The sequence below is a fragment of the Streptomyces sp. WI03-4A genome, assembly GCF_033792105.1.
Taxonomy (GTDB): Bacteria; Actinomycetota; Actinomycetes; order Streptomycetales; family Streptomycetaceae; genus Streptomyces; species Streptomyces collinus_A.
Genome location: NZ_JARAUO010000014.1, coordinates 1 through 57671 on the forward strand (window position 1 = coordinate 1; position 57671 = coordinate 57671).

A 57671-nucleotide genomic window follows, 5' to 3' on the forward strand; every position below is an offset into this window, starting at 1 on the left:
GCCGAAAAGCGGCTCGCCGGCCGCCACCACCGGTGGGCCCGGCGTCGTCTCCGCGCCGCCCGTCGCGTCCACGCCTGGTTCGGCGCCCGCCACCACCGCGCCGGCCGGCGGGCCGACGCGCACGGCCACGACACCGCCCGGCACGCCCGGCGGATCGCCGTCCACCGCGGCGTCCGCCTCGCCCGAACCGACCCTCACCGGCACGCCGACCGCCTCCTGGACCGCCGGCCACCCGGGCCACGGCCACGGCCACGGCGGCGGCAGGAAGCCCGGGGACGTCCGGAACTGACGGTCCGTCGGGGAAAACGTTCGCCTACGCCTCCTTGCCCAGGCATGCCCCTCTCGTGAGAATGCTCATGACAAGACAGCGGGCGGCCGGAAGATCTCCGGTCGCTCACGTCTGCAGAGGGGACCCCCACATGAACAAGCCTCTCCTGGCCGCACTCTCCTCCCTGGCGATCGCCGGGGTCGGTGCGGCTCCCGCGGTCGCCGCTCCCCAGGCCAAGGCGGCAGCGGCGGTGACCGTCAACTTCGCCGGGACCGTCTCGCTCAGCAACTGCTCCGGCTCGGTCATCCGCTTCCCGAACTCCGCGGACACCGACCCGGCGCTGGTGCTGACCAACGGCCACTGCCTGGAGACCGGTTTCCCGGCACCCGGACAGGTCATCACCGGCCAGTCCTCCAGCCGCAGCTTCGGCCTGCTGAACGCCTCCGGCAGCCGGGTCGGCACGCTCCGCGCCAACCAGGTCGTCTACTCGACCATGACGGACACGGACGTCACGATCTACCGCACCACCACCACCTACGCGGCGATCAGGAGCACCTACGGGATCAGCCCGCTCACCGTGCAGGACACGCACCCGACCGCCGGCACCGCCATCAAGGTCGTCTCCGGCTACTGGAAGCGCACCTACAGCTGCAACATCGACGGGTTCGTGTACCGGCTGAAGGAGGGCGACTGGACCTGGAAGGACTCCGTCCGCTACACCTCCGCCTGCAACACCATCGGCGGCACCTCGGGCTCGCCCGTGATCGACACGAGCACCGGCAAGGTGGTCGCCGTCAACAACACGGGCAACGAGGACGGCCAGCGCTGCACCGAGAACAACCCCTGCGAGGTCGACGCGAGCGGCAACGTGACCGTCCGTCAGGGCATCAACTACGCCGAGGAGACCTACCTCATCCCGGCGTGCTTCACCACCGGCAACAAGCTCAACCTGAGCGCGGCGGGCTGCGCCCTGCCCAAGCCGTAGCGCCGGTCCGTAGCGCCGGTCCGGGCGGTCACACCGGTGTCCGGCGGACCGCCCGGCCCGCGAGCACGTCCGTGCGGCGGCCGTCGTCGATGACGAAGCGGCCGTCGACCAGGACGTACGGGATCCCGGTCGGGAGCGTCCGGGGCTCGGCGAAGGTGGCGCCGGGCCCCACCGTCGCGGGGTCGAAGAGCACCAGGTCGGCCCGGTGGCCCTCGCGCACCAGCCCGCGGTCCGGCAGCCGCAGCCGGGCCGCCGGGCGCCCGGTGAGGTGCGCGACGCACTCCTCCAGCGTCAGCACCCCGAGCTCCCGCACGTAGTGCCCGAGATAGCGCGGGAAGGTGCCGTACGCCCGCGGGTGGGGCTTGGCGCCCCGCAGGATGCCGTCCGAGCCGCCGGTGTGGGCGCGGTGCCGCATGATGGCGCGGACGTTCTCCTCGTGCCCGACGTGCTGCAGGACCGTCGTGCCGAGCCGGTCCTCGACGAGCAGCCGGCGGGCGGTCGCCCACGGGCTCTCGCCGCGCTGTCCGGCCGACTCCCGCACGGTGCGCCCGACATGGTCCGCGAGCGCCGGGTCGGCCACCCCGGAGATCTCGATCGTCTCCCACTCCACGGGGACGCCGTGGCAGCCGTCCGAACCAGTCGCCTCCAGGTCGTGCCGGATCCGCTCGGCCGTCGCCGGGTCCGTGAGCCGGGCCAGCACTTCCTCCGGGCCGCCCTCGCTCGCCCAGCTCGGCAGCAGCGCGGCCAGCGTGGTGCAGCCGGGGGTGTAGGGATAGGTGTCCAGGGTGATGTCCGCGCCCGCGTCCAGTGCCTCGTCGAGCAGGGCCAGCAGCTCGGGCGCCCGGCCCCGGTTCACGCCGAAGTTCATCGTCGCGTGGGCCAGGTGCAGCGGGCAGCCCGCCTCCCGGGTCAGCGCCACCATCTCGGCGTAGGCATCCAGGGCGCCGGCGCCGTAGGAGCGGTGGTGCGGGCAGTAGTAGCCGCCGTACCGCGCCACCACCCGGCACAGCGCGGTCAGTTCGGCGTCCCCGGCGTACATGCCGGGCGTGTAGGTGAGCCCGGAGGACAGGCCGACCGCGCCCTGCTCCAGGCCCTCCGCCACCAGGTGCCGCATGCGGTCCAGCTCCGCCGGGGTGGCCGCGCGGTCCTCCCAGCCGACGACGAGGGCGCGGACCGTGCCCTGCGGGACCAGGTAGGCGGCGTTCACGGCGATCCCGCGGTCGAGCCGGTCCAGGTACTCGCCCACCGACCGCCAGTCGAAGTCGACGTCCTCGCCGTATCCGTTCCAGCCCGTGATCGCCCGGCGGACCTCCTCCAGCGTGCGGTCGTCCACCGGGGCGTACGACAGCCCGTCCTGGCCGAGCACCTCCAGCGTGACCCCCTGCGCGGCCTTCGCGCTGTGGTCGGGGTCGCGCAGCAGGGCGAGGTCGGAGTGCGCGTGCATGTCGATGAAGCCGGGGGAGAGGACCAGCCCCTCCGCGTCCAGCTCCCGCCGCGCGCCGGGCCGCTGGCAGCCGGCCGCGGCGGCCTCCTTGACGATGGCGACGATCCGGCCGCCGTCGACCACCACGTCGGCGCGGTAGGAGTCGGCGCCGCTGCCGTCGACGACGTCGGCGTCCCGGATGACCAGGTCCTCCATGGCACTCCCTCGAAGAACGTACGGGCTAGAAGAAGGTGCGGATGTAGTCCACGACCGTGCCGTCCGCCTCGGCCACCGGGATCAGCTGCCACTTGTCGAAGGACGTGCAGGGGTGCGAGAGGCCGAAGCCGACCCAGTCGCCCACCTCCAGGTCCGCCTGCGCCTCCGTGCGCAGCCAGGCGTGCTGGTCGGACAGGCCGGTCACGCTCACCCCTGCGGCCGGCCGCTCGGTGCCGTCCCGGCGGACCACCTGGGCCTCGGGCAGGTCCAGGTCGTGGGCCGCGTCCCGCTTGCCCGCGTTGGCGAAGGCCTGTTCCGGCGAGGGGCGGGAGACGACCTGCGCCCACAGCCGGAAGGCCGGCTCCAGGGCGCCCTCCTCGGGGACCCGGGCGAACGGGGTGAGCCTGCGGTAGTGCCCGTCGTCGTGCGAGACGTACGCGCCCGACCGCAGCAGCCTCAGGACCGGCAGGGAGAGCGCGGGCAGCTCGGCGAAGACCTCGGCGACGGCGTCGAACCAGGCGCTGCCGCCCGCGCTCACCACGATCTCCTCCGCCCCGGAAAAGCGCCCGTCCTTGTCCAGGCCGGCGGCGAGCGCCGTCAGCCGCCGCAGATAGGCCGTCACCCGCTCGTGGTCGGCGCGCGGCACCTCGCCCTCGTACCCCGCGACCCCGACCAGCCGCAGCGTCTCCGTGGCGGCCACGGCGTCGGCGACGGCGGCGCACTCCGCCTCCGTGCGCACACCGGTGCGGGCGCCCTCGCCCGCGGCCAGCTCCACCACGACGTCCACCGGCCGGGCGGCGCCGCGCAGCGCCGCGTCCATCAGCTCCACCCCGCGCACGGAGTCGACGTAACAGACGAAGCGGAAGTCCGGGTCGGTGGCCAGATCGTCGGCGATCCGGCGCAGGGCGGCCGGGTCGACCAGCTCGTTGGCCAGGAAGATCCGCTCGATCCCGAACGCCCGGGCCACCCACACCTGGTGCGGCACCGCCAGCGTGATGCCCCAGGCGCCGTGCTCGATCTGCCGGTGGAAGAGCTGCGGGGCCATCGAGGTCTTGCCGTGCGGGGCGAACGCCAGGCCGTGCCGGGCCGCGTACGTCTCCATGAGCGCGAGGTTGTGTGCGAGGCGCTCGGCGGACAGGGCGAGCACGGGGGTGGTGAAGCCGTCGGTGAAGAGGTTGCGGCGCTGGCCGGCCAGCTCGGCGACGGTCAGGCCCACGGCGTCCGGCGGAAGGCCCTTGAAGCGGTGGTCGACCCGGTCCTCGGCGAGGTGGGCGAGCGCTTCGGTGCCGGTGTCGCGGGCCATCCAAGCCTCCTGATCTGGTGCGTTGCGTTATATGCAACGTCCGTTGCGTATGTCGCTCAGTGCTGTCTAACATCTCGGCCGACACGGGGTCAACGAATCCGCCGCCACCCGGCGACCGGCGACCCTCACCCCACGACCGACGAGGAGCCTCTCCCATCGTGACCGCCGACGGCCATCTCAGCGCCGCACCCGACGTCGTGGACGTCGTCGCGCTCGGCGAGTCCATGGTCACCTTCCTGCCCACCCGTCCCGGCCGCCTCGCCGACGTGCCCTCCTTCGACCGGGGCATCGGGGGAGCGGAGTCCAACGTGGCCTGCGCGCTCAGCGCGTTCGGCCACTCGGCGCGCTGGGTGAGCCGGGTGGGCGCCGACGGGTTCGGGCAGCACCTGGTGGAGACGGTCGGGCGGTACGGGGTCGACGTCTCCCGCGTACGACGGGACAGCGCCCGGCCGACCGGCGTGTACTTCCGCACCGCCGGGGACCGGGGGACGGACGACCACGAGGTGGCCTACTACCGGGCGGGCTCGGCGGCCTCCGCGATGAGCCCCGCCACCGTGGACCTGGCCGCGGCCCGCGCCGGACGCGTGCTGCACCTGTCCGGCATCACGGCCGCGCTGTCCGGGGACTGCCTCGAACTGCTGCGCGTCCTCACGGCGCCCGCCGCCGGCCGCCCCCTGGTCTCCTTCGACGTCAACCACCGCCCCGGGCTGTGGCCCGACCCTGCGGCGGCCCAGGTGCTGCTCGGCCTCGCCCGCCGCGCCGACCTGGTGTTCGTCGGCGAGGACGAGGCCGAGCAGGCGTGGGGGACCGGCGGCGGACCCGGGGCGGTCCGGGCGGCACTGCCCGAGCCGCGCCTGCTGGTGGTGAAACAGGGGAGCGGCGGCGCGACCGTGTTCGCGCGCGGGGACGTCGACCCGGACGGCACCCGGCCCGTCTTCCAGTCCGCGCCGGCCGTGGACGTCGTGGCCACCGTCGGCGCGGGGGACGCCTTCGCCGCCGGCTTCCTCTCCGGCACCCTGCGCGGGCTGCCGCTGCGCGACCGGCTCCGGCACGGCCACCTCATGGCCGCCGCCACCCTCACCGTCCCCGGCGACCTCGCCACCCCGCCCGCCCGGAGCCACGCCGACCGGCTGGCGGCCCTGGACGACGAGGCATGGGGGAGACTTCGACTCGGCCCCGGCTGGACCGACGCCGCACGGGCCCCGGAGGAGGCGAACACCCCATGAGTCAGACCGTCGACCGCGCCCTGAGCATCCTGCCGTTGCTCGCCGAGGGCCCCGCGGACCTCGGACAGGTCGCCGACCGGCTCGGCGTCCACAAGTCCACGGCCCTGCGCCTCCTGCGCACCCTGCACGAACACGGCCTGGTCTACCGCCAGTCCGACCAGCGCTACCGTCTCGGCGCCCGCCTCTTCGCGCTCGCCCAGGAGGCGATGGAGAACCTCGACATCCGCGAGATCGCCCACCCCCACCTGGTCCGCCTCAACGAGAGCTGCGGCCACACCGTGCACCTCGCGGTCCACGAGGAGAACGAGGTCCTCTACATCGACAAGGTCGACAGCCGTTACCCGGTCCGCATGTACTCGCGGATCGGCAAGCCCGTCGCCATCACCGTCGCCGCGGTCGCCAAACTGCTCCTGGCCGACCTGCCCGAGGCCGAGCGCCGCGCCCTCGCGGAGAAGCTCGACTATCCCCTGTACACGGCCCGTTCCACCCCCAACGCGACCGCGTTCCTGCGGGAGTTGGAGCAGGTGCGCGAACAGGGCTGGGCCACCGACCTCGGTGGCCACGAGGAGTCCATCAACTGCGTCGCGGCCCCCGTCCGGGGCGCCGACGGCCGGGTGGTCGCCGCGATGTCGGTCTCCGCGCCGAACGTCGTCGTCACCGCCGAGGAACTCCTCTCCCTCCTCCCGCAGGTGCGCCGTACGGCGGACGCGATCAGCGGCGAGTACTCCGGAAGAACCCCAGTGAAGGACCGCACCGTATGACCGACAAGATCGCGCTCACCCCGAAGACCCACACCACCCCGCCCGCGACGTTCTCCCACGGGGTGCGCAAGGGCAACATCCTCCAGGTCGCCGGCCAGGTCGGCTTCCTGCCCGCCGAGGAGGGCAAGCCCCCCACGCCGGCCGGCCCCACGCTGCGCGAGCAGACCCTGCAGACCCTCGCCAACGTCAAGGCGGTCCTGGAGGAGGGCGGCGCGAGCTGGGACGACGTCATGATGATCCGCGTCTACCTGACGGACGTGGACCACTTCCCGGAGCTGAACGAGATCTACGACGCGTACTTCGGGGAGCAGCACCTCACCCAGCCGCCCGCGGCCCGGACCACGGTCTACGTCGGTCTCCCGGCCGGCCTCCTCGTCGAGATCGACGCCCTCGCCGTCCTGAGCTGACGGAACTCCGCCGACGCGAGTCCAGCCGGTCCCGCTGATCGCGCAGACTCCACCGATCACGCCTGTCCCGCACGTCCCGCACGGCGCGGCACCCCCTCCGGGTGCCGTGCCGCGCCGCCCCCTGCCCGAAAGCACGATGCACTTACCCAGAGGACCCCCGTATGCCCGTTCCGCTCGCCGCCACCGCCCCCGTCGCCCCACCCCACACCGGAGGACTGCTCCTCCTCGTCGACGGCACCGCCGGCCTCCTCACGGTCGCCGCCGTCGGCATAGCCCTGCTGCTCTTCCTGATCATCAAGGTCCGGCTGCAGCCGTTCGTCGCCCTGCTCGCCGTCTCCATAGCCGTCGGCCTGCTGGCCGGCCTCTCGGTCACCGAACTCTTCGGCACCGTCCAGCGCTCCGACGCGGTCTCCACCATCGAGTCCGGCATGGGCGGCATCCTCGGCCACGTCGCCGTCATCATCGGCCTGGGCACCATGCTCGGCGCGATCCTGGAGGTGAGCGGCGGCGCCGAGGTGCTGGCCTCCCGGCTGCTGGGCCTCTTCGGCGAGCGGCGCGCGCCCCTCGCCATGGGCCTGACCGGCCTGATCTTCGGCATCCCGGTCTTCTTCGACGTCGGCATCTTCGTGCTCGCGCCGCTCGTGTACGCGGCCGCCAAGCGTGGCGGCAAGTCGATCCTGCTCTACTGCCTGCCCCTCCTCGCGGGCCTGTCCATGACGCACGCCTTCCTGCCGCCGCACCCCGGCCCGGTCGCCGCCGCCGGACTGCTGCACGTCCAGCTCGGCTGGGTCATCCTCATGGGCGTCGTCTGCGGTGTCCCGGCCGTCCTGGCCGCCTGGGCCTACTCCGCCTGGATCGGCAGGCGGATCTTCGTCGCGGTACCGCAGGACATGGCCGAGGCGGCGGAGGAGGCCAGGCGGGCCGTCCTCGCCGAACAGCGGGCCCAGGGTGTGGAGCCGCGGGAGACGCCGGTGCCGCTCGGCACGGTCCTCGCCATCATCGGCACGCCCCTGGTCCTGATCCTCGCCGCCACCTTCTCCTCCATCGCCCTCGACCCCTCGCCGGGCCGCTCGGTGCTGGAGTTCTTCGGCCACCCCTTCGTGGCCCTCACCATCGCCCTGCTGCTCGCCTACTACCTGCTCGGCATCCGGCGCGGCTGGTCCCGCACGTCCCTGGAGTCCGTGTCGACCTCGTCCCTCAAGCCGGTCGGCAACATCCTGCTGGTGGTGGGCGCGGGCGGCGTCTTCGGCGCCGTCCTGAAGGCGAGCGGGGTCGCCCAGGCCCTGTCCGACACCTTCAACGGCGTCGGCCTGCCGGTGATCGTCCTGGCCTACCTGATCTCGCTCGTGCTGCGGGTCGCCCAGGGCTCGGCGACGGTCGCCATCGTCACGACGGCCGGCATCGTCGCGCCGCTGCTGGCCGAGGGGCACCACTCCCAGGCGTTCACGGCTCTCGTCATCATGGCCGTCTCGGCCGGCTCCATCTTCGCCTCGCACGTCAACGACGGCGGCTTCTGGATGGTGGCCAAGTACTTCGGCATCAGCGAACGCGACACCCTGCGCACCTGGACCGTCCTGGAGTCGGTGCTCTCCGTGGCGGGGTTCGCGGTGGCGGCGGCGGTGAGCGTGTTCGTGTAGGCAGTATGGGCGGGTGACCTCCTTTCCGGACCACTCCGCCCCGCAGGCCGACCCGTTCGGCGACCTCACCGCCGAACGGGACGCCGTCTACGACCGGTTGGCGGAACTGTCCGCCGACGACCCGGAGGCGCCCGGCCTGTGCGGGTACGCCGGTGAGCTGAGCCACCGGCTGTACCTGCTCCGCGACGACCCCGGGCGCGACGAGGAACTCGACCTGGCCGCCGAGGCGTTCGAGATCGCCTTCCGCACCCCCGGCGACGGCCCGCGGTGGGCGTCCTGGCGGATCAGGTTCGGGCACCTGCGCGGTGTGCAGTACGAGAACGGCGGCGAAGCCGACGGCGGCGACCGGCAACTGATCGAGGAGTCCTGGCGGTTGCTGTCCGACGGCGTGGCCGCGCTGCCCGCCGACGACCCCGGCTCCGCCTGGGAGCGGGCGTGGGGGCGGTACATGCTCGCTCTGTGCGCCAAGCTCCGCGCCCTCGCCGAACCGGACTCCGCGCCGCTCCTGGAGGAGGCCCTGCACCGGCACACCGACGCGCTCGCGTACACCGAGCCGGGCGGCGAGGAGGAGACGGTGCTGCGGACCGGGGCGGCCCATCTGCACCTGCACCGCGCCCTGCACCTCGGCGACGCCGACGCCGCCGACGAGGCGGCACGCCACTACCGCGCATTGCTCGGCACCGCCCCGCCCGACGACATCCCCCTGCTGCGCTACGACCTGGGCCTCGCCGACCTCGTGCACGGCCGCGTCCGGGCCGACCGCGCCCGCCTCGAGTCCGCCCTCGACTCCTTCGACACCGCCCTGACCGAGAACCGCCGGGCGGGCGGCCCCGAGCCCGACTGGGCCTTCGAGGCCGAGGTCAACGCCCTCTTCGTCCGCGCCATGATCTGGTCCACCTGGAAGGACCTCGGCCAGAGCCTCACCGCCGAGATCGAGCTGCGCCGGCTGCTGGAACGGCCCGGCGCCGAGGACCGGATGCTGCCGCAGTACCTCGACCTGTTCGGGCGGCTGCTCTACGAGCGCGCCGCGGCCCGCGACGACGCCCCGGGCCGCGACCGCGGCATCGCCCTGGTACGCCGGGCCGTCGACCAGTGGGAGCCCGCCCGCGACGGCGACGTCACCGCCGCCGCGCTCTTCCTCGCCCTCTTCCAGCAGGCCCGCCACCACGACGACCCCGACCCCGCCCGGGCCCAGGACGTGCTGCGCGCCGCCACCCTGGTCCTGGAGGCCGAACACGACGTCCACGACCTCGCCCAGACCGCCCGCATGCTGGAGGGCTGGGCCCGCTTCACCCTCGCCGACCACGGTGTCCTGCCCGAGACCGACGGACGCCCGGAGGGACTCGACACCGACCTGCTGCGCCAGTCCGTCGCCACCCTCCTGGACGACTTCCGGGAGGGCCGGGCCTTCGTCGACTTCGGCGAGGAGGAGTTCGTGCGCGGCATGAGCCGGGACGTGGCCGGACAGCACCGCCGCGTCCAGGGCTTCGAACAGGCCCTCGCCCAGCTGCGCTCCCTCGACCCGGACACACCGGGCCGGGCCGAACTCGCCGCCCTGATGCTGTGCAACCTCACCGTCGTCGACCCGGAGGGCACCTACATCACCGCCGCGCACCGCCGGGAACTGACCGAGGCGGTGCTCCGGCGCGCGGAACACGACCCGGCCTGGCGGGGCAGGGCGCACGCCGTCACCGGCGTCGCCCGCCTGCACGAGGAGATGAGCGCCGGCTCCGGCGCCGGGCTCGACCAGGTGCTGGCCGACTTCGACCTCGCGGAGGCCGGCGGCGGCCTCGGCGGCGACGAGCACGCCTACGGCCTCACCCTGGCCCGGTTCGTCGCCCAGACCCAGCGCGGCCAGACCGGCGGCGCCGACGACGACATGGAGGCCGGCGCCGCGACCTGGCGGCGGCTGCGCTCGGACCCCGCCCTGCCCGGGCACGTGCGCCGCCTGATGGACCTCCAGCAGGCCGGCTTCGAGGCGCACGCCGCGGTCCGGCGCGGCGACCTCGCCGCCGCCGACCGGCACATCGCCCTGCTCACCGACGGCCACGCCACGCTCGGCGACGAGGACCCCACCCGGATCGAGATCCTCACCCTCCTGGAGAACGCCCGGGCCGGCCGCGACAACCTCGCCCGGCACCTCGGCGTCCCCCCGCTGCCCCCGCTCGCGGCCCGCCCGACCCCCGCCGAACTGCGCCGCCAGGCGCGCCGGCTGCCCCGCGACCACCGGGCCTGGGTGCTCGGCGACACCGGCATGACCCGCTTCGTGCGCGCCGTCACCCAGCAGGACGGGCCGGGCATCGTCGCCGCCATCGGCCTGCTCCGCGAGGCGCACGAGCTGTGCGAGCCGGGCAGCGACAGCCGCCTGCGCTACGCCAACGGCCTCGGCATCGCCCACTGCGCGCTGTCCGAGCTGGAGATCGACCGGGTGCGCCGCCGGGAGCGGCTGGCCAAGGGCATCGCCCTGCTGGAGGGCGCCTTCGAGGAGACCGGCGGCCCCGAGCACCGGCTGTACGCCGACACCGGCCTCGCCCTCGCCCGCGCCCACCGCACCCGCGACGACCTGCACCGCCGCGACCGCTCCAGCGCCCGTGCCCTCGGCCTGAAGTCACTGCGCGGCCACGCCTGGGCGGCCCTGCTGCAGTCGGGCACCGACCACGCGACGGTCGCCGCCGCGCAGGCCACCGGGGCCGCGCTCGAGGTGGCCGGCTGGTGCCTGAAGGACGACCGCCCCGAGGAGGCCCTCCAGGCCCTGGACGCCTGCCGGGGCCTGGTCCTGCACGCGGCCCTCACCTCCGCGACCGTCCCCGACCTGCTCACCGCCACCGGCAACGCCGACCTGGCCCGGGAGTGGGGCGCCGCGGGGGCGGAGCAACCCGCCGACCCGGTCACCGCCGTCAAGGCGCCGCAGGCCGTCCCCAGCGCCCTGCGCCGCCGCGTCCTGGCCGCCCTCACCGGCACCGACGCCCCCCACCAGGCCCGCCTCCTCGACCCGCCCGCGCCCGAGGAGGTCGCCGAGGCCCTGCGCGCCCTCACCAAGGACGCGCTGGTCTACCTCGTGCCGGCCGGCGAGGACACCCCCGGCACCGCCCTGGTCGTCACCTCCCGGGGCACGGCGCACGCGGTGCCCCTGCCCACCCTGAGCGAGGAAGCGGCCCCCCTCAAGGAGTACCGGCCGGGGGAGGAGGCGGCGCGCGACGGCGGCCCCGCGCCCGCCCGGGACCCCCGCGACCTCGGTCCCGTCCCCGGTTACCGGCCCACCGCCCCGCCCACCCTGCGCGCCCAGCTCGACCGGCTCTGCGGCTGGGCCTGGTACGCGGCGATGCGGCCCCTGCTGGAAGCCTTCGAGATGCCGGCCGGACGGCAGCCCCGGCTGGTCCTCGTCCCCATGGGCCGGCTCGGCCTCGTGCCCTGGCACGCGGCGTGGGAACCGGGCGGCCCGCGCGGCCGGCAGTACGCGCTCCAGGCCGCCGAGATCTCCTACGCCGCCTCCGCCCGCCTGCTGTGCCAGGTGGCCGCCCGCCCGGCCGCCGAGCACACCGGCGCCGCCCTGATCGTCGGCGACCCCACCGGCGACCTGCGGCACGCCGGTGAGGAGGCCGACGCCGTGCAGCGCGCCTTCTACCCGGACGCCCGCTTCCTCGGCCGCCGCACCACGGGCACCTCGGACGGGCCGGGCACCCCAGGCGAGGTACTGGGCTGGCTGCGTGAGACACCCGACGACGGTGCGGTGCTGCATCTCGCCTGCCACGCCTCCGTCGCCGAGAACGCCCGCCGCAGCGCCTACCTCGCCCTGCACGACGGGCAGCTCGCGGCGGAGGAGATCACCGGCGCCGGCGGCGACCGGCTCGCACTCGTCCTGCTGGCCGCCTGCCGCAGCCACGTCTCGGGCCGCGGCCACAACGAGGCCTACAGCCTCGCCACCGCCTTCCTCGCGGCGGGCGCCCGCTCGGTCGTCGGCTCGCTGTGGCCGGTACCGGACGAGGCGACCTCGGTGCTGATGTTCCTCACCCACCACTTCCTGCGCACCCACGGCGAACCCCCGGCCCGGGCGCTGCGCCGGGCCCAGCTGTGGATGCTCAACCCCGACCGTGAACTGCCCGCCGGACTGCCGGAGTTCCTCGCCGAGCGGGCCGGCCGCATCGACCCGCACGACCTGAGCGCCTGGGCCGGCTTCACGCACCTCGGCCGGTGACGGGGCCCGGCACCAGCGTGCGCAGCGGCACGGTCACCGCCGTCCAGCGACCCGACGTGCCCAGCACCGGGCCGAGAACGCGGCGCTTGCCGGCCGCGCCCCAGGCGGGCAACTGGAACGGCACTGTGCTCAACTCACGGTCCGCGACCACGAGTTTCAGCCAGTCCCGGGCCTCGGCTCCCGGCTCCACCGGCCGGGAGGCGGGCAGCGAGAGCTGCACCGGATCACCGTCCAGCGCGTGGCCCGTGTGCCCCGGTCCGATGAAGTGCCCGGGATAGAGCACCGTGTTGACGGCGTAGTCGTCGGTCAGGTCGAGCAGGACGCACCACAGGGTGCGGTCGGGGGAGCGGTTGTGCAGGCGGATCGACACCCACGGCGGGCGCAGGGCGTCGTCGTACGCGCAGACGACGTCCCCGGAGGCGTCCGGCCGCAGCGGCTCCTCCGTGCCCCACCGGGTGATCTCCAGCTCCACCAGACCGTCCAGCAGCGAGCGCCGCGGGGCGAGGTCGCGCAGCCGGTGCCAGTGGGTGAGGTGCGCCAGGCAGTCCGCCACCCGCGGCGCGTTCGCCGGTCCCGCGTACGGCAGCGGAGCGGTGAACTCCGTACCGTCCCGGCGCAGCACGCGCGCCGCGCCGCCGTCCACCCGCACCCGGAAGTGCAGTCCGTGCGCCGCCTCGGGCCCGTCCACCGCCCGCACCAGCGGCCCGAGCGCCCCGCGCACCCGGCGCACCGCGTCCGCCGGGCCGTCCACCGTCACGCTGGCCGGGGGCAGTGCCACCGACGACAGCGCCACCGGGTACACCCGCTCCGGGTCCGGATCCCAGTCCACCGGCGCGACCAGCGTTCGCGCCGTCGACACCGCCAGCGCCCGTACGACACCCCGGCCGGGGCCCTCGTCCAGCGCGGCGAACGTGGTGCCGCCCGCCTCGGCGCCGTCCTCCCGCAGCCCGTGCACCGCGCCGCAGTCCACCTCCCAGCCGTCGGCCGCGTAGCGCAGCAGCAGCCGGGCGTCGGTCGCGCGGAGGGCCTGTTCGCCGAGCAGCGGACGGTCCGCCGCACCGCCCGGCAGATCGGGCCAGAGCACCGGGTGCTGGGTGCTGCCCGCCCGCTGCACCCGCGCGGCGGCCGCCGACAGCAGCTCACGGCAGGTCGCGGCCGGACCGGCCGCCCGAGCCGCGCCCACCAGCGCGTGCGTGAACGCCCCGTGCGGGCGCCCGTCGAACCAGCCCTCGTACGACGGCTCGTTCAGCCGGCTCGCCGCCAGCAGCACGTGCCGGGCCGGACCGCGGGCCGCCTCGGCGCCCAGATCCCAGCCGGGCCGCGGCGGCGCGTACCGTACGCCGAGTTCCGCCTCCCGGGTCGCGCCCCCCGAGTGGCAGCAGTCCAGGACGGCCACCACCTGGGCGCCGCCCGCCGCGGCCAGGTCCAGCAGCGCGCCGAGGCGCTTGTCGGGCAGCGGCCCGTCCACGCACACCAGCGCCTGGTTCCGGCCCGTGGCCTCGATCAGCAGATCGTCCCCGGAGGCCGTCTCCTGGGTGCCGTGCCCGGAGAACCACAGCAGCGCGGTGTCCCCGGGACCGGCCGAGCCCAGGTGCTCCAGCACCGCGTCCGACACCGCCGCCACCGTGGCCCCGGCGTCCGCCAGGACCCGCACGTCGGCCCGCCCCCGGGCGAGGTCCGCCAGCAGCCGGCCGGCCTCGGCGATGTCGTTGGCGCAGCCGCCCAGCGGCCTCGCCACGTCGGCGGGATAGTCGTCGATGCCCACCAGCAGGGCCTTGATCGTCGCCATGACCGGCAGTCTGCCAGTGTCGTCACGGTGTCGATCGGTCGGTAACGGATGCGCTCTTGACGCAACGTCACTAATCTTCTATCTCCGTGCATCGCACAACCGCTCACCACCCATGACTCTCGGGGGACACATGGGGTACACCGAACGGCCACGCCGTCTCGTGCGGCCGGCGGCACCGGGTCCGGGCGCCCGGCCGGCCACCGCACCCGCGCGCCTGGCACCCGCCGCGGCCCGCGGCGAGCTGTACCGGCCGCGCCCAGGCCAGTTGCTGGAGGCGGTCGCGCGGCTCGACGCCGGCCTCGACGAGCAGGCCTGCCGGTCGCTGGCCGAGTGGATCCGCGAGCAGTACGCGACGGAGTACGGCTCGGTCCCGCTCGGCTTCGTCGCCCGCTGCTACCTGGGCCCGCCCTACGTGGACCACCAGCTCAACCTGTTCCACGTCATCGTGCGGCACTTCGCCCCCGCCGAGCCGATGCCCGAGCCGTTCTCCGCCGCCCGCATGCTCGCCCGCTCCGGCGGCTACGCCCACGTCGAGGTCTACGAGGACGGCATGGTCCTGCCCGTCCTGGACGACGGCACCGTCGTCCGCCCCTGACTCCCGCCCGCTCACCCCGCAGCACCCGAACGGAGCTCCGCATGCCCGAGGTCGACTACACGCTGCGCCGCCAGGTGCAGGAGGTCAGCAACCTCGTCATCAGACTCAGCGAGAGGGTCGGCTCCGTGTCCGGCCAGGTCTCCGCCGTCGAGGCCAACCAGCAGCAGACCCGCACCGAACTCCAGCAGCTGCGCGACGAGTTCCTCGCGTTCGCCCAGCGGGCGCAGGCCATCGCGAACGTGCAGCGCGCCGAGACCCGCATCGGCGCCATCGAGGACAGGATCGACCACGAGTTCGGCCACCACAAGACGGTCCGCCGCACCGCGGTCGGCATGCTCCAGGCCTTCGACGTCGGCCTGGTGTCGGAGGAGAACGTCCGCCTGGTCGGCGACCAGCTGATGCTCCAGACCCCCCGCTACTGGCTCGCCCCCGCCCTGGTCGCCCTCGCCTCCTGGTCCGCCGACGACCGCACCCTGTGCGACCGGGCGGTCGACGAGGCGTTCCGCCGCTCGCCCGACCGCACCTCCCTCTTCTTCGCGCTCGTCCTGCGCCGCCAGGGCCGCTCCGAGGCCGCCGTGCGCTGGCTGCGGCACTACCTCCTGGCCCAGGACCCGGCCGCGCTCGGGCGCGAGTTCGCGATCATCCTGGAGGCCATCGCCCAGGGCGCCTTCGGGCCCGTCGGCCGCGAGCTGCTGGACCGCACCCTCGCCGAGTGGCGCTCCCAGCTCATGGACAACGCCGACGCGCAGGCCAGGCAGGTCCGGCGCTGGCGCGACGAGCTGGAGTCCCTGCGCGGGCCGTCCCAGGCGGCGGAGTTCCCGCGCCTGGCCGCCGTCTCCCCGCAGTGGGTCACCCTCGACGGCGTCCTGTCCTCGGCGCGCGGCCAGCAGCCGGTGCTGGACAAGTACACGGCCATCATGGACCGCGAGTTCAGGCCGTCGGAGCGCATCGAGGACGCCGTCGACGACATCCTCGACCGGCTGGTCTCCGAGTACGACAACGAGGAGCTGCCGCTCCGCCGTGACCTCGCCTTCAACCAGGCGGTGGTCGACCACGACGGCGACCTCGACACCGCCCGCGGGACCGCCGACGCGGACGCCGCCTCGTACGAGGAGACCCTCGACTACCTGACCGTGCAGACCACCGCGGCGCTCAACCCCGGCGCCATCGGCACCTCGCCGGCCACCCAGCGGCTCTCCGTCGCGGCCTGCCACGAGTGGTTCCAGCAGGCGCACGCCGCCCACACCCGCGACTACCGGGCCGCCGTGCCGCAGGACGTCCAGGCCCAGTTCGCCACCAGCCACTCCGTGGGGTCGCGCCTCTTCCAGCTACCCGCCTGGGTCGGTTCCTTCACCCAGCCGCTGGCCGCCCTGGAGAAGTCGCTCGGCGACCACTGGGACCACCACACCGGCCCGTTCGTGGACGCGCTCGCCTTCCCGTGGGTGAAGAAGGTGGCCCCGGCGGCGGCCGTGGTCGCGGCGATCCTCCTCTTCCTGGCCGGCAACTGGCCCCTCTTCGCGGTCACCGCCGCCGCGGTCGTCGGCCTCGTCTGGGGCCTGGTCCTGCGCAGCCAGGCCCAGACCGCGGCCCGCGCCCAAGCGGCGGCCCGCGAGCTGCTGGAGCGGGCCAAGACCGAATCCCTGCACCAGCTCCGCGGCGCCTCAGCCGAACTGACGGACTGGTACGACAAATTCACGACCGCCGACAAGACCGAGGCGCAGGTGCGATCCCTGATCGCCACCCTGCCCACGGCGGGCGGCGCCCCCTCCCCGTTCGAGGGCCGCACGATCCCCAAGAACCCCGGCCCGACCTCGGACTCCGGGTCCCCCTGGGCCGCCTCGTCCAAGCCCCGGCCGGGCGACGAAGCGGCGTCGGAGCCTTCCGGCGAGCCTGCCCCCACGGCGGACGGCCAGGCCGGCTGGGCCGCATCGCCTGAGTCCCGGCCGGGCGAGTCGAAGCCGGGGTCGGGCGCCGGGGCCGGGACGTCGTCGGGTGACCGGGAGTCGCCTTGGGCCGCTTCGGCCGAGTCCCGGCCGGGCGGGGAGCCCCCGCTGGCCTCGTCGCGCGAGTCGGAGCCGACGCCGGGCGCCGAGGTGCCGGACGACAAGTCGCCTTGGGCCGCTTCGGCCAAGCCCCGGCCGGGCGGTGCGCCGTCGTCCGGGTCGTCCGGTGGCGACGCCGAGGCCCACGAGAAGGCATTTCCCGAACCCCGGACCGGCGAGGAGGCTTCGGCCGACGAGGAGTCCGTGCCCGAGCACCAGGAGGACAGCGCCCGATGAGCACGCCACCGCCGCCCGCCCCCCAGGGCCAGGGCCCGACCGCCCCGCAGTCCCCGTGGGCGTCCGCGTCCCAGCCCGCAGCCCCGGGCACCGCCCAGCAGCCCCTCGGTCCCGCCGACACCGGTCAGCAGCCCCCCGCCCCCGGCACCGGCCACCAGCCACCGGGGTACACCGGCACCGCACAGCAGCCCGCCGCGCCCGGCACCGCACAGCAACCCGCCCCGTCCCCCTGGGCCGCCGCCCCCGGCGCGCCCGCTCCGGACACCGGGCCGCAGCCCTCGCCCGCTACGGACACCGGGCCGCAGCCTTCCGCCGCCCCCGGCACCGCGCCGCAGAACGCCCCCGCCCCCTGGGTCGCAGCCCCAGGCGGCACGCCGCAGCCCTCGGCCGCTCCGGACACCGGGCCGCAGCCTTCGCCCTGGGCCGCCGCCCCGGGCGCCACCCCCGCTCCGGGCATCGCGCCGCAGTCCGCCTCCGGCCGGTCGGCCACCCCCGGCCCCGGCCGGCCGACCGCCTCCGGCACCGGTCAGCCCCCCACCCCCGAAGCCGCGCAGCGCCCCGCCTCGCCGTGGGCCGCTTCCGCCGACGCCGGGCGGGTGCAGGCGTCGCCCTGGGCCGCGCAGCGCGGGCCGCAGCGGGAGCGGGTGACCAGCAGGCTGCGGCGGGTCGTGGAGGGGCTGCCGGACTGGGAGCCGCTGCCGCCCGGCGAGACCCTCGTCCGCCGGCCGGGCAGCGGCGCGTGAGCGGCCTGTGGGGCGACGGCGGCCCCTACCAGGCGTGGGTCGGCTTCCTGGGCCGCTGGGCCGCCCTGGAGCCCGCCGACCCCGCCGGGCTGCCCCCGCTGGCCGAGGAGCAGTACGACAGCGACACCTGGGTGCGGCTGACCCAGCACCTCACCAGCGCCCTGAACACCCGCCTGGTCACGTGGGCCGAGCACCTCGTGCGGGCCCTCGGCGAGGCCCGGGACGAGTTCAGCTTCGGCCGCGAACTCGCCCAGGCCCGCACCGGCCTGCACACCATCCGCGCGCTGGCCGCCCACCCCGGCCTCCCGGAGTCCCTGCGCACCCGGCTGACCGAACTGGTCGACAACGAGATCACCCAGGTGCAGGCCCAACTGGAGCGGAACCTCGACGCCGAGACCAGACGCGGCACCGACCCGCGCCTGGTCGAGCGCCGCCGCCGCACCCTGCGGGACAACGCGCTGACCGCCACCTTCACCGTGACCCGGAGCCCGGACGCCTGGTCGTACGACCCATCGGCCCCGCCCAGACGCCGCATCCTGCCCGGCTGACGCCCGCCCGGCTGAGGAACCCGCACCGCCGCCCCCGCCCCTTCCGAGAAGGCACGAATGTCGAACTACGCCGAGAGCCTCAGCCATCTCGACAGCTACATCTCCGCCCGCGTCCCGGTCATCGCGATGCGCACCATCGAGCAGCAGCGCGCCCTGCGCCTGCTGCGCGAGGCGGCCACCCAGTCCCGGCGCAGCAGCATGCCGTTCTGGATCTACACCCGGGCCACCGGCCTGCGCGACCTGCGCACCAACGCCTCCGTGCAGGACGACCGCTCGCTGGCCGGCGCGATGGACTTCGCGGCCGCCCAGTTCGGCAGCCGCGCCAACGCCACGGTCGTCTTCGTCGACCCCGACGAACTCGAGTCGGACACCCCGGTCACCCGCCACTTCGCGGAACTGGCCCGCCTGGCCGACAGCAACATGGGCAGCATCGTGCTGATCACCGACACCCCCATCTGGAGCGGCCTGCAGCGCCTCGGGATGAGCCTGCGCCTGGACCTGCCCGACGCCGAGGAGATGTACGGCATCCTCAGCGGCTTCCTCGGCGACCACCACGGCCACATCCCCATCGAGTGGACCGAGGAGGACGCCCGCCGCGCCGCCGAGTTCCTCAACGGCGTCACCGAGGCGGAGTGCGTCAACCTGATGGCGACGATCGCCGCGAAGGGCTCCATCCGCCAGGCGGACGTCCTCGGCCTCGCCCAGGCCAAGGACCGCATCTTCAGCGACCTCACCGGTCTGGAGCGCGTCCACCTCAAGCAGAGCGACTACGCCATCGGCGGCCTGAGCGGCCTGCGCACCTGGCTGGAGCGCAAGCACGACATGATCTCGCGGGACCTGCGCCACACCGCCCTGCGGCCGCCGCGCGGGGTCCTGCTGGTCGGCGTCCCCGGCTGCGGCAAGTCGCTGTCCGCCAAGGCCATCGCCCACGACTGGCAACTGCCGCTCTACCGGCTGGACATGGCGTCCATCCACGGCAAGTACCTCGGCGAGTCCGAGGGCCGCTTCCGGGAGGCCCTCGCGATGGCCGACCGGGTGGCCCCCTGCGTCCTGTGGATCGACGAGATCGAGAAGGGCCTCGCGGGCCGGGACGACATGTCCGGCGTCCCGCAGCGCATCATCGGCCAGTTCCTGTACTGGCTCCAGGAGTCCCAGTCCCGCGCCTTCGTCGTGGCGACGGCGAACGACATCCGCAGCCTGCCCCCGGAACTGCTGCGCAAGGGCCGCTTCGACGAGCTGTTCTTCGTCGACCTGCCCGACGCACAGGACCGCAAGGAGATCATCCGCATCTACCACCACCGCTACCTCCAGGCCCACCCCGAGCCCGAGCAGCTCGACCGCCTGGTCGACCTCTCCGAGGGCTTCGCGGGCTCCGACATCGAGGCGGCCCTGCACGACGTGGGCGAGGAGGCGGTCCGCCGCGGCGGCATCGGCCGGCTGAAGGACTCCTACGTCATGGACACGTTCGCCCAGGTGCGGCCGCTCAGCGTCAGCAACCCCGAGCAGATCGAGGAGATCCGGGCCTGGGGCCGTGAGCGCGCGGTGCCGGCGGGCCGGGCGGCGGTGACGCCCGTGCCGGGGGACGGCGGCCGGACACGCCGGATCGTCTTCATGGACGAGTGACCAGTGCGAACGGAAGTGAAAGGCGGGCTGACTGGTTCCGGCACAGGTATGTCGTCCATACTGCCGCCGTGGACCAGCGCATAGGATCGAGCAGCCAGCCCGTGAAGGGCGAGCCCGTCAAGGGCGCCGGTTTCGACCCGGCCTTCATCCCCGGCATCACCGCGCAGGCGGCGGGACCGGAGGCGGAGGACGCGAAGCCGACGGAGGAGGCGGGGCGCCCGGTGCCGGAGCCCGCCGGGGAGCCGGAACCCGAGGCGGCGGCGCGGACGGCCGAGGCGTCGGCGGAGCCGGAGGACGTGTCGGGCAGGGCCCCGGAGCAGGAGTCCGGGCCGGAGGAGGAGGCCGGGGCCGTCAAGGACGGGCCCGTCTTCGAAGTCTCCGACCGCAGGGCCCGGTTCGCCGCGGACCACCGCGGGGTCAGGCTCAGCCTCGACGAGGAGAACTGCGAGTTCCGCTGGGACGAGATCGCGGCGGTCGAGACGGAGTCCCCCCGCTTCGGCAAGCGGTTCACCATCACGGTGCACACGCCCGACCGCCGCTGGTACCCGATCGAGATCGAGGCGGCGGCCCGGGCGCGCTTCAAGGAGTGGGAGTCGGAACTGGACGCGGTCCTCGACGCCTACTTCGAGGAGGCCTGACCGCAGTACTGGGCGGCCTTGCCGATCGCCCGGTACATGCAGTCGGCGTTCTCCAGCAGTTGCAGCACCGCGTCCCTGTTACGGGAGGTCTCCCGCTCGATCACCTCGTCGGGCGGGTAGAACCCCCCGTTCGCGCCGGAGGTCGGGTACATCTCGAAGGTGTAGTCGAAGATCTTCTGCGTGCCCCACAGGTAGTCGTCGATCGACCCGTCCGTGATGTAGAGGTCGCTCGACTGCTCGGGCGTGTACCCGTTGCTGGCCGCCATCTTCCGCCCGACGGCCTTGAAGGCGGCGGCGTCGTCGGCCGTCATCCCGGTGGCCGTGTCCGCGTAGGTGTACCCGAACGGCCACAGCACCAGTTCGCTGTAGGTGTGGAAATCGATTCCCGCCTTGATCTGCTGCTTGCCCCCGACGACCCGGCCGCGCACGAAGTCGGCGACGACCTTCACCTCGGGCGCGGACTCGGCGGCGGAGCCGCGGTAGGTCTCGGAGGACTTGGACCCCGAGGAGCCGCCGCAGCAGCCCCACTTGTAGTCCCAGTTCCGGTTCAGGTCGGTGCCGACGTACGACGAGCCGGAGTTGGGCTGCCGGTTCTTGCGCCAGGAGCGGTAGGACCCGGTGGCGATGTCGTACTCGCCGCCGTCGGGGTTGAGATCCGGCACGATCCAGATCTCCCGGCTGTTCACGAGGTTCGTGATCCGGGAGTCGGACCCGTACCCGGCGCCCAGTTCGCGCAGCAGGTACAGTGCCATCTCCACCGTCAGGTGCTCACGGGCGTGCTGGTGGAAGGTGAACAGCACCTCGGGCTCGTCCTCGTCCGTCGCCACGTTGTCGCTGACCTTGATGGCGACGATGTCCCGGCCCTGGTACGACTTGCCGATCACCCGCCTGCTCATGATGTCCGGGTGGGCGGCGAGCCGCTGGTCGATCTCGGCGTTCGCCTCGGCGTAGTTGTGGTACTTCGCGTCGGCGGTGGGGAAGTCGTACAGCCGCGCCCCGGACCGCCGGGGCGCCGCGCCCACCGGGGTCACCTCGTACCCGAGCCGGCGCAGCGCGCGTATCTGGTCCGCCCGGCCGGAGACGACGACGGTCTCCTCGCCGGCCTCGTCGACGGTGACGCCGGCCGCCTGGATGGCCGTACGGGTCACGGGGTTCGTGCGCTGCTGGATCTCGTACTGCCGGACGTCGTCGCCGGCGGCCGGGGCCTTCCGGGCGCTGTCGGCGGCGGCGTGCGGAGCGGTGGCCGAGACGGGGGCGGCCAGGGCGATGACGAGCAGTGCGCCGAGGGCGGCGGTACGTCTGCCGCCGCGCGCGCCGGAGCCGCGAACACGGAGTCGCATGAAATCTCCTTGAATCTCCAGGAATTCCGGGGTCGCCGGACGTGGGGGAGTGGAGCCGGGGGGTGCTTCAGTGCGACGTGCGGGTGTGGCGCTCATGGTGAAGCTCTGGCATGGACAGGTCAATAGGTAGTCAAAGGTGATGCTCCGAACGCGGCCGGCCCCCGGGGCGGCCGCCGTGCGGTGGAACGGGCGCAGCGCGCCACTCCCCGAGGGAGTGACGCGCTGCGCGAGGTGCGGTGCGGGTCAGTGGTGACGGCCGCCCCAGCCGCCGCCGTCGCGGTGACCGCGGTGGTCGCGGCCCCAGGAGACGGAGTCGACGAAGCGGCCGTGGTCGTTGCGCAGGGTCGCGGTGTCGCTGCGGGTGTCCCACACCGACCGGCGGCGGTCCTGGAAGAGGTCCGTCCGGCTGTCCCGCCCGAAGCCGGTGTGGACGCGGACGGTCGCGCGGCCGTCCAGCCGGTAGTGGTGGAAGGTGTAGGTGTGGCCGTCCTCGTCCGACAGCGTCCACCCGTCCAGGTTCACGCTCCGCCGGCTCGCGTTGGTGACCTCGACCCACTCCCGGTTCAGGTTGCGGTCGTAGCGGCTCGACGCGGGGTGCTGCACGTCGCCGATGCCCACCAGGGTGCGGTGGTGCGAGCGGTCGTGGCCGTGGTCGGCGGCCGATGCCGGCAGTGCCACGGCGCCTACGACGGCGGCCGTCGCGATGGCGGTGGCGGCGACACGGCGGGCGGTAACAGAAACGGACACGGAGTCCCCCTTTGAAGGGTCGTGCACACCCCGCTGCCCGCGGCCGGAGCGGCGGACAGGAGGTGCGGTGTGCTGGTGGCGACCGGTCGGCCGCACACCCACACCTTGCAGCCGGCCGCGGAGCCGGTCGGGCGAAACCTGGCTGCTGTTACGGTTCGCGCATATTCCTGTGACTCACGACTGCAATGTCCATTTACGGCCTGAATGAAGGTTTTCCCGCCAGCTCAAGCGCCTCTGCCCGGCTACGTCCGAGGCCGCTTCCACGAAAGGGTGTAACAGCCAACAACGGCTCTGGCCAGGGCTTTCGTCAACGACGGGACGCCCGGCCCCTCGTCGGGGCCGGGCGTCCGGGTGGCGCTGGGCTCAGGTCACGGCATGGCGTGGACGTGTGCCCCCACCGCGTTCGACCAGGCGTTGCCGGAGCTCGCGTCCCAGTTGGTCGACCAGGTCATCGCGCCCCGCAGGTCGGGGTAGGTCCTGGCGGGCTTGAAGGAGCCGCAGCCGGTGCCCTTGGCCAGGCAGTCCAGGGCGTTGTCGACCACCGTGGGGGAGACGTAGCCGCTGCCCGCCCCACTGGTGGAGGCCGGCACGCCGAGGCCCACCTGGGACGGCGACAGGCCGCCCTGCAGCTGGATGCAGGCGAGCGCGGTGAGGAAGTCGACCGAGCCCTGCGAGTACACCTTGCCGTCGCAGCCCAGCATGGAACCACTGTTGTAGTACTGCATGTTGACGACCGTGAGGATGTCCTTGATGTTCAGGGCCGTCTGGAAGTAGGAGTTCGAGGTCGACTGCATGTCGATCGTCTGCGGGGCCATCGTGATGATCAGCGAGGAGCCCGCCTTCGAGGACAGGGAGCGCAGCGCCTGCGTCATGTACGTCGCGTTCAGGCCGTTCTCCAGGTCGATGTCGACGCCGTCGAAGCCGTACGTCTGCATCAGGGAGTACACGGAGTTCGCGAAGTTCGCCGCCGACGTCGAATCGTTGATCGACACCGTGCCGTTCTGGCCGCCGATGGAGACGATGACCTTCTTGCCGGCCGCCTGCTTGGCCTTGATGTCGGCCTTGAACTGGTCGACCGTGTAGCCGCCGAGGCCGGCCGAGTCCAGGTTGAAGGAGACCGCGCCCGGCGTGCCGGCCGCGTCCGCGAAGGCGACGGCGATGATGTCGTAGGCGGCGGGGACGTCCGACAGCTTCTGGACGGTCGCGCCGTTGTTGAAGTTCTGCCAGTAGCCGGTCACCGCGTGCTTGGGCAGCGTGCCCCCGCCCCCGCCCCCGGTGGCGGTCGTCGTCCCGGTCACGGTCGCCGACTTCGCGGACTCACCGGCCGAGTTGGTCGCCGTGACCTGGAAGGAGTAAGAGGTCGACGCCGACAGTCCGGTCACCGTCGCCGACGTCCCCGTCACCGCCGTCACCTTCGTGCCGTTGCGGTAGACGTTGTAGCCCGTCGCGCCCGACACCGCGGACCAGGACAGGGACACGGACGACGAGGTCGTGCCGGAGACCGAGAGGCCGCCCGGCGCGGACGGGACCGTGGGGGCCGGGTCGCCGCCACCGCCGCCGTCGGGGCCGTAGACCGAGACGTCGTCGGCGTAGTAGGCCGCCTGGCCGTACCAGCCGTGGGTGTAGACCGTGACGGAGGTCGTGGAGGCGCCCGTGGTGAACGTCGTCGACAGTTGCTTCCAGGACGAGGAGTCCGGCGTCCAGGTCGAGACGTCCGTCGTGCCCGTGCCCGTCACGCCCAGGTAGGAGTAGCCGCCCTGCACCCAGGCGCTCAGCGTGTACGTCGAGTTCGGCTTCACCGCGACGGACTGGGTGCACTGGGCGTTGTCCTGCCCGGCCGGGGTCGCCTTCAGCGCGGCGGAACCGGAGTGGACGGGAGAGGAGACCGTCGTGCCGCTGCCCGCCGTGCAGGTCCAGTTGCCGAGGCCCGACTCGTAGCCGGCGTTCTTGACGTTGTTGACGTCCGCGGCCGACGCGGGGGTGGCGGCGAGGCCCGCGACCGAGAGGGCGAGGGCGGTGACGGCGGACCACGTGGCGATCCGTCGTCTGCGGGGTCCGGGTATGCCTGATGCGCGGTCCACTGGTGCCTCCGATGGGGGAGTCGGCGGGGAAGGGGAGGTGCTGGGGAGTCAGGGGCGGTGGCCACCGCTGGCGTACAAGTTGGTCCAGACCAATTCGGCTGTCAAGAGGTCCAGACCAAAACCGTCCTCGCCACTTCGCTCAACCTGTCCGGATTTGGCGGTAGTTGCGACCGATGAGTTGCACACGAGCTACACAAACGCTGTTCTCCGGTCATTGGGCCGTGGTTACAGTGCTCAGGTAGTCACGCAACGAAGTCGTCCTGGCGCATTGGAGTCACACCGGTGGGCCGAAGGGTGTGAGGAGCGGGGAGCGGAGCGTGCCAACTGCCATTGCCGTGACCAGTGCCGACATGGCACTGCCGGTGCAGGACGAACGGACCATGCCCGCCGTCGTGCTGCGCGACCTCGACCAGCGCCCCCTGGAGCACGCCCTCGCCGAACTGCACGCCCTCATCGAGCAGTACGGATACGTGGTGGTGCTGTGCTCACAGGCGACGCCGGAGCCGGTCGTGCGGCGGCTGTACACCCTGCGGTCCCTGCTGGAGAGCGACCGCGTGGCCCTCTTCCGGCCCGCGCTGCCGCCGCTCGGCGTCGCCGTCCTCGCCCGGCAGCTACGCCAGCTCGCCTCCTGCGACCTGAGCCCCGGCGTGCTCGCCTCCGCCGGACGCCTGCTCACCCACTACGTCCACGCCGGCGCCGTCCTCGGCTCGGTCGCCCGGCTGGACCGGGTCCCGGTGGGGCTCAAGGCGCACGCCAAGTCCTGGGTGCCCGGCAGTCAGTTCGCCGTCGTCGCCCACCCCGAACCCCAGCTCGTCAAGGTCGCACCCGGCGCCACCCTCAAGGGCCCCGAGTTCAGCACCTGGATGCTCGTCGCCAAGGGCCAGCTCCAGACCGACTGGCTCACCGGCCTCGCCAAGGAGTGGACCTCCCACGGGCTGCGCGAGACCCCGCTGCCCGCGGAGTCGGCCCGCTGGTGGGGAACCGGCCGCGTCGTCGAGTTCTGCAGCTACCTCGCCGACCTCTCGGTGCTGTACCAACTGGTGTCCTCCGTGCGGCAGTCCACCTGCCACTGGTGCGGCCTCGACGTCATAGGCGACCTCTGCGTCTTCTGCTCCGCCACCCCGCCCGCGCACGAGCCCGCCGCCCCCCGCGCGCTGGAACAGCGCACGCCCGCCTGACCCGCACCAAGGTGACCCACTTCCCGACCGACCGATTCCCCCAATGAGGTTGCACGGTTCATGAACTCCCGTCAGCGCCGCGGCGTGATACTCCTGATCCTGTCGGTCCTGTGCGCTCTCGGCGCGTTCGCCGGCGTGCTCTCCGTCGTCCACGACGTGCAGTCCAAGGTCGGACCCGAGGTCAGCGCCTACCGGGTCAGGTCCGACGTGAAGCCGTACACCGCGCTGAGCACCGGCCAGTTCGAGAAGATCAAGATGCCCGAACGCTGGCTGTCCGGGAACGCCGTCACCGATCTGAGGCAGATCCAGGGCAAGATCGCCGTGACCACCCTGCGGGCCGGATCGCTGCTCCAGACCGACATGATCGTCGACCAGCCCGCCCTCCAGCAGGGCCAGCAGGAGGTCGCCATCATGATCGACGCGGCGACGGGCGTCGCCGGCAAGATCACCCCCGGCTCCCGCGTCAACGTCTACGCCACCTTCGAGGGGAAGAAGGACGGCGACCCCGACCAGTCGAAGATCATCGTCACCAACGCGCGCGTCCTCGACGTCGGCCACATCACCGCCCTCGACCCCGACCGCAGCAAGGACCAGCAGCAGCCCACCGAGGCCGTCCCCATCACCTTCGCGCTCTCCACCCTCGACGCCCAGCGCATCACCTACGCCGAGTCCTTCGCCCAGCGCGTCCGGCTCGCGCTGGTGGCACCCGGCGGCCAGACCAGCGTCCCGGACAAGGACCGCACCTACGAACTCGTGACGGACAAGTGAGAGGCGGCCATGCCCACCAGGATCCTCCCGGCCGGCGCGGACCCGGACGCCGTCCGCTCCCTCACCACCCTGCTCAGCCAGCTGCCCGACGCCGAACCGCAGCCGCCCGTAGGTGACTCCACCCAGCTCGTCGACACGCTCGCCCGGTCCGCCGCCGAGTCGGTGGACGAACTGCCCGAGGTGGTCGTCGTGCACGAGCGGATCGGCCCGGTCCCGGCGCTGGAGCTGATCCGCGAGGTCGCGCTGCGCTTCCCGGCCGTCGGCGTCATCCTCGTCACCACCGACGCGAGCCCCGGCCTGTTCGCCGCCGCCATGGACTCCGGCGCCCGCGGCCTGGTCTCGCTCCCGCTGTCGTACGAGGAACTCGCCAGCCGGGTCCAGGCGGTCGCCCAGTGGTCCACCGGCGTACGGCGCCACCTCGGGCACGGCGCCGACGTGCTCGGCGGGGCCGGCGGCACCGTCGTCACGGTCAGCGGCGCCAAGGGCGGCGTCGGCGCCACCGTCACCGCCGTCCAGCTCGCGCTCGCCGCCCAGGCCTCCGGCCGCGCCACGGCCCTGGTCGACCTCGACCTCCAGACCGGCGACGTCGCCTCCTACCTGGACGTCCAGTTCCGCCGCTCGGTCGTCGACCTCGCCACCATCACCGACATCTCGCACCGGGTCCTCGCCGACGCCGTCTTCCGGCACGACACCGGCCTCGCCCTGCTCCTCGCCCCCGCCGAGGGCGAGCGCGGCGAGGAGGTCACCGACCGCGCCGCCCGCCAGGTCGTCAGCGCCCTGCGCTCGCGGTACGAGGTGGTCGTGGTCGACTGCGGCGCCCAGCTCGGCGGAGCGAGCGCGGCGGCCGTCGAGATGGCCGACGCCGCCCTGCTGGTGACCACCCCGGACGTGGTCGCCGTACGCGCCGCCAAGCGGACCGTGCGCATGTGGGACCGGCTGCAGATCCGCAAGGCCGAGGAGACGACGGTGATCGTCAACCGTCACAGCCGCGCCACCGAGATCCAGCCGGCGCTGGTGCAACGGATCACCGGCACCGCGGTGGCCCGCACCGCCGTGCCCGCCAACTTCAAGGAGCTGCAGGGCGTCGTCGACGCGGGACGGCTGCACGAACTGGACAGCCGGAGCACGGTGAAACAGGCCCTGTGGGCGCTGGCCGGCGAGCTGGGCCTGGTCAAGGCGGCCGAGGGCGCGCACCGGGGCGGTGGCCGCGGCGCGGTCGGCTTCCGGCGGCGGAAGGAGTAGCGGCCGATGAGACGCCTGCGCGGGGACGACCGGGGGCAGGTCAGCATCGAACTCCTCGGGATGACCCCGCTGATCGTGCTGACCCTGGTGCTCATGTGGCAGTGCGTGCTGGTGGGGTACGCCTACACGCTCGCGGGGAATGCTGCGGACGAGGGCGCCCGGGCGGGGACGGCCGCGCCCCGCGGCGGCGCACGCCAGGCCGCGTGCGAGGCGGCCGCGCTCAAACACCTGTCAGGGGCGTGGAAGGGGGGAGCCAAGGTGGCGTGCAGCACGAGCGGCTATGTGACGGCCGACGTCAGGCTCAAGGTGCCCGTCCTGTTCCCCGGCGCGATCGACTTCCCCGTCACGGTGCAGGGCCACGCCGGCACCGTGGAGGAGGTGAAGGAGTGAGGCCGCCCGAGACACCGACCGGGAAGCCGACCGAGGAGGCGCCCGGGACGCCGACCGGGAAGCCGCACCGGCGCAAGCGACGCGACGCGGGCCAGGTCGCCATCGAGTACCTCGGGTTCGTCCCGGTCCTGCTGATCGTCGGCCTGGCCGGCTTCCAGATCGGGGCCGTCGCCTACGCGGCCGAGCAGGCCGGCACGGCGGCCCGGGCCGGAGCGCGCGCGGCCGCCCTCGGGCAGTCCCCCCAGGGGGCGTGTGCGCAGGCCGTCAGCGGGGGGCTCCACGTGACGTGCGGCGAGAGCGGGGGCGGGGACGACTCCGTCACCGTCACCGCCACCGTCTCGGTCCCCCGGATCGTCCCCGGCTGGTCCTTCGACCCTGTCCAGAAGCGCGCCACCATGCCCCGCGACCACGGAGGAGCAGCGAACCCATGAGCCTGCGGGCACGCATCAGCACTCCCGAGGAGCACGGCAGCCGGGGCGAGGACGGGCATCTGGTCGCCTCCTACCGGGCCAAGCTGCTGGAGGAGATCGACCTCGCCGAGATGAGCTCCCTGGCCGCCGCCGAGCGCCGCGCGCGCCTGGAGCGGGTCCTCGGGCACATCATCAGCCGCGAGGGCCCGGTGCTCTCCACCGTCGAACGCTCCCAGCTCATCCGCCGGGTGGTGGACGAGGCCCTGGGCCTCGGCATCCTGGAACCGCTGCTCGAAGACGCCTCGATCACCGAGATCATGGTCAACGGACCCGACGCGATCTTCGTCGAACGCGGAGGCCGCGTGGAGCAGTTGCCGCTGCGCTTCGTCTCCGCCGACCAGCTCATGCAGACCATCGAGCGGATCGTGTCGACCGTCAACCGGCGCGTCGACGAGTCCAACCCGATGGTCGACGCCCGCCTGCCCTCCGGCGAGCGCGTCAACGTCGTCATCCCGCCGCTGTCGCTGACCGGCCCCACCCTCACCATCCGCCGCTTCCCGCGCTCCTTCACCCTCCAGGAGCTGATCGGCTTCGGCTCGCTCGACGAGCAGATGGTGTTCCTGCTGGCCGGCCTCGTGCAGGCCAAGTTCAACATCATCGTCTCGGGGGCCACCGGCACCGGCAAGACGACCCTGCTCAACGCGCTCTCCGGGCTCATCCCCGCGCACGAGCGCATCATCACCATCGAGGACTCCGCCGAACTCCAGCTCCAGCAGACCCACGTGGTCCGGCTGGAGTCACGGCCGCCCAACGTGGAGGGCAAGGGCCAGGTCACCATCCGCGACCTGGTGCGCAACTCGCTGCGCATGCGGCCCGACCGGATCGTGGTCGGCGAGGTCCGCGGCGGCGAGTCCCTCGACATGCTGCAGGCCATGTCCACGGGCCACGACGGCTCGCTCGCCACCGTCCACGCCAACAGCGCCGAGGACGCCCTCACCCGGCTCCAGACCCTGGCCTCCATGTCCGACGTCGAGGTGCCCTTCGTCGCCCTGCACGACCAGATCAACAGCGCCGTCGACGTCCTCGTGCAGCTCACCCGGTTCGCCGACGGCGCCCGCCGGATCACCGAGATCGCCGTGCTCGACAGCCACGGCGGGGAGCCGTACCGGCTGGCGACGGTGGCCCGGTTCCTCGCCCAGCCGCTGACCCACGACGGCCGGGTCCACGGCACCTTCGAGTACTTCCCGCTCCCGCGCCGGACCGCCGACCGCCTGTACATGGCGGGGCAGCCCGTACCGCAGGCCTTCGGGGTCGCCGGCACCGCGGACCAGCTCGCCACCCGAGTAGCCAGGTAGGCCACCCCATGGAACTCCACGACCTCGTCCGGCTGACCACCGGTGTCGCGCTGCTGACCTGCGTCCTGGCGGTCGTCGGCGTGCACGTCTACGCCTCGGGTCGGGCCCAGCGGGCCGCGCTGATCGACCGCCTCTCGCACACCGGTGCCGTCCCGGGCGGCGGCCGCCGGCGCCGCTTCCGCGACCTGGACCGCCGGCTGCGCCGTACGGCGCTCGGCCGGAAGCTGGAACTGAGACTGGCGGCCACGGGCCTGGACGTCACGCCGGGCGAGTTCTTCGTCTACATGCTCGCCGCGGTGGCCGCGCTGTGGCTGATCGGCCAGGCCACCCTGGCCCCCTTCTTCGGCCCCCTCGCGGGCCTGCTCGGCATCTGGGCGTCCGTCCAGTTCCTCAACTGGCAACGGCAGAAACGCATCGAGCGCTTCATCAACCAACTTCCCGAACTGGCCCGCATCCTGGCCAACGCCACCCAGGCCGGCCTGGCCCTGCGCACCGCGATCGGCATGGCGGCCGAGGAACTGGAGGCGCCCGCGGGCGAGGAACTGGCCAAGGTCGCCGACCAGCTCGCCATCGGCCACTCCATGGACGACGCGCTGGGCGAACTCGCGGACCGGCTGCCGTCCCGCGAACTCGTCGTGCTCGTCACCACCCTGGTCCTCTCCAACCGGGCGGGCGGCCAGGTGGTCAGCGCGCTCCGCAACCTCACCGAGACCCTGGAGGAGCGCAAGGAGACCCGGCGCGAGATCCGCACCCAGCTGTCCCAGGTGACCATGACGTCGTACGCCGTGCCCGTCCTCGGCATCGGCGCCCTGTTCCTCATGAACGGGGTCAAGGACGGCGCCCTGGAACGCATGACCGGCTCACCCGTGGGCCAGGTCTGTGTGGTCATCGCGTTCGCCCTGTACGCCGTCGGCTTCGTGCTCATCCGCCGGATGAGCCGGATCGACGTGTGAGGAGGCTGCACCGATGGCATTCCTGCTCGCCCTGCTGACGGGCCTCGGCGTCTGGGGCGCCTTCGCCGGCGTCCGGATGTACCGCGCGGACGCGAAACTCCCCGGCGACCTGGCGATCGCCCTGGAGGTCGGCGCCACCCGCACCGGCGCCGTGGACTCGGTGATCGACCGCATGGGCATGCGGTACGCCCCCGCCGTGCTGCGGCTGATGGGCCCGCGTCTGGTGGCCAGGTACCGGCGCCGGATCGACCTCGCGGGCAACCCCGGCGGCCTGACCATCGACCGGTACGCGGCCCGCCGCGCGGTGTACGGGGCGCTCGGCGGCGTCGGCTTCCTCGTCTTCCTGCTGCGCGGCCAGTGGTTCGTGGCGCTGCTGCTGCTCCTGTTCGGGGCGTTCTGGACGGAGGTCGGCATCTGGTCGGCGATCCGCGTCCGCAAGGACGTGATCGAACGGACCCTGCCCGACTTCCTCGACGTGCTCGCGGTGGTGGTCAGCGCGGGGCTCGGCTTCCGCCAGGCCCTGGACCGGGTCGCCACGCGCTACGAGGGTCCCTGGGCCGACGAACTGCGCATCACCCTGCGCCAGATGGACCTCGGCATGAGCCGCCGCCAGGCCTTCGCGGAACTGCGCCGCCGCAACGACTCCGAGCAGGTGGCGATGTTCGTGACGGCGCTGCAGCAGGGGGAGGAACTCGGCGCCCCCATCGTCGACACCCTGGTCGCGCTGGCCAAGGACATGCGCCGCACGGACGCCCAGAACGCCCGCCGCAAGGCCGCCCGCGCGGTCCCCAAGGCCACCTTGATGATCACCACCTTCATGGTCCCGGGCACGATGCTCCTGCTGGGCGCCGGCCTGCTGCTGGGCTCCGGCGTGGACTTCGGCTCGCTCACGGGGAAGTGAGCGCCCGATGACGACGATGGGAGCGACCGGTCCGGGCCGGCGGCTGTCCCTCCGGGTCCCCCTGCGGGAGGCCGCGCGCGCCGCGTGGCGCGCGTCGGCCGCCCACCTGCGCGGTGAGCGGGCGGCCGTACCGGGACGGGTCCCGCCGGTGACGGAGGCCGCCGGTGTGCTCCCCGAGCCCTCCGAGAAGCCCTCCGAGAAGATCCAGGTACGTGCCCTGCAGGCGATGTGCCGGCAGGTCTTCGGCTTCCGGCTCGCGATGATCGTCCTCGCCGCCCCCGCCGCCCTGCTCAACGCCGCTCCCGGACTGGGCGTCCGCCTGGTCGGCGGGGCGGTCGTCGTCACCTTCATGGTGTCCTACGTCCTGTTCCGCGACTGGGAACGCTTCGGTCCCCTCCTCCTGCGCCACCCCACCCTGCTCGCGGCCGACACCCTCGTCGGTTCGCTGCTGCTGGTCTCGGCGGGCCCCGACACCACCCTCGCCTACGTCAGCGTCTGCACCCCGCTGCTCGCGGGCCTGGTCTACAGCTGGCGGGGTGCGGCCTGTTTCGCCTCGCTGCAGTCCCTGATCCTGCTCCTGGTGCACACCACCCTGAAGCCGGACGGCCGGACCGGCGTGGCCGAGTCCCTGCTCCTGCCCGGCCTGTGCGTCATCGCCGGAGCCATGGGCTCGACCCTGCGCAACCTGATGCTCCGCTTCGGCGCGGCCACCCAGGCGCTGACCGCCGTCCAGGCCCGACTGGCGGCGACCGAGGCGGTGCACGCCGAACGGGCCCGGCTGGCCCGGGAGATGCACGACTCGGTGGCCAAGACCCTTTACGGCGTCGCCCTCGCCGCCGACGGCCTGGCCACGACCGCGTCCGCCGAGGCCCCCGACCCGGCCCGGGTCCGGCAGCAGGCCGACCTGGTGTCCCGCTCGGCCCGCAGGGCGGCGGCCGAGTCCCGCGAGCTGCTGGAGGACCTGCGGCGGGAGGAGGACCCGGCCCGCCCGGTGGACGTCTGGACCGAACTGACCGCACGGGTCGACGACTTCTCCGCGCGCACCGGACTGCCGGCGGTCTGCCGCCGCACCGGCGACGCCCACCTCCCGCCCGTCGCACCCGCCCCCGCCCGCCACCTCCTGGCCATCGCCGCCGAGGCCCTGGAGAACGTCTCCCGGCACGCCCGGGCGACCCGCGTCGAGCTGACCGCCGGGGTCCACGGCGACCAGCTCCGCCTGACCGTCCACGACGACGGCGCCGGCCTGCCTCCCGACACCAGCCTGGAACGGCTGCGCCACGGCGGCCACTTCGGCCTGCTGGGCATGGTCGAACGGGCCGCCTCGGCCGGGGCGCGCATCCGCATCGGCCGGGGCGAGCACGAGCGGGGCACGGAGGTCCGCGTGGACCTGCCCCTGCGGGCGGCTGTGCCCGGCGCCCCCGCGGACTCCCGAGAGGAGACACCCGATGCGGCAACCCCGTGAGCCGGGCCCCGACTTCCCGGACCGACCGGACTCCGCCGGCTTCCCGGCACCGGTCGCCGCGGCCCCGCTGCGCCTGGTGGTGGCCGACGACAACCCCGTCGTCCGCGCGGGCCTGACGGCCCTGCTGTCCGGCCGTGCGGACACCACGGTGGTAGCCGAGGCGGCGGACGGCCGGGAGGCGTACGAGGCCGCGCTGCGGCACCGGCCCGACGTCATCCTGCTCGACGTCCGCATGCCCGGCGTCGACGGGATCTCGGCGTTGCCCCACCTGGTCCGGCTGGCCCCGGTCATGATGCTCACCTACAGCCACGAGACGGAGACGGTGCGGGAGGCGCTGCGACGGGGGGCGGGGGGTTATCTGGTGCACGGGGAGTTCACGGCGGAGCAGCTGGTGAGGGCGGTGCACGACGTCAGGGAGGGGCGGCCGCACGTGACGCCGGGTGCGGCGAAGGCGTTGATTCCACAGGTCCAGACGAGTGCACCTGCACATGAAGGTGGTGAACTCGCCGTTATTTTAGGCGGAATTCCACCCCAAAACCTTTCGCAACTGCAATCCGATGTGGGACAGTCGTTCCGGTCACGGTTCCAACTGAGCAGCAGAGAGGCGGAGATCATGGACCTCATCGCGTCCGGCATGACCAACCAGCAGATCGCCGCCACCTGCTTCATCAGCGAGAAGACGGTCAAGAACCACATCAACCGCATCTTCGCCAAGCTCCAGAGCACCACCAGGTCCCAGGCGGCCGCGAAATGGCTGGGGGTGGCCTGAGATGCCGAACGGGGAGCGGCGTTGGGTCCGGGAATGGGCCCTGGGGCCCTCTGGGGGGTGGGGGAGTCGGTCCTACGGTTCCGGAGTCGGAAGCGCACCTGGAGGGGAGCACCGTGAGCGACCTGATGCTGAAGTTGGTGGTTGCGATGCAGCGACGCACCAACGACAAGGGCCAGACCGCCGTCGAGTACCTGGGGATCATCGCGGTGGTGGTGGCGATCGTGCTGGCGATCACAGGTACGGACATCGGTCAGACGATCCTCGACAAGATTCAGGCGAAGATCCAAGAGATCACCTGATTCTTCGCCGTCGGCTCGGTGACGCAGGGCAGGCCTTCCCCATCTACATCACGGTGGTGGCGGGTCTGCTCTTTCTTGCGTTGGCCTATCTCGCCGTAGGACAGGCAGCGGTCAATCGGAGTGGTGCCCAGACGGCTGCTGACGCGGCGGCGCTCGCGGCGGCTCAGGAGACACGGGACCAACTCGCCGACAAGTGGCGCGCGGTCTTGCTCGACCCCACCAAGTGGCAGGACATCTTCGAAGGCAAGGGCAGCGGTAAGGACTGCTGGCGCGCGGATCAACTGGCCGCGCAGAACGACGCGAAGGTGACGGTCTGCGATCCCGGACTGCTCGAGTACGTCGTGACGGTCGAGGCCAACAAGCCGGTCGGGGACTCGATCGTGCCTGGTACGGAGAACACCAAGTCCACCGCGTCCGCGAAGGCCGTGATCAAGGCGCTGTGCGAGCCCCCGAGCGGGAGTGCCGAAGACGACGCGTCGCCCCAACTCAAGTGCGGGGACAAGACCTGGGACCTGGACCCGGACGACGAAGCCGGTCTGCCGGGCCCGGATGACCTCTTCGACGTCCACCTGGCCACGAACGACGAAGGATGAAGGAAGCGGAGCGATGAGCATGCAGTTCACTGCGAAGGCCCGCAGGGGGATGGTCGCATTGGCCGCTGCGGCCTGCCTGGCCGTCGGAGTAGCTGGCTGTGGTGGTGGCGACGACGACGGGAAGAAGCCGGAGGGGTCAGCCTCTGCGACCAGAAGCGACGGGTCCAAGCCGAGCGCTCAAGAAGGTCAGTCCGACGAGCCGCTGGCCGAGCTGAAGGGTCCCAGCGGCCTGCTCCTCTCGATCACCTCGGCTCAGCGGGACGCGGGCGGATTCGTCACCGTGAACGCCGCCCTGAAGAACGACAGCGGGAGCGCCGCGATCATCCCGTCGAGCGTGAGGGGAAACGAGACCGAGATCATCAGGAACGGCAGCTCGCTGGGCGGCGCCACGCTCGTCGACTCCAAGGGAAAGAAGCGTTACTACGTCCTGCGTGACACAGATGGACGACCACTCACGACCACCGGACTGACGTCGCTGAAGGCCGGCGAGGAGACCCAGGTCTTCATGCAGTTCCCCGCCCCTCCCGCCGCCACAACCGAAGTCGACTTCCAGTTGCCCGGCTTCCCCACTGCCTCCATCCAGATCTCCGGGTGAGGCCGAAGTGACCACCAACCCCCGCCTCACCCTCACCGTCACCGCCGCGACCCTCCTCGTCCTCACCAACCTCTCGCTCGCCCGGGCCGACGACACCGGACCCAGTGAGCCGCCGGGCACGGAACCCTCCGCCACCGCGCCCGTGAAGATCGACCCCACCGACCCGGACCTCAAGCTGCCCGAGGGCGCCACCCTCGCGCAGCCCAAGGTGCTGGACATCAAGTCGGTCGTGGAGGACCAGAGTGGGGACGAGCGCCGGGAGGACACCAACGCGGACGTGACCTTCGCCCTCCAGGCCGAGGTGCTGTTCGGCAAGGACAGCGCCAAGCTCGGCGCCGAGGCGAAGGCGCGCATCGCGACGATCGCCGAGGAGATCAAGAAGCAGAACGCGACCCAGGTCCGCGTCTTCGGCTTCACCGACAACCTCGGCTCCTCCGCCCACGGCGACGTGCTGTCCAGGCAGCGCGCCAACGCCGTCCAGGCCGTCCTGGACCAGGACCTGAACGACCCGGACGTCACTTTCGAGGTGCGGGGCTACGGCGAGCAGTACCCGATCGCCGACAACTCGACGGAGGAGGGTCGGAAGAAGAACCGACGGGTGGAGGTCAGCTTCCCGCGCACCGGTCAATGAGCCGCGGGATCGCCCACCTCGTAGTCGAACCGGATCCGATGGGTGCCGTCGGTGTCGACGGCCAGTCCGCCGGCCCCTCGGATCCCGGTCAGCGCCCCCGTACCGCTTGCGCATCGTGGCCACCCCGACGAGCACCGCAACGCCCCCGGCCATGACGCGACGGTCAGCCCGGCTCCACCCCCACCCGTACCCCCGCCCGCATCCCCCACCCCACCATCGCCCCGGCGGCCGCCTCCAGTACGTGGCGGGAACGGAGGCGGGGCAGACCCAGGCGGCCGGGGGGCATCGTGCGGACGGCGATGACGGTCAGCCCGCGGTCGAGGTAGGCGATATCGATGGGGATGCGCATGCCGAAGGTGTGCACGCTGCCCGCGGGAGAGAGCAGCATCGCCCCCTCGACCGCGTCGCGGCCCAACAGGCCCCTGGTGCGCGCCCGATAGGAGGCCGCGATCTCCAGCGGCACGGTGAGCGGGGCCCCGCCGTCGTCCGGATGGATCAGCAGACTCCCGTGACCGTCCCGCCATCGCGCCATGCTCCCGTCACCTCCGCGAGGACCGTACCCACGGCACGGCGGGCGTAAAGGAGCGGGCCGCGGAGGGCCGTTGTCAGTGGCCGCTGCCACACTGCACGGCATGAGCGACGAGCCCCCCGAAGTCGGCCTGCGGGTCGTCACGGAAGACGACCTTCTCCTCTTCCTCGGCCAGGAGCACGACCCCGAGGCGGTCCGGCGGTCGCGGTTCGCCCCCCGGCCGCGGGAGGCGTTCCTGCGGCACTGGCGGGAACGGGTGCTCGGCGATCCCGACTGCCTGGTGCGGACCGTCGTCGTGGACGGGAAGGCGGCCGGGCACGTCGTCTCGTGGACGGAGGGCGAGCGGCGGTTCGTCGGCTACTGGCTGGGGCGGCCGTACTGGGGCCGGGGCGTCGGCACCCGGGCGCTCGCTCTCTTCCTGGAGCTGGACCGGGTACGGCCGCTGTACGCCGACCCGTTCGCCGGCAACACGGCCTCCGTGCGCCTGCTGGAGAAGCACGGCTTCGAGCGGGCCGGCACGGTCCGGCACGGCGAGGACGAGCACGTCCTGCTCGTCCTCGCGGGCTCCGAGGCCGGACCGGTCAGTCCGCCGCCCGGTCCGTGACCTGGTCCCCGGCCGGACGGTGGTCGCCGGTCGCGCCGTCGATCAGCTCGCGCAGGATGTCCATGTGGCCGGCGTGCCGCGCGGTCTCCTCGATCATGTGGACCAGCGTCCAGCGCAGGGACACGGACCGGTCCCGCCAGGCCGGCCGGCCCTGCGCGTCCAGGGGCAGTTCGGTGATCGTGCGGTCGGCGGCGGCGCGGGCGCGGCCGTAGAAGGCGACGATCCGCTCCGTGGTCTCGCCGGGGGCGATCCGCGTGTCCTCGTCCTGGTACGGGTCGAACCACAGGGGCTCCGCCTCGCGTCCGAACGTCTGCACGAACCAGCCGTACTCGACCGAGCCCAGGTGCTTGACCAGGCCGAGCAGGGTGGTGCCGCTCGGCGTCAGCGGCCGGCGCAGCTGCTCGTCGTCGAGTCCCTCCAACTTCCAGAGCACGGCGTCCCGGTGCCGGTCCAGACTCGTGTGCAGGATGTGCTTCTCGTCGGTGGTGTCACCAGCGGCGCCGTCGGCGGCAGAGGTCGTCATGCGGCGGAAATTAGCAGGACCCGGTGACATCGGGCTGCGATCATGACGGGCATGGCAGAGCAGCGTTCCTTCGCGGACCTCGTCGCCGAAGGCGCCGCGGTGCCCACCGAGGGATGGGACTTCTCCTGGTTCGAGGGGCGGGCCACCGAGGCACGGCCGTCGTGGGGGTACGCCCGGTCGGCGGCGGAGCGGCTGGCCCGCGCCGAGGCCGCGCTCGACGTCCAGACCGGGGGCGGCGAGGTGCTGGACTTCGCCCTGGGCCGGGCCGAGCCGGACCGGCCGTCGCCGGTCGCGGCCACCGAGGGCTGGCCGCCGAACGTCGCCAAGGCCACCGCCCTGCTGCGGCCGCGCGGTGTGGTGGTCGTCGCCGCGACCGACGACGAGCCGCTGCCGTTCGCCGACGGGGCCTTCGACCTGGTCCTCAGCCGGCACCCGGTGCGCCCCCACTGGGACGAGATCGCCCGGGTGCTGCGGCCCGGCGGCACCTACTTCGCCCAGCACGTCGGGCCCGCCAGCGTGTTCGAGCTGGTCGAGTTCTTCCTGGGACCCCAGCCCGCGCACGTACGCGGCGCCCGCGACCCCGAGGGCGAGCGGGCCGCGGCGGAGGCGGCCGGTCTGCGGGTGGTGGACCTGAGGGCGGAGCGGCTGCGGATGGAGTTCCGCGACATCGCCGCCGTCGTGCACTTCCTGCGCAAGGTGGTCTGGATGGTCCCGGGCTTCACGGTCGAGGAGTACGAGCCGCGGCTGCGCGCGCTGCACGAGCGGATCGAGCGGGAGGGCCCCTTCGTCGCGCACAGCGCCCGGCATCTCTTCGACGTCCGGAAACCGACCCGCTGACGGGCCGCCAGGACGCCGGGACGGGCGCCGCCCGGTTCACCCGGAGTTCACCCGAAGTCTCCTCAGGGTATCCACATCGTTATCGGCGACGATTCACACGCGCCTCACCTGTCACGTAGGTTCAGGCCAAGGTAATTCGCGCCAGCAAAACCGCGCGGGCGGTACCGCGCGGCGGAGGGGGCTGCGCGGTGCCGCGACGCCCCCGGAACCGGTAGCGGAACCGTCAAGCCACCGTTCGCTGACCGGGTAGCCCGTCGGGGGGACCCCCGGACAACTCGCCGAGGCGTCACCAAGACGGACCAAACCCTCTTGATCACTCCGTATGGGGCCGGATCGCCTGTGAATCCGCTGTGAATCGGCCATCAGACGCCCCTGAATGCACCATTCCGCGCACATCCCGGCGTCGCCGCCCGACTCCGGAGAGTAGTTGTGGCACGCCGATGCACGCGCCGGCCCTTACGAAGGGTTATGGTGGAAACCCCCCCTCGGGCCGGTCCGTCTCCCCCCCACGGACCGGCCCGTTTTTTTCTTCCTCATCGCACCCTGCGAAGGCCCCGGAGCCTCGCCGGAGTAACCTCAAGCCCTGCGGGGACCGCAACCGCGCCATATGGAGGGGCTCACCGTGAACCTGCGCGACAAGCTGCGCGGCCTGCTCGTCAGGCTCTACGCACGCCGGGTGGAGGGTCACCTGGACCACGCTCAGGTGCCGAAGCACATCGGCGTGATCATGGACGGCAACCGCCGCTGGGCCAAGGCCGCGGGCTCCACCACGGTCCACGGCCACCGGGCCGGTGCCGAGAAGATCGAGGAGTTCCTCGGCTGGTGCAGCGAGACCGACGTCGGGGTCGTCACCCTGTGGCTGCTGTCCACCGACAACTTCGACCGCGCGCAGGAGGAACTGGGCCCCCTGCTCGGTATCATCGAGGACGTCGTGCGCACCCTCGCCGCCGACGGCCGCTGGCGGGTGCACCACGTCGGCACCCCCGACCTGCTGCCCGCGGGGATGCAGCGCACCCTCAAGGAGGCCGAGGAGGCCACCGCCCACGTCGACGGAATACTGGTCAACGTGGCCATCGGCTACGGCGGCCGCCAGGAGATCGCCGACGCCGTGCGCTCCATGCTGCTGGACGCCCGCGACAAGGGCGTCTCCCTGGACGACCTCGCCGACTCCGTCGACGTGGACATGATCGGCCGTCACCTCTACACCGGCGCCCAGCCCGATCCGGACCTGGTCATCCGCACCAGCGGCGAGCAGCGGCTGTCCGGATTCATGCTCTGGCAGACGGCGCACTCCGAGTACTACTTCTGCGAGGTCTTCTGGCCGGCCTTCCGCAAGGTGGACTTCCTGCGCGCGCTGCGCGACTACGCCGCCCGCCACCGCCGTTACGGCGGCTGAGCCGCACCCGGACACACCGGACGCCCCGTCGCCGACCGTGCGGCGGGGCGCTCCGTATACCCCGGTTGGGGCGGAAGTAACGACGAGTTCACCGTCGCGCAGTTGGCCGCTTCTGCATGGTGGCGCATGTTCGAGGGCATAAGCCAAGCAGGTCGACGCCCGAACCACGGGTGTCGGATCTCAGCGGGCGGCACGGGGCCGTCCCGCCCGGGAGGCCCTTTGCACCAGCCCGACCGTGCGGTCACCGCACGGAAGCAGCCGCGGAGGCCCGGTGTCCGGCCCGCCTCGCGCGGGAGCCGGGTACCGGTCGCGATGCTCCCGTTCTCCCGGCCCGGCTTCCGTCTCGTCGCTCCCCGACCTCATCCGAGGGGGTACGTCCTTCCGTGGTGACCAGCGCAAAGCGCCGCATGCCAGACCGGCGCACCTATGTTCTCGACACCAGCGTCCTGCTGGCCGACCCGAACGCCCTGACCCGCTTCGACGAGCACGAGGTCGTGCTCCCCATCGTCGTGGTCACGGAACTGGAGGCCAAGCGGCACCATCCCGAACTCGGCTACTTCGCCCGCCAGGCCCTGCGCCTGCTGGACGACTACCGGGTGCGGAACGGCCGCCTCGACGCCCCCATCCCGATCGGGGAACTGGGCGGGACCGTCCGTGTCGAGCTCAACCACTCGGACCCCAGCGTGCTGCCCAGCGGCTACCGCCTGGGGGACAACGACTCCCGCATCCTCGCGGTGGCCCGCAACCTGCAGGCGGAAGGGTTCGACGTCACCGTCGTCTCGAAGGACCTGCCCCTGCGGATCAAGGCGTCCTCCGTCGGTCTGCTGGCCGAGGAGTACCGCGCCGAACTCGCCATCACCGAGAACTCCGGCTGGACCGGAATGTCCGAACTGGCGCTCCCCGGCGAGCAGGTGGACGTCCTCTTCGAGGAGGGCCGCGTGTACGTCCCGGAGGCCACGGACCTCCCCGTGCACACCGGCCTGACCATCCAGTCCGAACGCGGCAAGGCACTCGGCCGGGTCACCGCCGACGGCAGCGTCCGCCTGGTGCGCGGCGACCGGGAGGCGTTCGGCATCAAGGGCCGCAGCGCCGAGCAGCGCATCGCGCTCGACCTGCTGCTCGACCCGGACGTCGGCATCGTCTCGATGGGCGGCCGGGCCGGCACCGGCAAGTCGGCGCTCGCGCTGTGCGCGGGCCTGGAGGCGGTCCTGGAGCGCCGCCAGCACCAGAAGGTGATGGTCTTCCGGCCGCTGTACGCGGTGGGCGGGCAGGAACTGGGCTATCTGCCGGGTTCCGAGGCGGAGAAGATGAGCCCCTGGGCGCAGGCCGTCTTCGACACGCTGTCCGCGGTCACCAGCCGCGAGGTCATCGAGGAGGTCACCGCGCGCGGCATGCTGGAGGTCCTGCCGCTGACCCACATCCGGGGCCGCTCGCTGCACGACGCGTTCGTCATCGTCGACGAGGCCCAGTCGCTGGAACGGAACGTCCTGCTGACCGTTCTGTCCCGGATCGGCGCGAACTCCCGTGTCGTCCTCACCCATGACGTGGCACAGCGGGACAATCTGCGCGTGGGCCGCTACGACGGTGTGGTCGCCGTCGTGGAGAAGCTGAAGGGGCATCCCCTCTTCGCACACGTCACGCTGACGCGCTCCGAGAGGTCCCAGATTGCGGCGCTTGTGACCGAAATGCTGGAGGACGGACACATCTGACACCCCTGTGGGGCCCATCCGACCTACGGGTGACGTCCGTTGGCGCCGTCCGGCAAAGGCCAAGAGCCTAGCCGGGCGGCGCCTTCGCGTGTGGCGGTTTCCTGAAATCCCTGGCGGCAAACGAGGTGTGAGCTTTCACACGCAACACAGAATTGCCACCTGGCGTCGGGTTACGGCAGAGTCTCATTCCTGTCAGGCCCCGCATACGACACACCTGTACCCCCAGCGGTACGGCACCACCGAAGCACCGCCTTCAACTCCATAGCGTCGTCGTATGCCGCCCGAGCACCATGCGGCGCTCCCTTCCGGGGAGTTGCCCACCGGGCCCGCGCCTCCCGTGACCCCGCAGTTGGGAGGCCAGTGTCAGGGGGCACGATTGCGTCCGCCAGGGTCACCGAAGCGGGCGATGCTGGAAGGAAACCGTGTGAGCCGGATTTCGGTCCGGGGACTGGCAGTGGCCTCGGCCACCGCGGTCACCGCTGTCGGAAGCGTCGTCGGCGTTGCCTCGGGCAGCACCGCGCAGCCCAACGACGCCGAGGCGACGGCAGCCGACACCACGCTCCTCGCGGACATACCCGTAGGTGAGCAGGCGCAGGTCCAGACCGCGTCCCTGACGCAGCAGGCCGACGCGCAGGCCATCGCCGCGGACGCGAGCGCCAAGAAGGATGCCGAGGCCGCCGCCCGCAAGGCAGCCGCCGAAACCGCCATCGCCAAGAAGGAGGCCGCGCAGAAGGCCGCCAAGGAGGCGAAGGAGCGCGCCGCGGCGAAGGCCACGGCCACCACCCGCTCCACCCGCGACACCTCCAGCTTCCCCGTCCAGGGCAGCTACACCGTCGCGCAGATCCAGGCGATGGCCAGCCAGATGGTGGGCGCCGGCCAGTTCCAGTGCTTCAGCAACATCGTGGACCACGAGTCCAGCTGGAACTACCGTGCCGTCAACGCCTCCTCCGGCGCCTACGGACTCTTCCAGGCCCTGCCCGGCTCCAAGATGTCCTCCGCCGGAGCCGACTGGCAGACCAACCCGGCCACCCAGATCAAGTGGGGCCTCAACTACATGAACAGCCGGTACGGCAGCCCGTGTCAGGCGTGGTCGTTCTGGCAGGCCAACCACTGGTACTAGGCCGCCCGGTCGCAACCCGACCTCGCGAAGCCCCTCCCCGTCCCAAGGGGAGGGGCTTTCGCGTTGTACGGTCGTACGCGAACGACCTCAGGGGCAGGTACGGCGTTACACCCGGGGACGCGGGGGAAGAGGACGAAGCATGTCGCGAGTGCCAGGGTGGCTCGGCCGGCTCGGTGCCGGTCTGACGGAGATGAGCGAGCGCCTTGACGAGCGCCGCGCCGAGGTGGAGCACGAGCAGGACGACGGGCCGGCGCAGGCCCCCGCCCGCCGGGCCGCCGAACCGGTGGTGCCCGCACCCCGGCCGGCCACGCCGGCCGGCCCCCGCCCCGACCCCGCCCAGGCGGTGCCCTGGGGTGTGCGGGTCGCCGCCGAGGCCGGCTGGCGGCTGCTGGTCCTGGCCGGCACCGTGTGGGTCCTCATGCGGGTCATCAGCGCCGTCCAGCTGGTGGTCTTCGCCTTCGTCATCGCCCTGCTGGTCACCGCGCTGCTCCAGCCGACGGTCGCCCGGCTCACCCGGCGCGGGGTGCCGCGCGGTCCGGCCACCGCGCTGACCGCCATCCTCGGCTTCGTCGTCATCGGCCTGATGGGCTGGTTCGTGACCTGGCAGGTCATGGAGAACATCGACACGCTCTCCAACCAGATCCAGAACGGCATCGACGACCTGCGCAACTGGCTGCTGAAGAGCCCGTTCCACGTCACCGACAAGCAGATCAACCAGATCGCCAAGAACCTGCGCGAGGCCATCGGCGCCAACACCGACCAGATAACGTCGGCGGGTCTGGAGGGAGTCCAGGTCGTCGTCGAGGCGCTGACCGGCATCCTGCTGGTGTTCTTCTCGACGCTGTTCCTGCTCTACGACGGCGAGCGCATCTGGCAGTGGTTCCTGAAGCTGGTGCCCGCGGCGGCCCGGCCGGGCGTGGCCGGGGCCGGCCCGCGCGCCTGGCGCACCCTGACGGCCTACGTCCGGGGCACGGTCCTGGTCGCCCTGATCGACGCCGTCTTCATCGGCATCGGCATCTACTTCCTCGACGTGCCGATGGCCGTCCCGCTGGCCGTCTTCATCTTCCTGTTCTCCTTCATCCCGCTGGTCGGCGCGGTCGCCTCCGGCGCGCTGGCGGTGATCGTGGCGCTGGTGACCCAGGGTGTCTTCACGGCCCTGATGACGCTGGTCGTGGTGCTCGCCGTCCAGCAGATCGAGGGCCACGTGCTGCAGCCGTTCATCCTCGGCCGCGCGGTCCGCGTCCATCCGCTGGCCGTGGTCCTCACGGTGGCGGCCGGCGGCATGGTGGCCGGCATCGGCGGCGCGGTGGTGGCCGTACCGCTGGTGGCGGTGACGAACACGGTGGTGGGCTATCTGCGGCAGTACTCGCTGGAGGCCCAGCAGCCGCAGTCACCGCCCGATCCGGCCGACGAGGTCCCCGTCGCCGCAGCGGAGGAGAACGCGCAGGACCCCGCCCACGAGGTGTGAGCGGGGTCCCGGGGAACCACAGCCGTGGTACTTACTCGGCGAGAACGGCCTCGGCGTCCAGGGTGACGCCGACCGCCTGGACCACGGAAGCGATCTTGAACGCCTCCTGGACCACCTCGCGCTCGACGCCGGCCTTGCGCAGCACCTGCTCGTGCGAGTCCAGGCACATGCCGCAGCCGTTGATCGCGGAGACCGCGAAGGACCACAGCTCGAAGTCGACCTTCTCGACACCGGGGTTGCCGATGACGTTCATCCTCAGGCCCGCGCGCAGGGTGCCGTACTCGTGGTCCGACAGCAGGTGGCGGGTGCGGTAGAAGACGTTGTTCATCGCCATGACGGCGGCCGCGGCCTTGGCGGCGGTGTACGCCTCGGGCGACAGGTTCGCCTTGGCCTCCGGCTCCAGCTCACGCAGCACGATCGGGGAGCGGGAGGCGATGGCGGTCGCCAGCACGGTGCCCCACAGCTGCTGCGCCGGCAGGTCGGAGTTGCCGATGACCGAGCCCAGGTTGAGCTTCAGGTCCTTGGCGTAGTCCGGGACGAGGGACTTCAGCGAGTCGAGCGACATGGGTCACTCACCGGCCAGCAGCGCGACCGGGTCGAGGGTCTCGTCGCCCTTGCTCCAGTTGCACGGGCAGAGCTCGTCGGTCTGCAGGGCGTCCAGGACCCGCAGGACCTCCTTGGGGTTACGGCCGACGGAGCCGGCGGTCACCATGGTGAACTGGATCTCGTTGTTCTGGTCGACGATGAAGACGGCGCGCTTGGCGAAGCCGTCCTCGCCCTCGATGCCCAGGTCGCGCATCAGCTCGTGCTTGGAGTCGGCCATCATCGGGAACGGCAGGTCACGCAGGTCGTCGTGGTCCTTGCGCCATGCGTGGTGGACGAACTCGGAGTCACCGGAGAAGCCGAGGATCTGGGCGTCGCGGTCGGCGAACTCGTCGTTCAGCTTGCCGAACGCGGCGATCTCGGTCGGGCACACGAAGGTGAAGTCCTTGGGCCAGGCGAACACGATCTTCCACTTGCCCTCGTAGGTCTTGTGGTTGATCGTCTCGAACTCCCTGCCCTTCTCCAGCGAGACGCAGGCGGTCAGTTCGAACTCGGGGAACTTGTCACCGACAGTGAGCACTTGCTCTCCTTGCAGCGAGGAAACACCCTTTTTGAGGGATTTTCCCTTTGGGTTGGACGTTGTCGATGTTGGCACAGGGTGCATTGATTAGTGAAATAGCTACACTCGGTCGAGTTGATCGGAGGTATCTATCAGTGACCATCAGTAGCGGAAAGCGGAGGCAGCCCAGCCTCGCGCAGCTGCGCGCCTTCGCCGCCGTGGCCGAGCACCTGCACTTCCGGGACGCGGCGGCCGCCATCGGGATGAGCCAGCCCGCCCTCTCCGGCGCGGTCTCCGCGCTGGAGGAGACCCTGGGCGTGACCCTCCTCGAGCGTACGACCCGCAAGGTACTGCTCTCGCCCGCCGGCGAGCGGCTCGCGGTGCGCGCCAAGGCCGTGCTGGACGAGGTCTCGGCGCTGCTGGAGGAGGCCGAGGCGGTCCGCGCGCCGTTCACCGGTGTGCTGCGGCTCGGAGTCATCCCGACCGTCGCGCCCTACCTGCTGCCCACCGTGCTGCGACTGGTGCACGAACGCTATCCGCACCTCGACCTCCAGGTGCACGAGGAGCAGACCGCGAACCTCGTCGAGGGCCTGAACTCCGGCCGCCTCGACCTGCTGCTGCTCGCCGTCCCGCTCGGTGTCCCCGGTGTCACCGAACTGCCGCTGTTCGACGAGGACTTCGTGCTCGTCACCCCGCTGGACCACTGGCTCGGCAGCCGTGAGGGCATCCCGCGCGAGGCCCTGAAGGAGCTGAACCTGCTGCTCCTGGACGAGGGGCACTGCCTGCGCGACCAGGCGCTGGACATCTGCCGCGAGGCCGGACGGGAGGACGCCCCGGTCACCACCACCGCCGCCGGGCTCTCCACCCTGGTGCAGCTGGTGGCGGGCGGCCTCGGCTGCACCCTGCTCCCGCGCACCGCCGTCAAGGTGGAGACCACCCGCAGCAGCCAGCTGCTCACCGGATACTTCGCCGAGCCCGCCCCGAGCCGCCGGATCGCCCTCGCCATGCGCACCGGCGCCGCCCGCGGCGCGGAGTACGGGCAGCTCGCCGAGGCGCTGCGCGAGGCCATGCGCCCGCTGCCGGTCCGGGTCCTCGGCGCGGACGGCTGAGGACCGGGTTCCCGGGAGGGCTCGATCGCCCCGGAGGGGCTCGCCGCGATCGCCGCCGCCGGCCTCGGTCTCGCCCGCCGCACCACCCAGGCCACCGCGCGCGGCATGCTGCGGCAGACGGTGGCGTACGGCAGTCACGGCTGTGCCGCGTTCTACGCCGTCGGCGACACGGCGTTGAGGGTCGTGCTCGGCGACGAGGGGCTCGACCCGGAGAGCCTGCCCCGGGCGACCCGGCCGGCCCTCGACCGCGCCGGATCGATCCTCTGCGTCGCGTCCGGCGTGGTCGACATGTCCACCGGCATGCTGCTGTCGTACGAGACCGTGGACAACCACCGCCCGAGGTCCTGGACCTGCGTCGTGGTCTGCCGCAAGTCGGTCAACGGCGGCATGCTCCTCGCCCGGGCCCGCAGGGTGGTGCGCGAGCACAGCCTGTGAACGACCGGCAGGGGCCCCTCCCGACGGGAGGGGCCCCTGCGGCGGCCGGCGTGCCGGCTACTCGGTGCGCAGGCCCTCCGGGCGCATCAGGCGCAGCAGCGGAGGCATGCTGAGCAGGGTGACCGCGAGGACGACCGCCGCGCCGATGCCGGTCATCGTCAGCACCCCCGGCCAGTCGACGCTCACCGTCGCGCCCACCATCTTCAGCAGCACCGCGCCGAGCGTCAGCCCCACGGCCCCCGCGAGCAGCAGGCCGAGCGCGATCGGGATGGCCGTCTGCCACAGCACCGACAGGCTCAGCGTGCGCCGGCGGGTGCCGAAGGCGACCAGTGCCGACAGCAGCTTCCTGCGCTCGCGCAACTGCTCCAGCTGGGAGACCAGCAGGCTCGCGCCGATCAGCGCCAGCACGCAGGTGGCACCCACGAGCAGACCGGTGCGGATGGAGGTGAACTTCCTGGACTGCTCGGTGGCCGACCAGTCCATCGCGTCCGCCAGCGGGTCCACGCGGGCCGCCGTGTTGCGGACGTACTCGCGCGCGTCGTTCACCGACTCGTCGAGCGCCAGGTAGACCTGGGTGCTCATGGCGCCGGTCAGCCGGCCGGGCAGGGCTGCGGGGGTCAGCAGCAGGCCGCTCGCGACGTTCCCGGTCGGGCCGTCGGTCGCGCGGGCCCGCTTCAGGCCGTCCGGCACGGTCCACAGCAGGTCCCGTCCCGCGGTCAGGCCGTTGCCCGTCTCGACGTGGAGCCTGCGGCCCGTCACCGCGAGCTTCTTCGTGTCGGCGTCCATCTGCTGGTCGCCGCCCGTGGCCACGAAGACGTCACCGTCGTGGCAGGAGGGCAGCTTCGCCACCTCGCGCAGCGCGGCGCAGTCGCCGACGGTCGCGCTCGACGAGGTGTGCGGTCCGTCCTCGGTGGTCCAGGTGCTGTCGGCGATCTGGAGGTCGCCCAGGGCGATGGCCTTGCGTACGCCCCGGGTGGCGGCGAAGTCCCGGTCGGCGGAGGCGAGTGCGGTGCCCCGGGGGAGCTGGACCTGCATCTGGATGCGGTTGACGTCCTGTCCGGTGACCTTGGTGTAGTCGCCCTCGACGCCCGCGAACAGCATCTGCAGGGCGATCGCGCCGGCCACCGCCACCGCGATGCCGTTCACCGGGCGGGCCGCCGTGCCGCTGCTCAACTGGAGCCTGCGCACCGCGAGTTGCCAGGCGACTCCGCCGTTTCCGAGCCGGCCCACCATGGCCTCGACGACCCACGGCAGCAGTGCGGTGACGCCGACGAGCAGCAGCAGCACGCCGCCGATCACCAGGTACTGGTTGAAGTCGCCGTTCGACCGGCCCTGGCCGATCATCGGGGCGAGCATCGCCAGTCCGCCGAGCGGCAGCAGCAGCCGCCACCACAGCCGGCGCTTCGCGGGCTTGGCCGTACGGACCACGCCGAGCGGTTCGATGACCACTCCGCGCAGGGCGAGCAGGGTGACCAGCACCGCGGCCGCCGGGACCGTGACCGCGACCAGCGCGGCCAGCGCCGGCGTCGGGTTGAGGTAGCTCGGGAAGACGCTGATGCCGAGGATCTCCGCCGAGCCGGCGAGCTGCCGGCCGATCAGGAAGAAGACGGTGCCGAAGACCAGTCCGACCAGCGAACCCGCGAGGGCCTCGCCGGCCGCGATCCGGCGGGTCATCCGGCTGTCGGAGCCGACCAGCCGCAGCGCCGCCAGCCTGCGGTCGCGCCGCTCGCCGCCGAACCGTACGGCCGCGGCGATGAACACGGCGACCGGCATCAGCAGCACCACGAACACGACGAGCACCAGCAGGATGAGCACCGGGTCGGTGTGCGAGGGCACCGCGTTCGGGTTGCCGAACGAGGTGATCCGGGCGGTCTGCCAGCCGTTGATGCGGGGCGCCAGGTTCTTCGCGCCGGCGTAGTAGGCCAGTTCGTGCGAGCCGATGAGCCCGGGCTCCCCGATGGTGCCGACCACCCGGTAGGGCAGCCGGTCGCGCAGCAGCTTGCCGTCGGCCGAGTCGAGCAGCCGCTTCAGGGCGGGGGAGACGACCATGTCGCCCGGCGCCGGGTAGCGGGTCAGGCCCGGGGCGAGCGGTGCGCGCGGACCCTCGGGTTCCACCAGGCGGCCGCGGACGTCGGCGCCGTGGTAGGTCGAGTTGGCGTCCGCGATCAACAGGGTGTCGTCGCCCCTGGCCGTGTGCTCCCGGCCGTAGGTGTAGTCCAGGCGGGCCTGGTCGCGGTCGTGCCGGACCGCGAGGGCGCTGGGCAGGGCGGTCGTCAGCAGCAGCAGCGCGACGCCGAGCCCGACGCCGATCGCCGTGAGCAGCACCCGGACCCAGCCCTCGCGGCCGCCGGTGAAGGCGAACCGGGCCCCCAGGGCCAGGTCCCTGGACCACTGCCGGACCTTCATATGGCCCGCTCCATGTCCCGGGACCTGCCGTCGCGCACGACGATCTCGCGGTCGGAGTAGGCCGCGACCCGCGCCTCGTGCGTGACGAGGACGACGGCGGCGTCGGTGGAGCGGGCCGCGTCGGTGAGCAGCTCCATGACCCGCTCGCCGTTGAGCGAGTCCAGCGCGCCGGTGGGCTCGTCGGCGAACAGCACCCTGGGCCCGGTGACCAGGCTGCGGGCCACCGCGACCCGCTGTCCCTGGCCGCCGGAGACCTCGCCGGGCCGCTTGCCCTTCAGGTCGTCGACCTCCAGACGCTCCATCCAGCCCAGCGCCGCCTTCTCGGCGGCCTTGCGGGAGGTGCCGTTCAGCCGCAGCGGGAGCGCCACGTTCTCCACGCAGGTCAGCTCGGGGACGAGCTGTCCGAACTGGAAGACGAAGCCGAAGTCGCTGCGCCGCAGCGCGCTGCGCTCGGCGTCGCTCATGGTGGCCAGCTCGCGGCCGGCGTAGGTGATCGAGCCCGAGTCGGGCCGGACGATCCCGGCGAGGCAGTGCAGCAGCGTCGACTTGCCGGACCCGGAGGGGCCCATGACCGCGACGACCTCGCCGGGGTGGATGGAGAACCCGGCGCCGTCCAGGGCGAGCGTGGGGCCGTAGGCCTTGCGCAGGTCCTCGGCGACGAGCAGGGAACCGGGGGGAGGGGTCATCGGGCCACCTCCGCGCGGAGCCTGTCCAGCCGGGCGGCGGTCAGTTCCAGCCAGCGCAGGTCGGCCTCCAGGTGGAACAGGGCGTGGTCGCAGATGAGCTGGTCCGCGAGGTCGCCCTTGCGCTTGCGGTCCGTCAGGACGCGCATGCTGCGCAGGTGCTCGGCGCGCTGGGTGTCGAGGATGTCGGCCGCGTCCCGGTGGGTGAGCAGCGCGAGGACGACCTTGGTGTAGAGGGTCGACTGGAGGTACTCCTCCGGCTTCTCCGGGGTCGCGAGCCAGCGCGCCACGTCGGTGACACCGGCGTCCGTGATGGCGTACCGCTTGCGGTCGGGGCCGCCACCGGCCTCGATCCCGTCGACCGTGACGAGCCCGTTCTTCAGCAGCCGGGACATCGTCGAGTAGACCTGGCCGTAGTGCAGCGGCCGGTCGTGACCGAACTTCTCGTCAAAGGCCCGCTTCAGGTCGTAACCGTGTCGCGGGCCGGACTCAAGGAGTCCCAGGAGGGTGTGACCGATGGACATGGCAGCACTCTACACACGGTGTATACGCACTATGTATACGCGGAGTGTGTACCTGGTAGCGGGGGGTGCGGGCCGGGGGTGCGGCCGGTACGACGGTGCAGGTGGGGCGCGAGTGTCACGGTTCTGCGACAGGCGGCCGGCCCCGTCGCGGCAGCGGGCCGGTGTCCTTCGGCAGCCGCCCCGCGTCGGCCAGCGCCTTGCGCAGCAGGAACTCGATCTGGGCGTTGGCCGAGCGCAGCTCGTCCCCGGCCCAGCGCGCCAGGGCCTCGTACACCTGCGGGTCGAGCCTCAGCAGCACCTGCTTGCGCTGCTGAGGCCGGCGCCGCCGGGCCGGGCTCGCGGGCGTGTCCTCGGCCGGGCCCTCGGGGGGAGTCGTCACTGGTAGAGCGTCCCGGTGTTCAGCACGGGCTGCGGGGCCCGGTCGCCGCACAGCACCACCATCAGGTTGGACACCATCGCCGCCTTCCGTTCGTCGTCCAGCTCCACGATGTCGCGCTCCGCGATCCGGGTGAGCGCGGCCTCCACCATGCCGACCGCGCCGTCCACGATCTGTCGCCGGGCCGCGACGACCGCGCCGGCCTGCTGGCGCTGGAGCATCGCCGAGGCGATCTCGGGAGCGTACGCGAGATGGGTGAACCGCGACTCGATGACGCTCACCCCGGCCGCCTCCACGCGCGCCTGGAGTTCCACGGCCAGCTTCTCGGTGATCTCCTCGGCGTTGCCGCGCAGCGAGAGGCCGTCCTCCTCGTGGGCGTCGTAGGGGTACTCGATGGCGATGTGCCGGACCGCCGTCTCGGTCTGGGTGGCGACGAACTCGGCGAAGTCGTCCACCTCGAAGGTCGCCTGCGCGGTGTCCTGGACCTTCCACACCACGACCGCGGCCAGCTCGATCGGGTTGCCGTAGGCGTCGTTGACCTTCAGCACCGCGGTCTCGTGGTTGCGCACCCGGGTGGAGACGCGGGTGCGCGAGGTGAAGGGGTTCACCCAGCGCAGGCCGTCCTGCCGGATCGTGCCCCGGTAGCGGCCGAACAGCTGGACCACCCGGGCCTCGCCGGGCGCGACCGTGTTCAGGCCGCGCATCGCGATGACCGCGGCGAGGAAGACCAGGAAGCCGCCCGCGACGAACCCGCCCTTGGCGCCCCCGGCGTCGACCATGGAGCCGGCGGCGAACAGGGCGGCGGCGACGCCGAGCCCCAGCAGGCCGAGCAGCAGGGCGAGCCCGCCGCCGATGCTGTGCGCCGGGAACTCCCGCACGCGGGGTGCGGGCATCTCGGGTACGTCGGCCGTCGCGGACGCGTCGTGTGCGGACATGGTGGGTCCCCCCGTTCTCGGAACGTCTATCGTACTTCTAGCTAAGTGATATCACTTTTGCTTGTCAAGCAACCCCGCACCCTCCACAGCCGTCGGTTCCCTTGGGGTCGGGTGCTGATTGTCACGTCCGTAAAAGAGCGGATCGGACGCCCTTTGTCATATAGACGGGTGTTAGCTTTCGGAGCTGACCTCACGACGGAAGCGGAGCGTAGGGACTCATGGGACGAGCGGAAGAGAGACGTGCGCGGCAGCGCGGGGGCCACCGCGCGGCACCCAGGCGTTCCCCGTCCGCAGCCGCCGCGCCCGCGGCCGGCGCCAAGCCCGCCAAGGGCCGCATACGCAGGCTGTTCACCTGGAAGAAGATGCTCGGCACCTTCCTCGGACTCTGCCTGCTCGGCATAGGCGGCTTCGTCGTGCTGTACATGCTCGTCGATGTGCCGAAGGGCAACGCCGCCGCACGGCAGCAGAGCAACATCTACAAGTACAGCGACGGCTCCGTCCTGGCCCGCGTCGGCACGGTCAACCGCGAGAGCGTCGACCTCGCCAAGGTGCCCAAACCCGTCCAGCACACCTTCGTCGCGGCGGAGAACAAGACCTTCTACCACGACTCCGGAATCGACGTGAAGGGCCTGGCCCGCGGCCTGTTCAACACGGTCAGCGGCCGTGGCACCCAGGGCGGCTCGACCATCACCCAGCAGTACGTCAAGAACTACTACCTGAACCAGGACCAGACGGTCACCCGCAAGCTCAAGGAGATGGTCATCTCCCTGAAGGTGGACCGCCGCCTGACCAAGGAGCAGATCCTCGCGGGCTACATCAACACCAGCTACTACGGCCGCAACGCCTACGGCATCCAGGCCGCCGCGCAGGCCTACTACCGCACCGACGCGAGCAAGCTCAGCGTCCAGCGGGGCGCCTACCTCGCCGCCCTGCTCCAGGCACCCAGCCAGTACGACTGGGCCGTCGCCGGACCCGTGGGCAAACGGCTGGTGCAGGAGCGCTGGAACTACGTCCTGGACAACATGGTCAAGCAGAAGTGGCTGGACCCCGCCGAGCGCCGGGGGATGAGCTTCAAGGACGCGATCCCCGAGGACCCCAAGGGGACGCCCGGTGAGGAGGGACAGAAGGGCTACCTGGTCCAGCTCGCCAACCAGCAGCTCGAACAGCAGCTGATGAGCGACGAGGGCATGTCCCGCTCCCAGGCGGAGGCCGCCGTGGTGGACCGCGGCTGGACCATCACCCTGAACATCCAGAAGAAGCGGCAGAAGGCGCTGGAGCAGGCGGTCAAGTCGCAGCTCACCAGCAAGCTGGACCCGAAGAAGCGCAAGGTCGACGGCAACGTCCAGGCCGGCGCCGTGTCCGTGGACCCCAAGACGGGCCACATCGTCGCCCTCTACGGCGGCCAGGACTACTTCAAGCACTACTTCAACAACGCCACCCGCCGCGACTACCAGCCCGCCTCCACGTTCAAGCCGGTCATCCTCGCCGCCGCGCTGGAGCAGAACGCCACGACGCAGAACGGCAAGCCGATCAACGCCGGCACCCTCTACGACGGCACCAGCGGCCGCCAGGTCCTCGACCACGGCAGCAAGGTCGGCTTCGGCCCGCCCAACGAGGACCACGTCGACTACGGCCCCATCACCGTCCAGCGGGCGATGGACGAGTCCGTCAACTCCGTCTTCGCGCAGATGGGCGTCGACGTCGGTATGACCAAGGTCATGGACACCGCCAAGCAGCTCGGCATGGACACCGAGGGCATGCAGGCGGTGCCCGCCCAGACGCTCGGCTCGATGGGCGCCAGCCCGCTGGAGATGGCCGGGATCTACGCCACCTTCGACAACCACGGCAAGAAGGTCACCCCGTCCATCGTGAAGACGGCCGAGCAGAAGGACCGCTCGGTCCGCATGCCCGCCCCGGTCGGCGACCAGGTGATCAGCCGGACCGCCGCCGACACGGTGACCTCCGTACTGACCGGCGTGGTCGACGACGGCACGGCCAAGAACTCCGTGGCGGCCAACCCGCTGCGCGACGGCCAGCAGGTGGCCGGCAAGACCGGCACCTCCGACGAGAACAAGTCCGCCTGGTTCACCGGCTACACACCCGACCTGGTCACCTCCGTCGGCCTGTTCGGCGAGGACAAGAAGACCAGGTCCCACGTGACCATGATGGGCGCCACCGGCCGGCTGCCCTACCCCGGCCGCGTCAACGGCGGCAGCTACCCGGCGCGGATCTGGGCCGAGTACACCTTCGGCGTCACCAAGCGGGCCACGTTCGACCTGGACACCACCCAGGGCGCCGCGGTCGAGCCCACCGACACCCCGACGCTCAGCCCGCCGCCGTCCAAGAGCCCCTCGAACACCCCGAGCAGCGAGCCGCCGACGTCCACGTCCCCGTCCGACACGCCGTCCAGGACGCCGACCCGGACCCCGACGCAGACGCCCAGCCAGACCCCGACCTCGCCACCCCCGACCACCGGGCAGCCGACGGACGGCGTCACCGAGGACCCGCTCAATCCCGACAACGCCGGAAACCTCGGCCAGTAGGCCACACACGAGAGGGGCGCCCGGGGGAATCCCCCCGGGCGCCCCTCTCGCGCGCTCAGCCCCGGTTCAGCTCGAACCAGACCACCTTGCCGGTGCTCAGCCGGGTCGCACCCCAGCGCCGCGCCAGCCGGTTGACCAGGTACAGTCCGCGGCCGCCCTCGTCCGTGGCCCGCGCCTGCCGCAGCCGCGGCAACTGCGGCACGTCGTCGCCGACCTCGCAGCGCAGCACATCGGTCCGCAGCAGCCGGAGCGTGACCGGCCGCGACGTGTACCGCACGGCGTTCGTCACCACCTCACTGACCAGCAGCTCCACCGAGTCCGTCAGCTCCTCCATGCCCCAGCGGGCCAGCGCGCGCCGCGCCAGCCGGCGAGCCTGCCCCGGAGCCGAGACCTCCGGCTCCAGGGTCCAGTACGCCACATCGCTCGGCGCGATCCCGTGGAAGCGGGCCGCGAGCAGCGCGATGTCGTCGTCCCGGTCACCCGGGCCGAGCATGTCCAGCACCTCGTCGCACAGCGCCTCCAGCGGCGGCGGGTGATCCGGGCCGGTCAACTGCGCGGTGGCCGCCAGCCGTTCACGCAACTGCTCTATCCCGGTCCACACGTCCCGCAGCCGGGACTCCACCAGACCGTCGGTGTACAGCAGCAGCGTGGCCCCAGCCGGCGCGTCCAGCTCCACCGCCTCGAAGTCGACCCCGCCGACGCCGATCGGCGCCCCCGGCGGTACCCGCAGCACCTCCGCCCGGCCGCCCAGATGCAGCAGAACAGGCGGCGGATGACCCGCGTTGGCGATCGTGATGCGGTGCGTGACCGGGTCGTAGACCGCGTACAGACAGGTCGCCATACGGTCGGTGCCCAGCCGCTGCGCCTGCTCGTCGAGGTGGTGCAGCACCTCCTGCGGCGGCAGGTCGAGCCCGGCGAGCGTCTGTGCCGTCGTGCGCAACTGGCCCATGATCGCCGCCGACGTCATGGAGTGCCCCATGACGTCACCGACCACCAGCGCGACCCGGCTGCCGGGCAGCGGGATCGCGTCGTACCAGTCCCCGCCCACCCGCGCCGTCTCCGCCGCCGGCAGATAGCGCGAGGCCAGCCGCACACCGGTCGGACGGGGCAGGGTCTCGGGCAGCATCGTGCGCTGCAGCTCGTCGGCGATGTAGGCCTCCCGGCCGTACAGCACCGCCTTGTCGATGCCGAGCGCGCTGTGCGTGGCGAGCTGGGCGGCCACCAGCAGGTCGTCCGCCTCGAACGCGAGCCGCTCCGGACGGCGCAGGAACAGCGCCGCGCCGATCACCCGGCGCCGGCCGCGCAGCGGCGCGAGGATCGCGTGCTGCCCGCCCGGCACCACCGCCTCGCCGCCCTCACCGAGCAGCTCGGGCAGCGCGGCCCGGGCCGCGGGCGCGTCGGCGAACACCGGCCGCACCCCGCGCAGCACCTCGTTCAGCGCACCGCCCGGCCGCACCTCGCACAGCTCCGTGGTCAGCGACGACAGTTCCGAGAGCCCCGAGGAGTCCGGCTCCGGCTCCGGGAACGGCGGCAGCGACAGGCCCTCGGTGTCCCGCTCGTCCGGTATCCGGTCGGTCCGGCGCAGCCGCAGCACCACCGGACCGGTGGGCCGCTCGTCACCGACCGGCAGCGGGTCGCGCAGATAGACCAGGATCGCGTCCGAGAACGTCGGAACCGTGGCCCGGCACAGACCCATCACGATCTCGTCCAGATCGATGCCGCGGGCGATCCGCCGGGTGGCCGCGCCCACGAATCTGAGCCGGTCCCCGTCGCGCCGCATCGGCATCGGCCGACCCGGCGGCAGACCCCGCCCGGTACGGCGTTCCTGACCGCCCGGCGTCCGCTCCTGCTCGGAGGCGGGCTGCGCCGGGATGGCCTCCGGCGCGGGACGAGGACGGTGTTCCCCCACGCTCGCACTCGCGCGCGCGGGAGCCGTGCCCATCGTCTCGGCGGTGGCGGGCTGGGAGTGCTCCGGGCCGTTGACTGGGGGCTCCTTCCCCTTGTTCCCCTTGCCGCAGGGCGCGCTCGTCCCCGGTCCGGCGGGTGTGCCGTCCGCACGGGCCGCCTGGGCGGGTAAGGCCGGGTTGCCGAGCGGCGCCGGGGCACGCAGCAGCGCCCCGCGGGCTTCCGCGGGGTCCACGCCCGGCTGCGGGCGCTCGTAGGAGGAGGTGGGCTGCTCCGTCACGCGTGTCGAATCCGTCCGTCCGGGGCTGCGCGCCGGGCGCGCAGATGGTCCCGCCGAAATGCCGATACCCGGAATACGTGCCCCAGGAACGGAATTCCCGCGCGGTCAGAGGTCGTGCCTGTGCCACCGGCGGCCCCGTGCGGTCCCGCGGTGGTGTTGCCCTCGTACCCCTCGCTCACGTCCTGCCGCCCCTCGGTGACGTACGGTCAGACCCGGCACATGCTCCGGGAGTTGCTTGGAAGCGCCCTTGCGGAGGACGATCCTACGGTTGTGGACCGGGGGCGCATCAAGGGTCTCATGAGGACACGTGCGCGGGTGTACGGTCCCAGTCCTCGGGGAGTGACGGTACTCCCCAGGAGGGGTCCGGGCGCCAGTCCTCCCAGCCGTCCGCGAACGGTGCGCCCCACGCCTCGATCACCTCCACCGCGTCCCGGCCCGCCGCCCGCACCCGCCCGGCGGTCCGCTCGTCCATCAGCCCGTCCCGCTGGGCCTGCGCGAACTCGTCCTCGTCCAGCCAGCGCCAACGCCGGTCCGGGTCGACCGCGATGTCCAGGAAGTAGTCCTCGGAGTCCACACCACCCTCCCAACGGGACAACGGCTGCTCAAGGTTGACGTACCAGTTCCTGAACCGCCAGCCCGGGTCCCAGAACAGCCACACCGACCAGGGCCGGCCCGGTCTGGCCAGTTTCAGCACCCCGGTGCCGAACCACCGGTCCCGCTGCACCGTGCGCGGCGTGGTGTAGCGGGTCTCCAGCGGCTCCAGGTGCACGGCCCTGCCGTCGGCCAGCGCCGGCTTCACGCACTCGGTGCCCGGCGCCATCCACACCGCGAGCAGCT

The 57671-nt window shown here is 72.5% G+C and carries 53 protein-coding genes (1 of these 53 running past the window's edge); 35 read left to right on the plus strand and 18 right to left on the minus strand.

Annotated features, from left to right (window positions below; genetic code table 11):
* On the minus strand, positions 1-204 hold a 204-nt coding region (locus PV343_RS16635; protein WP_319147694.1), incomplete at its 3' end, for a hypothetical protein.
* A gap of 215 nt (positions 205-419) precedes the next feature.
* Between PV343_RS16635 and PV343_RS16640 the strand changes: the two genes are divergently transcribed.
* Entirely contained in the window at positions 420-1253 is an 834-nt protein-coding gene (locus PV343_RS16640) for a trypsin-like serine peptidase (protein ID WP_319147695.1), read from the plus strand.
* A 28-nt stretch (positions 1254-1281) separates the two neighbouring features.
* Here PV343_RS16640 and PV343_RS16645 read toward each other — a convergent pair whose 3' ends face one another.
* Together PV343_RS16645 and PV343_RS16650 are read right to left on the minus strand one after the other, a co-directional pair.
* Entirely contained in the window at positions 1282-2892 is a 1611-nt protein-coding gene (locus tag PV343_RS16645; protein WP_319147696.1) for an N-acyl-D-amino-acid deacylase family protein, read from the minus strand.
* 25 nt (positions 2893-2917) lie between these two features.
* Entirely contained in the window at positions 2918-4195 is a 1278-nt protein-coding gene (locus PV343_RS16650; RefSeq protein WP_319147697.1) for an amino acid deaminase, read from the minus strand.
* 158 nt (positions 4196-4353) lie between these two features.
* On the opposite strand from PV343_RS16650, the gene PV343_RS16655 reads away from it, so the two are divergent.
* From PV343_RS16655 to PV343_RS16675, 5 genes are all read left to right on the plus strand, one after another.
* Positions 4354-5421, plus strand: coding sequence for a sugar kinase (locus PV343_RS16655; RefSeq protein ID WP_319147698.1), 1068 nt, complete (start codon positions 4354-4356; stop codon positions 5419-5421).
* A complete protein-coding gene (locus PV343_RS16660; protein ID WP_319147699.1) occupies positions 5418-6182 on the plus strand; it encodes an IclR family transcriptional regulator in 765 nt (254 codons plus the stop codon). Before PV343_RS16655 ends, PV343_RS16660 begins: the two co-directional genes overlap by 4 nt.
* A complete protein-coding gene (locus PV343_RS16665) occupies positions 6179-6589 on the plus strand; it encodes a RidA family protein (RefSeq protein WP_319147700.1) in 411 nt (136 codons plus the stop codon). The genes PV343_RS16660 and PV343_RS16665 overlap by 4 nt, the downstream gene beginning before the upstream one ends.
* A 161-nt stretch (positions 6590-6750) precedes the next feature.
* On the plus strand, positions 6751-8226 hold the full coding sequence (locus PV343_RS16670; protein WP_319147701.1) for a GntP family permease: 1476 nt from the start codon (positions 6751-6753) through the stop codon (positions 8224-8226).
* Between the two features lie 13 nt (positions 8227-8239).
* Positions 8240-12421: a CHAT domain-containing protein gene (locus PV343_RS16675; RefSeq protein WP_319147702.1), complete on the plus strand. Its 4182-nt coding sequence runs from the start codon at positions 8240-8242 to the stop codon at positions 12419-12421.
* Here PV343_RS16675 and PV343_RS16680 read toward each other — a convergent pair.
* Positions 12402-14210: a caspase family protein gene (locus PV343_RS16680; protein WP_319147703.1), complete on the minus strand. Its 1809-nt coding sequence runs from the start codon at positions 14208-14210 to the stop codon at positions 12402-12404. The genes PV343_RS16675 and PV343_RS16680 overlap by 20 nt on opposite strands.
* A 130-nt stretch (positions 14211-14340) precedes the next feature.
* On the opposite strand from PV343_RS16680, the gene PV343_RS16685 reads away from it, so the two are divergent.
* The 6 genes from PV343_RS16685 (at position 14341) to PV343_RS16710 (ending at position 20636) form a co-directional block, all read left to right on the plus strand.
* Complete coding sequence (locus PV343_RS16685) at positions 14341-14805, plus strand: hypothetical protein (protein WP_319147704.1); 465 nt, start codon at positions 14341-14343, stop codon at positions 14803-14805.
* Positions 14806-14846: 41 nt separating this feature from the next.
* A complete protein-coding gene (locus PV343_RS16690) occupies positions 14847-17084 on the plus strand; it encodes a hypothetical protein (protein ID WP_319147705.1) in 2238 nt (745 codons plus the stop codon).
* A complete protein-coding gene (locus PV343_RS16695; protein WP_319147706.1) occupies positions 17081-17827 on the plus strand; it encodes a hypothetical protein in 747 nt (248 codons plus the stop codon). Before PV343_RS16690 ends, PV343_RS16695 begins: the two co-directional genes overlap by 4 nt.
* Entirely contained in the window at positions 17824-18375 is a 552-nt protein-coding gene (locus tag PV343_RS16700) for a hypothetical protein (protein WP_319147707.1), read from the plus strand. The genes PV343_RS16695 and PV343_RS16700 overlap by 4 nt, the downstream gene beginning before the upstream one ends.
* A gap of 57 nt (positions 18376-18432) precedes the next feature.
* A complete protein-coding gene (locus PV343_RS16705; RefSeq protein WP_319147708.1) occupies positions 18433-19998 on the plus strand; it encodes an AAA family ATPase in 1566 nt (521 codons plus the stop codon).
* Between the two features lie 68 nt (positions 19999-20066).
* The gene (locus PV343_RS16710; protein WP_319147709.1) at positions 20067-20636 is read left to right on the plus strand and encodes a hypothetical protein; all 570 of its coding nucleotides are present in this window, start codon (positions 20067-20069) and stop codon (positions 20634-20636) included.
* Here PV343_RS16710 and PV343_RS16715 read toward each other — a convergent pair.
* From PV343_RS16715 to PV343_RS16725, 3 genes are all read right to left on the minus strand, one after another.
* Positions 20618-21976, minus strand: coding sequence for a M14 family metallopeptidase (locus PV343_RS16715; RefSeq protein ID WP_319147710.1), 1359 nt, complete (start codon positions 21974-21976; stop codon positions 20618-20620). The two genes, PV343_RS16710 and PV343_RS16715, sit on opposite strands and share 19 nt — an antisense overlap.
* A 243-nt stretch (positions 21977-22219) precedes the next feature.
* Positions 22220-22723: a lamin tail domain-containing protein gene (locus tag PV343_RS16720; protein ID WP_319147711.1), complete on the minus strand. Its 504-nt coding sequence runs from the start codon at positions 22721-22723 to the stop codon at positions 22220-22222.
* A gap of 368 nt (positions 22724-23091) precedes the next feature.
* Entirely contained in the window at positions 23092-24804 is a 1713-nt protein-coding gene (locus tag PV343_RS16725) for a chitinase (RefSeq protein WP_319147712.1), read from the minus strand.
* Positions 24805-25139: 335 nt separating this feature from the next.
* Between PV343_RS16725 and PV343_RS16730 the strand changes: the two genes are divergently transcribed.
* From PV343_RS16730 to PV343_RS16795, 14 genes are all read left to right on the plus strand, one after another.
* Positions 25140-25982 (plus strand): hypothetical protein, encoded by an 843-nt coding sequence (locus PV343_RS16730; RefSeq protein WP_387952838.1) that lies wholly within the window; start codon positions 25140-25142, stop codon positions 25980-25982.
* Positions 25983-26042: 60 nt separating this feature from the next.
* A complete protein-coding gene (gene cpaB, locus PV343_RS16735) occupies positions 26043-26750 on the plus strand; it encodes a Flp pilus assembly protein CpaB (protein WP_319147713.1) in 708 nt (235 codons plus the stop codon).
* Between the two features lie 9 nt (positions 26751-26759).
* On the plus strand, positions 26760-27992 hold the full coding sequence (locus PV343_RS16740) for an AAA family ATPase (protein WP_319147714.1): 1233 nt from the start codon (positions 26760-26762) through the stop codon (positions 27990-27992).
* Positions 27993-27998: 6 nt separating this feature from the next.
* Complete coding sequence (locus PV343_RS16745; RefSeq protein ID WP_319147715.1) at positions 27999-28382, plus strand: TadE/TadG family type IV pilus assembly protein; 384 nt, start codon at positions 27999-28001, stop codon at positions 28380-28382.
* A 101-nt stretch (positions 28383-28483) separates the two neighbouring features.
* Positions 28484-28813: a TadE/TadG family type IV pilus assembly protein gene (locus PV343_RS16750; RefSeq protein ID WP_319147817.1), complete on the plus strand. Its 330-nt coding sequence runs from the start codon at positions 28484-28486 to the stop codon at positions 28811-28813.
* Complete coding sequence (locus tag PV343_RS16755) at positions 28810-30147, plus strand: CpaF family protein (RefSeq protein WP_319147716.1); 1338 nt, start codon at positions 28810-28812, stop codon at positions 30145-30147. The genes PV343_RS16750 and PV343_RS16755 overlap by 4 nt, the downstream gene beginning before the upstream one ends.
* A gap of 8 nt (positions 30148-30155) precedes the next feature.
* Positions 30156-31100 carry a type II secretion system F family protein gene (locus PV343_RS16760; protein ID WP_319147717.1) on the plus strand — a complete coding sequence of 315 codons (945 nt, stop codon included), beginning with the start codon at positions 30156-30158 and terminating at the stop codon, positions 31098-31100.
* 13 nt (positions 31101-31113) lie between these two features.
* On the plus strand, positions 31114-32001 hold the full coding sequence (locus PV343_RS16765) for a DUF5936 domain-containing protein (RefSeq protein ID WP_020941937.1): 888 nt from the start codon (positions 31114-31116) through the stop codon (positions 31999-32001).
* A 7-nt stretch (positions 32002-32008) separates the two neighbouring features.
* On the plus strand, positions 32009-33463 hold the full coding sequence (locus PV343_RS16770) for a sensor histidine kinase (protein WP_319147718.1): 1455 nt from the start codon (positions 32009-32011) through the stop codon (positions 33461-33463).
* A complete protein-coding gene (locus PV343_RS16775) occupies positions 33447-34232 on the plus strand; it encodes a response regulator transcription factor (protein ID WP_319147719.1) in 786 nt (261 codons plus the stop codon). The genes PV343_RS16770 and PV343_RS16775 overlap by 17 nt, the downstream gene beginning before the upstream one ends.
* 113 nt (positions 34233-34345) lie before the next feature.
* The gene (locus tag PV343_RS16780) at positions 34346-34531 is read left to right on the plus strand and encodes a hypothetical protein (RefSeq protein ID WP_319147720.1); all 186 of its coding nucleotides are present in this window, start codon (positions 34346-34348) and stop codon (positions 34529-34531) included.
* Positions 34531-35124, plus strand: a complete 594-nt coding sequence (locus tag PV343_RS16785; protein WP_319147818.1) for a pilus assembly protein TadG-related protein — start codon at positions 34531-34533, stop codon at positions 35122-35124. The genes PV343_RS16780 and PV343_RS16785 overlap by 1 nt, the downstream gene beginning before the upstream one ends.
* Before the next feature lie 13 nt (positions 35125-35137).
* Complete coding sequence (locus PV343_RS16790; protein WP_319147721.1) at positions 35138-35719, plus strand: hypothetical protein; 582 nt, start codon at positions 35138-35140, stop codon at positions 35717-35719.
* Between the two features lie 7 nt (positions 35720-35726).
* Positions 35727-36350: an OmpA family protein gene (locus PV343_RS16795; protein ID WP_319147722.1), complete on the plus strand. Its 624-nt coding sequence runs from the start codon at positions 35727-35729 to the stop codon at positions 36348-36350.
* Between the two features lie 163 nt (positions 36351-36513).
* On the opposite strand, the gene PV343_RS16800 is transcribed toward PV343_RS16795, so the two are convergent.
* On the minus strand, positions 36514-36882 hold the full coding sequence (locus PV343_RS16800) for a DUF192 domain-containing protein (protein ID WP_319147723.1): 369 nt from the start codon (positions 36880-36882) through the stop codon (positions 36514-36516).
* Positions 36883-36982: 100 nt separating this feature from the next.
* Between PV343_RS16800 and PV343_RS16805 the strand changes: the two genes are divergently transcribed.
* Positions 36983-37483 carry a GNAT family protein gene (locus PV343_RS16805; protein ID WP_319147724.1) on the plus strand — a complete coding sequence of 167 codons (501 nt, stop codon included), beginning with the start codon at positions 36983-36985 and terminating at the stop codon, positions 37481-37483.
* Here the strand turns inward: PV343_RS16805 and PV343_RS16810 are convergent.
* Positions 37461-38006, minus strand: coding sequence for a DinB family protein (locus PV343_RS16810; protein ID WP_319147725.1), 546 nt, complete (start codon positions 38004-38006; stop codon positions 37461-37463). The genes PV343_RS16805 and PV343_RS16810 overlap by 23 nt on opposite strands.
* 51 nt (positions 38007-38057) lie before the next feature.
* Here PV343_RS16810 and PV343_RS16815 point away from each other — a divergent pair, with 51 nt between their 5' ends.
* The 5 genes from PV343_RS16815 to PV343_RS16835 all read left to right on the plus strand — a co-directional run bounded on the left by PV343_RS16815 (position 38058) and on the right by PV343_RS16835 (position 44536).
* Positions 38058-38843, plus strand: coding sequence for a class I SAM-dependent methyltransferase (locus PV343_RS16815; protein WP_319147726.1), 786 nt, complete (start codon positions 38058-38060; stop codon positions 38841-38843).
* A 622-nt stretch (positions 38844-39465) separates the two neighbouring features.
* Positions 39466-40239 (plus strand): isoprenyl transferase, encoded by a 774-nt coding sequence (locus PV343_RS16820; protein ID WP_319147727.1) that lies wholly within the window; start codon positions 39466-39468, stop codon positions 40237-40239.
* Between the two features lie 383 nt (positions 40240-40622).
* A complete protein-coding gene (locus PV343_RS16825) occupies positions 40623-41948 on the plus strand; it encodes a PhoH family protein (protein ID WP_319147728.1) in 1326 nt (441 codons plus the stop codon).
* A 424-nt stretch (positions 41949-42372) separates the two neighbouring features.
* Positions 42373-43068, plus strand: coding sequence for a transglycosylase SLT domain-containing protein (locus PV343_RS16830; protein WP_319147729.1), 696 nt, complete (start codon positions 42373-42375; stop codon positions 43066-43068).
* Positions 43069-43207: 139 nt separating this feature from the next.
* Positions 43208-44536 carry an AI-2E family transporter gene (locus PV343_RS16835; protein ID WP_319147730.1) on the plus strand — a complete coding sequence of 443 codons (1329 nt, stop codon included), beginning with the start codon at positions 43208-43210 and terminating at the stop codon, positions 44534-44536.
* A gap of 31 nt (positions 44537-44567) precedes the next feature.
* On the opposite strand, the gene PV343_RS16840 is transcribed toward PV343_RS16835, so the two are convergent.
* Positions 44568-45101: an alkyl hydroperoxide reductase gene (locus PV343_RS16840; RefSeq protein WP_020941952.1), complete on the minus strand. Its 534-nt coding sequence runs from the start codon at positions 45099-45101 to the stop codon at positions 44568-44570.
* Positions 45102-45104: 3 nt separating this feature from the next.
* Positions 45105-45659, minus strand: a complete 555-nt coding sequence (locus PV343_RS16845) for a peroxiredoxin (protein ID WP_319147731.1) — start codon at positions 45657-45659, stop codon at positions 45105-45107.
* Positions 45660-45799: 140 nt separating this feature from the next.
* Between PV343_RS16845 and PV343_RS16850 the strand changes: the two genes are divergently transcribed.
* Both PV343_RS16850 and PV343_RS16855 read left to right on the plus strand, forming a co-directional pair.
* Positions 45800-46747: a LysR substrate-binding domain-containing protein gene (locus PV343_RS16850; protein ID WP_387952840.1), complete on the plus strand. Its 948-nt coding sequence runs from the start codon at positions 45800-45802 to the stop codon at positions 46745-46747.
* A 105-nt stretch (positions 46748-46852) separates the two neighbouring features.
* Entirely contained in the window at positions 46853-47182 is a 330-nt protein-coding gene (locus tag PV343_RS16855; RefSeq protein ID WP_415923497.1) for a hypothetical protein, read from the plus strand.
* Positions 47183-47239: 57 nt separating this feature from the next.
* On the opposite strand, the gene PV343_RS16860 is transcribed toward PV343_RS16855, so the two are convergent.
* From PV343_RS16860 to PV343_RS16880, 5 genes are all read right to left on the minus strand, one after another.
* Positions 47240-49588, minus strand: a complete 2349-nt coding sequence (locus PV343_RS16860; RefSeq protein ID WP_319147733.1) for an ABC transporter permease — start codon at positions 49586-49588, stop codon at positions 47240-47242.
* A complete protein-coding gene (locus PV343_RS16865; RefSeq protein ID WP_319147734.1) occupies positions 49585-50274 on the minus strand; it encodes an ABC transporter ATP-binding protein in 690 nt (229 codons plus the stop codon). The genes PV343_RS16860 and PV343_RS16865 overlap by 4 nt, the downstream gene beginning before the upstream one ends.
* A complete protein-coding gene (locus PV343_RS16870; protein WP_319147735.1) occupies positions 50271-50795 on the minus strand; it encodes a PadR family transcriptional regulator in 525 nt (174 codons plus the stop codon). Before PV343_RS16870 ends, PV343_RS16865 begins: the two co-directional genes overlap by 4 nt.
* Positions 50796-50910: 115 nt before the next feature.
* Entirely contained in the window at positions 50911-51174 is a 264-nt protein-coding gene (locus PV343_RS16875) for a hypothetical protein (RefSeq protein ID WP_319147736.1), read from the minus strand.
* Positions 51171-52106, minus strand: coding sequence for an SPFH domain-containing protein (locus PV343_RS16880; RefSeq protein WP_319147737.1), 936 nt, complete (start codon positions 52104-52106; stop codon positions 51171-51173). Before PV343_RS16880 ends, PV343_RS16875 begins: the two co-directional genes overlap by 4 nt.
* Positions 52107-52468: 362 nt before the next feature.
* On the opposite strand from PV343_RS16880, the gene PV343_RS16885 reads away from it, so the two are divergent.
* On the plus strand, positions 52469-54649 hold the full coding sequence (locus PV343_RS16885) for a transglycosylase domain-containing protein (protein WP_387952841.1): 2181 nt from the start codon (positions 52469-52471) through the stop codon (positions 54647-54649).
* A gap of 55 nt (positions 54650-54704) precedes the next feature.
* Here PV343_RS16885 and PV343_RS16890 read toward each other — a convergent pair whose 3' ends face one another.
* Both PV343_RS16890 and PV343_RS16895 read right to left on the minus strand, forming a co-directional pair.
* The gene (locus PV343_RS16890) at positions 54705-56834 is read right to left on the minus strand and encodes a SpoIIE family protein phosphatase (RefSeq protein WP_319147739.1); all 2130 of its coding nucleotides are present in this window, start codon (positions 56832-56834) and stop codon (positions 54705-54707) included.
* Positions 56835-57129: 295 nt separating this feature from the next.
* A protein-coding gene (locus tag PV343_RS16895) for a DUF402 domain-containing protein (RefSeq protein ID WP_319147740.1) crosses the window boundary here: on the minus strand, positions 57130-57671 show its 3' portion. Its footprint extends 166 nt past the window's final position; the window shows 542 of its 708 coding nt (coding positions 167-708); its start codon lies off the right edge, out of view — the gene reads right to left on this strand; the stop codon is at positions 57130-57132.

Coding starts and splice junctions, on each gene's coding strand:
- PV343_RS16745 (WP_319147715.1), top strand. CDS start 27,999: ATGAGACGCCTGCGCGGGGACGACCGGGGGCAGGTCAGCATCGAACTC.
- PV343_RS16865 (WP_319147734.1), bottom strand. CDS start 50,274: ATGACCCCTCCCCCCGGTTCCCTGCTCGTCGCCGAGGACCTGCGCAAG.
- PV343_RS16715 (WP_319147710.1), bottom strand. CDS start 21,976: ATGCGACTCCGTGTTCGCGGCTCCGGCGCGCGCGGCGGCAGACGTACC.
- PV343_RS16650 (WP_319147697.1), bottom strand. CDS start 4,195: ATGGCCCGCGACACCGGCACCGAAGCGCTCGCCCACCTCGCCGAGGAC.
- PV343_RS16870 (WP_319147735.1), bottom strand. CDS start 50,795: ATGTCCATCGGTCACACCCTCCTGGGACTCCTTGAGTCCGGCCCGCGA.
- PV343_RS16885 (WP_387952841.1), top strand. CDS start 52,469: ATGCTCGGCACCTTCCTCGGACTCTGCCTGCTCGGCATAGGCGGCTTC.
- PV343_RS16860 (WP_319147733.1), bottom strand. CDS start 49,588: ATGAAGGTCCGGCAGTGGTCCAGGGACCTGGCCCTGGGGGCCCGGTTC.
- PV343_RS16640 (WP_319147695.1), top strand. CDS start 420: ATGAACAAGCCTCTCCTGGCCGCACTCTCCTCCCTGGCGATCGCCGGG.
- PV343_RS16740 (WP_319147714.1), top strand. CDS start 26,760: ATGCCCACCAGGATCCTCCCGGCCGGCGCGGACCCGGACGCCGTCCGC.
- PV343_RS16840 (WP_020941952.1), bottom strand. CDS start 45,101: ATGTCGCTCGACTCGCTGAAGTCCCTCGTCCCGGACTACGCCAAGGAC.
- PV343_RS16760 (WP_319147717.1), top strand. CDS start 30,156: ATGGAACTCCACGACCTCGTCCGGCTGACCACCGGTGTCGCGCTGCTG.
- PV343_RS16755 (WP_319147716.1), top strand. CDS start 28,810: ATGAGCCTGCGGGCACGCATCAGCACTCCCGAGGAGCACGGCAGCCGG.
- PV343_RS16810 (WP_319147725.1), bottom strand. CDS start 38,006: ATGACGACCTCTGCCGCCGACGGCGCCGCTGGTGACACCACCGACGAG.
- PV343_RS16770 (WP_319147718.1), top strand. CDS start 32,009: ATGACGACGATGGGAGCGACCGGTCCGGGCCGGCGGCTGTCCCTCCGG.
- PV343_RS16680 (WP_319147703.1), bottom strand. CDS start 14,210: ATGGCGACGATCAAGGCCCTGCTGGTGGGCATCGACGACTATCCCGCC.
- PV343_RS16645 (WP_319147696.1), bottom strand. CDS start 2,892: ATGGAGGACCTGGTCATCCGGGACGCCGACGTCGTCGACGGCAGCGGC.
- PV343_RS16670 (WP_319147701.1), top strand. CDS start 6,751: ATGCCCGTTCCGCTCGCCGCCACCGCCCCCGTCGCCCCACCCCACACC.
- PV343_RS16835 (WP_319147730.1), top strand. CDS start 43,208: ATGTCGCGAGTGCCAGGGTGGCTCGGCCGGCTCGGTGCCGGTCTGACG.
- PV343_RS16805 (WP_319147724.1), top strand. CDS start 36,983: ATGAGCGACGAGCCCCCCGAAGTCGGCCTGCGGGTCGTCACGGAAGAC.
- PV343_RS16690 (WP_319147705.1), top strand. CDS start 14,847: ATGCCCGAGGTCGACTACACGCTGCGCCGCCAGGTGCAGGAGGTCAGC.
- PV343_RS16705 (WP_319147708.1), top strand. CDS start 18,433: ATGTCGAACTACGCCGAGAGCCTCAGCCATCTCGACAGCTACATCTCC.
- PV343_RS16815 (WP_319147726.1), top strand. CDS start 38,058: ATGGCAGAGCAGCGTTCCTTCGCGGACCTCGTCGCCGAAGGCGCCGCG.
- PV343_RS16800 (WP_319147723.1), bottom strand. CDS start 36,882: ATGGCGCGATGGCGGGACGGTCACGGGAGTCTGCTGATCCATCCGGAC.
- PV343_RS16880 (WP_319147737.1), bottom strand. CDS start 52,106: ATGTCCGCACACGACGCGTCCGCGACGGCCGACGTACCCGAGATGCCC.
- PV343_RS16775 (WP_319147719.1), top strand. CDS start 33,447: ATGCGGCAACCCCGTGAGCCGGGCCCCGACTTCCCGGACCGACCGGAC.
- PV343_RS16790 (WP_319147721.1), top strand. CDS start 35,138: ATGAGCATGCAGTTCACTGCGAAGGCCCGCAGGGGGATGGTCGCATTG.
- PV343_RS16660 (WP_319147699.1), top strand. CDS start 5,418: ATGAGTCAGACCGTCGACCGCGCCCTGAGCATCCTGCCGTTGCTCGCC.
- PV343_RS16695 (WP_319147706.1), top strand. CDS start 17,081: ATGAGCACGCCACCGCCGCCCGCCCCCCAGGGCCAGGGCCCGACCGCC.
- PV343_RS16765 (WP_020941937.1), top strand. CDS start 31,114: ATGGCATTCCTGCTCGCCCTGCTGACGGGCCTCGGCGTCTGGGGCGCC.
- PV343_RS16665 (WP_319147700.1), top strand. CDS start 6,179: ATGACCGACAAGATCGCGCTCACCCCGAAGACCCACACCACCCCGCCC.
- PV343_RS16685 (WP_319147704.1), top strand. CDS start 14,341: ATGGGGTACACCGAACGGCCACGCCGTCTCGTGCGGCCGGCGGCACCG.
- cpaB (WP_319147713.1), top strand. CDS start 26,043: ATGAACTCCCGTCAGCGCCGCGGCGTGATACTCCTGATCCTGTCGGTC.
- PV343_RS16855 (WP_415923497.1), top strand. CDS start 46,853: ATGCTGCGGCAGACGGTGGCGTACGGCAGTCACGGCTGTGCCGCGTTC.